This window comes from Kitasatospora sp. NPDC056181, assembly GCF_042266225.1.
GTDB lineage: Bacteria > Actinomycetota > Actinomycetes > Streptomycetales > Streptomycetaceae > Kitasatospora.
The window spans coordinates 1-55,503 of sequence record NZ_JBHJUK010000045.1 but is presented as its reverse complement, the minus strand read 5'-3'; the positions used below and the strand labels follow the sequence as shown (position 1 = coordinate 55,503).

Genomic DNA, 55,503 nt, shown 5'->3' with positions numbered 1-55,503 from the left:
GCAGCTCACCGCGCAGGTGCTCGACAACCCCGCCGCGCCAGGGACGGCGACGGAGTCACTGACCGGGCACACCTTCAGCTCGTGCACCAGCAACGTCACCGGCGTCACCTCGGTGCGGAGCCTCACCGTCGGCAACCTCCCCTACACCGTCTCCGTCGGCGACTCCGCCGGCAACCCGGTCGCCGTCACCTCCGGGACGGCCGGACCGATCCAGGCCACGGCCGTGCTGAACTCGTGGTTCGGCACGCTCACCTGCAGCTACCAGCTCAGCGGCGCCTTCACGGGGAGCGCCGACAACGCCGCCCACAGCCTGGTCTTCCGCAACGAGCACTTCGTCAAGAGCGGCGGATCGGTCCTGTGCCCCGCCGACGGCTACTTCTCGGCCACCTACGGGCCCGTCGCCGACACCAGCCGGGCGGGCAGCCCCGCGGTCGACGTCAACTGACCGACCCGGCAGACCCGGTCGGGTACCGAGCCCGGCAACGAGCCCGGTACCCGGCCCGGTCGGTCGGGCGCGCACACCGGCAGGCGGGACCGCTCCGCGGGGACCGGGCGGGCGGCTCCGTGGCGGTGGGGCCGTGGAGTGGCGGGCGCGGTGCCGGCCCCGGTCTAGCCGGTCCGGGTGACAGTTCGGGCGCGTACGCCTTCGGCCCGCCGGGCAGGGCGGAATGCTGTGCCCGGCCGGGGCTCAGGGTGTGCCGGCGCCTGCCGGTGCGGGGCCGCGGCGTACAGCGAGGAGGCGCGATGTCGAACAACGGGACCACGAGGGGACCGGTGCCGGACCCGTGGCTGACCGGGCGCGAGGTCAACGTCACCGTGCCCGCGTCGGTGGCGGGTGACCTCGACCGGATGAGCGGGGTGCTCAGGAGCGTGCTCACCCAGCTCGGCTGTCCGACCTGTCACTCCGGGTTCGACCTGAGGTTCCGGCAGTCGCTGGACTTCGTGGTCTCGCCCAAGGGCGACGTCGCGCCGGGCATCGCCCAGCCGTTCGTGGGTTAGGCCGACGTGACCGGGCTCGGCGTCGGCCTCACCCACGTCCCCGGCGCCGAGCCGATCCTTGAGGCCTGCGCAGACCTGCTGGAGGTCGTCGAGATCGAACCGCAGGCGCTCTGGCGCGCGCGGCCGGACGGCACGATCGGCTGCGACGAGGAGGCGCTGCGGCGCCTCGCGGACCTCCCCGGCGCCCGGCTGCTGCACGGCGTCGGCAACCCGGTCGGCGGCTGCCGGCCGCCAGACCCCCAGCACACCGCCCTCGTCGGCGAGCTGGCCGGGCGGCTGCGGGCACCCTGGGTCAGCGAACACCTGGCGTTCAACCGCACCGGCCGCGGCGACGAGGGCTTCCGCACCGGCTTCATGCTCCCGCCGCGGCAGACCCCCGAGGGTGTGCGGCGCAGCGTCGCCTCCGTCCGGGCCATGGCCGGAGCCCTGCCGGTACCGCTCGCCGTGGAGATCGGCGCCAACTACCTGCGTCCGCGCGCCGACGAGCTGTCCGACGGCCGGTTCGCTGCGGGCGTGGCCGAGGGCGCGGGCTGCGGGCTGCTGCTCGACCTGCACAACGTCCTCGCGAACGAACGCAACGGCAGGGCACCGGTCGCCCGGCTGATCGACGAACTCCCGCTGGACCGGGTCTGGGAGGTGCACCTGGCCGGGGGCTTCGAGCACCGCGGCTACTGGCTCGACGCGCACAGCGGGCTGCCCGACGAGGAGTTGCTCGCCCTGGCGGAACGGGTGCTGCCACGGCTGCCCGCCCTGCGGGCGGTCCTGTTCGAGGTGACGGGCTCCACCGTGCCGGGTCTCGACCCGCAGGCCGTCCGGGACCTGCTGGTCCGGGTCCGCGAGCAGTGGCGGCCGCAGCCGTCGGTGGCCGGGTGGGCCCTGGAGGCGCTCGTGCCAACGGCGTCGCCCGCGGCAGACCGGGCGGCGGGGGGACCGGACCCCGAGGAGTGGGAGCACGTGCTGGGCGCACTGACCATCGGCCGGGCGGTGGACGGCCCGCTCGCCCGGGAGCTGGCGGCCGACCCGGCGGTCGCGCTGCTGCGGGAGCTGGTCACGGAGTTCCGGGCGAGCGCGCTGGCCGGCACGCTCGTGCACACCGTCCGGCTGCTGCTGCTCACCCTCGGCGAGGCCGGGGTGCGCGACCTGCTGGACGACTACACCCGCTCCCACCCGCCGGAGCTGTTCGCCACGGACGAGGCGGCGGCGTTCGCCGCCCACCTGCGGCGCACCCGTCCGCGCGTCCCCTGGCTGGCCGACGTGCTGGAGCTGGACCTCGGCCTCGTCCGGGTGCGGCTCGACGACACCCCGCGGACGGTCCGTCTCGGCACCGACCCGAACGACCTGCTGGCCGCGCTCGGCGCCGGCCGACTGCCCGTCGACCCCAGCCGGGGCAGCTTCGTGGTCCGGCTCACGGTCTGACGGTTCGCCGGGCTGCCCGGCCCGCGGCCTGACGGTCCGCCTGACGGTCCGCCGGGCGATGTGGATCACCGTGGGGGCCGAAGGCCGCCAGCGGTGGCCGGTGCGCCGCTCCCCGCGGACGGGTGCCGTCCGGGGCTGCGGGAGACTGGGGGCTCCGACGGGGCGGCGGGGCCGGAGCGGGCCCGCCGACCATGAACAGGGGAGACCACCATGGCCACCGAACGGATCGCGCCGCCGCTGACCGGGGGCGAGCGGGAGATGCTGCGCGCCTTCCTGGACTACCACCGGGCGACGCTGGCGATGAAGTGCGACGGGCTGACCGACGACGAGCTGCGGCGGCAGTCGAGCCCGCCGTCCACGCTCTCCCTGCTGGGGCTGGTCCGCCACATGGCCGAGGTCGAGCGGACGTGGTTCCGCCGGGTGATCAACAAGGAGGACATCGCGCTCGTCTGGTCCCCGGAGCGGGACTTCCAGGCGGCCTACGACGCGCGCGACGCCGACCGGGCGGAGGCGTTCGCGGCCTGGGAGGAGGAGGTCGGGCACGCCCGCCGGATCGAGCGGGAGGCGGAGTCGCTGGACGTGACGGGCTACATGCCGAAGTGGGAGGCCGACGTGTCGCTGCGCCTGGTGATGCTGCACCTGATCCACGAGTACGCCCGGCACAACGGGCACGCCGACTTCCTGCGCGAGTCGATCGACGGCGAGGTGGGGGCGTAGGGGCGGGGGAGAGACCGGGCCCCGCCGGTTCACCGCCCGGTGGGCCGCCCCGCCCGCCAGAGGTCGGCGCCGACCAGGGCGGCCAGCTCGCGCACGGCCGCGCGGGTGCGGAGGCCGAGCCGGCCGGGGTCGAACTCGGCGCCCGCAGCCAGGTGCTCGTCGAACGGCAGCTCGACCACGCCCCGGCAGCGGGCGCCGAAGTACGCCCGCAGCTCGGCGGATTCGACCGGCCGGGCCGTCCCGCGGACCGCCGAGATCGCGGTGACCGAACGGGCGGCCAGCTCCCCGTAGCCGTGCGCGTGCAGCCAGTCGAGGGTCGCTGCCGCGCTGCCCGCGCTGTCGACGCCCGGGGTGGTGGCGAGGATCAACTGGTCGGCCAGGCCGAGGACCCCGCGCATCGGGTCGTCCAGCAGGCCGGTGCCGGAGTCGGTGAGGGTGATCGGGAACCGCTGCGCCAGCAGGTCCAGGGCGGAGACGTAGCCGGCGTCGGAGAGCGCCCCCGGTCGGTCGGGTCCGGCGAGCACCGTCAGTCCGCTCGGCGTCGGCGAGACGTACCGGTCGAGGTCGGCGGGGTGCCGGGCAGCTGCCAGGTCGGCGATCCCGGCCTCCGTGCGCCGCCGGATCCGGCGGCCCAGCGAGCCGCTGTGCGACCCCGCGTCGACCGCCGCGACCGGCTCGCCGCGCTCGGCGGCCAGCATCGTGCCCAGGGTGAGCACCAGCGAGGTCTTGCCGGCGCCGCCCTTGGCACCCACCACGGCCACCCGGCAACTCCCCTGCAGTGGGGACCTGATGAGTCGCAGATGCTCGCGGCACCGGCGTTCGCCGGAGCGCAGGCGGTCCAGCGTGCTGCGCCGCCGCCCGGGAGCGGAGGCCGGCATGCGGGCGGCTGCCGGTGCGGGGGCGGGGCTGGCAGTCCTCATGCTCTCTCCTTCGGACGCGGTCTGCGGCGCACTCTCCACCCTGCTCTACGGTGCGTTGGTGCAGGTCAGTTCAGTGCCGGGGCGTTCGGCTGGTGCCCGACCGGGCACGACCGTGCTCTCGGGGCGAGGGCAGGAGGGGGGTGGCAGGCCGTGGTTCGACGGCGCCGGGTCACACCGCCCCGGCGGCGGAGGGGAGTTCGACGCCCGGGGTGAGGTGGAACCGTTCGGGGCGGGTGACCGGGCGTCGTTCGGCCGGCGCCAGCAGGTCGCGCCGCTCCAGCCAACCGTTCAGTCTGGCCAGGGCGTTGTGGTTGCGCTCGGCCGGGTCGGCGCCCGCGAGGCCGACGGACTCGCGCAGCAGGACCCGGGCCGGACGGCCGGACGGGTCGGCCTCCGCCATCCCGATGACGGTGAACGTCGTGCCCGGGGTGAACACCGCCTGCGGCTCGTCGTCGGCGGTGCCGAACGCGGTGGTGCGCCGGCCGGTGGCCGACCAGATGACGAACTCGACGGACACGCCCGGAAGTTCGGCCGCCGGTGCGGTCAGGCCGGCGACCGGGGCGGGTTCCATGAGCTCCCGCCCGACCGGATAGTGGTCCACCACCCCGGCCGGATCGAGTCCGGGATCGGCGGCGAGCAGGACGGCGCCGTGGTGGCTCGGGAGGCGGCGCAGGCCGGAGCCGAGACAGCGGAGGAAGGCGGCGAGCGGTGCGGGCGCTCCGGCCCGGGCCGCCGCGGTCAACTCGGCCCGGCCGAGCGGGACTCCGGTGTCGCCGTGGTACAGCAGGACGGCGGCGAGGTCGGGCCTGGTGTCGTCCTTCGCGGTGGACCGCAGGGCGGGCAGCCGGGTGGCGGCCTGGTCCACCCGGCCGGTGCACCGCTGGTAGTGCTCGCCGAGCAGGGCCCGGACGGTTTCACGGTCGGCGGCGCTGCTGACGGCGACGGGGGCGGCGAACTCCTCCGGGCGGTAGAGGCGGGCCGATGGGGGAGCCGGCTGGGGAGTCGGTGGGGGAGCCGGGCGGGGAGCCGGTTCGGGGCGGGGTGCGGGGGCGTGTTCGCGCGGGGGCTCGGCGGCCGGGTCCGGAGCAGTCGCCGGCGGCGGGGTCGGTTCCGCCGGTTCCTCCGACCCCCCAGGCTCCTCAGGTTCCTCCGACCCCTCAGGCTCCCCAGGTTCCTCCGGTGCGGACGGCTGCGCAGGGCTGCTGCCGGCGGTAACGCTGCTGCTGGTGCTGCTGCTGGTGGCGACGGCGGTCGGGGCGGTCGGGGCCGGCAGGGGAGCCGGCTCGGGAAGCGGTGCGGGATCGGTGGCGGCCGGGGAAGCGGGCAGGGCCAAGCGCCCGGGGCCGGGGTCGACCCCGGGAGCCGGGGCGGGGAGGGCGGCGGGGGCGACAGCGCCGGGAGTGCCGGGAGTGCCGGGGGCGCCGGGAGTGCTCAGGACGGCGTGAGGCGCACCGGTCGGTGCCACTCCGGTCGGCGCCGTACCGGTCGGTGCCGCCCCGGGCAGGGCCCCGTACGAGACCGGCACCACGCCCGGCGGCCCGGCCACGGCCGGGTCGGGCCCGAGCCACTCCAGGCCGTGCATCCGGGCGACGAAACGCCCGACGCGTTCGGCGGACGGCTCCAGCAGTCCGTGGACGAGCAGGCCGAACCCCTCGGCGCCGGCGGTCGGCAGACGGTCGAGCAGCGCGCCGAGCTCCTCGAAGACGTCCGGCTCCACCGGGCGGTCCCGCTCGCCGACGATGAGCAGCGGGCGGGCCGGTTCGGGGCGGCGAAAGCGCGGGGTGAGCACGTGCGGCGGTTCCGGGCGGAGCCAGAGGCCCGCCGGGACGGCCTCCAGCGCCCAGTACGGGAAGGCCGCGAAGACGGCCGGTCCGTCGGTTCGCCAGTCGGCTCCGCCGTTGCGCCAGGCGGCCGGGGTGGTGCCCTGGCCGGGGGCCGTGGCGAGCCGCAGGAGGTACGGCTCCCAGCGGGCCTGCCCCTGCGCGTCCAGGACGCGGGAGGTGGGACCGCCCTCGCCGAGCACCGGGAGGCCGATCGCGGCATGCACCGGCCGGGCCAGCCGGGTGGCCAACGCGCCGGTGAGCGCGGTGAGTTCGTCCGGTGCGGCCCAGGGGGCACTGACCAGCGGCCGGGCGGCGTCGAGGGGCAGGGCGACCGCGGCGTCGGCGAACTCCTCGGGGAGGAGGAGCGGCGCGGCGGGGGTGCCGACCAGCAGGACGACGGTGCCGGGCGGTGCGGCGGCCAGCCCGAGGCCGGGCAACGGGCCGGCGGGCGGGGCCGCCGGGTGGGTGAGCCAGAAACCGGCGGGCAGGCGCAGCACCTGGGCGGCGGGGCTCCCGGACGTTCGGGCGGCCGGGGCAGTTCGGGCGGCCGGAGGTGTGGAGGTTCGGGCGGCCGGAGGCGTCGCGGTTCGGGCGACGGCGTGGGTGGTGGCCCGGGGCTCGGCCGTGGTGGCGCCGGGTGATCCGGCCAGCCGCTGCGGCGCCGCGCCCGGGACGCAGTGCCACCAGGAGGCCGGCTCGGGGGCGCCGTCGGGGGTCGTGAGTGCGAGGCCGCCGTCCGGGGTGATCCTCACCAGCCCGTCGGGGGCGACCACCGGCACGCCCGCCTGCTCGGCGACCAGCTCGGCGGGCCGGCGGCCGTTGGGCGCGAGCGCGGCCAGCCCGGACGCGGCGACGACGAGCGTGCCGGCCCCGCGGGCACGGGCGACCACGCCGAGGTCGGCCATCCGGTCGCGCAGCACGACCGCCGCGTCGGGGGCGGCCGCGACCACGATCAGGCTCCCCGGCAGCGGCGGTAGCGAGCCGACCGCCGCCGACAGTTCCTCGTCGTCGGCCGAGGCCGGGGCGATGACGAAGTGTGCTCCGACGAGCCGGAGTTCGGCGCCACACGGGACGGCGGACGAGTGCGCGGGCGCCGACAGCACCGGCTGGGAGAGTTGCGGATCCCCCGGCCGCCAGCGACGCCCGAGCAGCCGACGCGGCGCCAGGGCGGCGGGGACGGCGGGGCCGGGCGGTCTGGGAGGGACGCTCATCGTCCTGGTAAACGGCCCGGACCCGGTCGGGGGTTCACCTCGTCCGCGTGAGCATGTGAACCGTATGGATCGCGCGGGCGCGCGGGCGCGCGGGCGCGCGGGCGTGCGGGCGTACGCATCGTGCGGGCGTACCGGGAGATGGGCCGTGCGGGCGTGCGGGCGTGCGGGCGTGCGGGCGTGCGGACCGCGTGGGGACGGGGACCGTGCGGGTCCGGCGGCGCTGTCGGTGGCACCTGCGATGATCCGTTTCATGAGCGAACCGAGCCCCTCCTCCGTGACCTGGCGGACCGGCCTGCCTGCCACCGTCGAGCTGGTGCGGACCCTGCACGACCTCGACTGGGGCGCCTGGAGCCGGCCCGACGTCGACCGCATGGTGGCGGAGCGCGCGGACTGGAAGATCCGACGGATCTTCCCGGACGGCGTGGTGCTCGGCATGGAGCCCCGTGAACTCTTCGAGCCCCTCGGCCCCGAGCTGTACTTCCAGACCGTCGTGCCCAAGCAGCCCCGCTACCGGATCGCCCGGCTGTGGCTGCTCGACTTCACGCCCGGGGGCGACGAGGAGGAGCGCCGGGCGGAGCTGAAGCGGCTCTCCGAGGCGCTGGCGGCCGTCGGCAGGCCGACACCGGTGCCCACGGCGGCCGACGGCTTCGGCCTGCGCTGGCAGTCCGCCGACCGCACCCTGCTGCTCCAGAGCAATGACCGCCGTGCCTGGCTGGCCGTCCACCCCGTGACCGTCGCCGCCGAGCACATCAGCCCCGAACTCCCGTCCGTGATAGCCGCGTTCGCCCCACTGCTGCACGATGCGCCGGGCGGCGTCTGCGAGCACGACACGGTGGCCCGCATCGCCGCCGACGTCCCCGGCTGGACGGCCGACGTCACGGAGGCCCGCACGGAGATCCGCACGGCCGACCCCGCCTGCACACCCGTCCTCCTCGGCGCGGGCCAACCGGCCGGCCGCTACAACCGGCTGGTCCTGCACCGCTTCGACGAGGCGCCCACGCTGGAGCACCGGCGGGACGTGTTCGGCGCCGTCTACCGCGCCGTCTGTGGCGTCCTCGGCGAGCCGACCCTCCACGGCGGAGGTCCCGACGGCCCGGACGCGCGCTGGCGCGAGGCCGGCGAGTCCGCCGTGCGGCTGCTGCGCCTGCGTGCCGACCGCCGGAGCGTCTGGTTGGAAACCGCCCCCGCGGAGGAGGTCGAGGAGGAGGAGTACGGCACCTTCGCCTACGGCGGCCCCAGCGGCGGCGCGGACGGCCGGAGCGACTTTCACCTGCTGCCGTACAGCTGGCAGCTGCACGTGAGCGGTCCCGGTGACCTCGCCGACCGTCTCCCCGGCGGCCGCCTCGCCGGTACCCTGCCGCACCTGCGCGAGGGCCTGGAGCTGTTGCTGGCCGCGTGGATCGAGCAGCTTCCCGTCCAGTGCCCGGGGGAGAAGGCCACCTTCTCCCTCGCCGACCGCCGGATCAGCGGTGGGCTCTCCTTCGCCTACGACCAGGACAAGGGTGTCCTGCTCCGCGTCGGCTCGCGCCCCGGCGACCCGGAAGCCGTCGCGCCGGCGATGACGGCGGACGGCTGGCAGCCGTCCGGCAAGCGGTGGAAGGCCGAGTTCAAGACCCCGACGCAGCAGACCGCCGCCGAGGTGGCCGCCCTGATCACCACCGAACTCGCCGCCCGCGGAATCACCGACCCCCAGGACGGCCTGACGGCGCGACGCGTCGTGATCGGCCCCGCCTACGGGTTCCTCCGCGTGACGGGCCTGGGCGTCTAGGCCGTGTGTCGAAAGTAGATCTTGAGCTGTGGATGATCACAGTTCATGGGGCGCGGAGATCTCACAGACGAGCAGTGGGCGGCGCTGGAGCCGTTGTTGCCGAAGGGCGCCAGGGCAGGGCGACCACCGGTCTGGCCTCGGCGGCAGTTGATCGACGGCATACGGTTCCGTGTCCGGACAGGTGTTCCGTGGCGGGACGTCCCCGTCGAGTACGGACCGTGGAGCCGGATCTACGACCTGTTCCGCCGGTGGCAGCGAAACGGCACCTGGCAGCGGATCCTCACCCGGCTCCAGTCCCTGGCCGACGCGAGAGGTGCCATCACATGGGACCTGAGCGTCGACTCCACGGTCTGCCGCGCCCATCAGCATGCGGCCGGAGCCCGCAAGCATGGCGAGCTGCAGAAGGAACCACCAGGCGGCATCTTCACCGAGCCCGGTGACCATGGGCTGGGGAGATCGCGCGGCGGGTTCACCACCAAGCTCCGTCTGGCAGTTGAGCAGGGCCAGAAGCCCATGTCGATCGTGGTGACCGCCGGGCAGCGTGGGGACTCGCCGCAGTTCGAGGCCGTGCTGGAGAGGGTCCGTGTGCCCCGCGTCGGACCGGGGCGGCCGCGCGCCCGTCCTGATCGTGTGCGGGCGGACCGGGCCTACGCCTCCCGCAAGAACCGCGCCTACCTGCGCCGCCGCGGGATCCGCTGCACCATCCCCGACAAGGCCGACCAGGCGCGCAACCGGCGAAAGCTCGGCTCCCGCGGCGGCCGGCCGCCCAAGTTCGACAAGGCTGATTACCGTGAGCGTCATGCGGTCGAATGCGGCATCAACCGCCTCAAGAGGCACCGCGCTGTCGCCACGCGGTACGACAAGCTCGCCGTCCGCTACGAGGCAACCGTGCTGATCGCAGTCCTCAACGAATGGCTCTGATCGGGGTGGCCCTCCCGTCCGGGGTCACCAATCCCGGCCGGCGGTCAGTTTCTCGGCATCCGCGTCCGTGAACCCGTATGCCGAAGCGACGAAGCAGAACTCGTCGCAGATCCACTCGCGCGCGACCGTCTCGATCCCGCTCCCGGCCGTCATGAACTCCCTGTCCAGCAGGTTGAACTCCTCAGTGGCAGCCTGGGTGAGCGCATACAGGGCCTCCAGATCCGACGGCCGCTCGGCCTCGATTCGCTCGCACAGTTGCAGCAGAATCGTCCTGCCCCGGTCGACCACCTGATCAGGGAAGTACGAGTCGTCGAACATCTCCCGCAGGAATCCGTGTCCCAGGAGTAGCTGGTTGGTGATCGGCATGGCACTTCCCTCTCCATGAAGAGCTGACGCGCCGATCATGCACAGCACCGCTGACAACGAGGCCACCCATGCACGCCGGACCCCGCGCGACCAGGACTTCCACAACAGGGCCCCTAGGCGCGCTTGACCGACTCGATGACGACGGACTGCTCAGGAACGTCTCGCATAGGGCCCCGGACCGTGGTGGCCACGGCCTCGATCTTTCTTGACGACGTCCAGGCCGCTGATGACCTTTCCGAAGACCGCGTAGCCGTTGCGCCAGCCGCTCGCGGCCGCGGCGGCCGGCGCCGGGGACGGGCGGACGTGGTGCGAGCAGCAGGCGGAATTGCTGCTCGCCCGCGGTCTCGGCCACCTGCGGCAGGCAGGACCGGTGGAGGCGGACGAGCTGGCCGGGTTCGCCGGGACCGTGACGACCGGCCGGGGCGCTGCCGTCGTGCCTCCCCAGCCGGCCAGGGACTGAGCTACGGCCGCAGGACGAGCTTCCCGGCGGCGTGACCACTCGCGCTCAGCTCCTGCGCCTTCGCGGCGTCCTCCAGCGGAAGGCTCTGCGCGATGCGCACCGTGAGCTTGCCGTCGGCTGCGAGGCGGGCGTACTCGCCGAGGCGGGAACCGAACGGGGCGGGGCCGGAGAAGGTGACGCCCAGCTCGGCGGCCTTCGGATCGGCGATGGTGATGATCCGGTCGGTGCCGCTGAGCAGGTCGATCGACACCTCCAGGTCGCCCGCCCCCGCGGCGTCGTACACGGCGTCGATGCCCTGCGGTGCGGCCTCGCGGACCCGGTCGGCGAGGCCGGTGCCGTAGGCGACCGGGATCGCGCCCAGCGAGCGCAGGTAGTCGTGGTTGCCGGGGGAGGCGGTGCCGATGACCGTGGCGCCGCGGGCGACCGCGAGCTGAACACCGACGGCGCCGGCCACACCCGCAGCTCCGTGCAGCAGAAGCGTGTCGCCTTCCCCGACGCCGAGGGCGTCGAGCACGCGGACCGAGGTCTCGACGGCGACGGGCAGTGCCGCGGCGAGGTCCCAGTCGAGGTCCGCGGGCTTCGGGCCGAAGTCGACGGCCAGCGCGTGCTCGGCGTACGCGCCGGTGACGGTCCAGCCCAGGACCTCGTCACCCACCGCGACGCCGGTCACGCCTTCGCCGACCTCGTCGACGACGCCGGCCGCCTCCACGCCGGAGATCACCGGGAACGGCGGCGCCATCTGCGGCCTCCACCCGTTGCGGATCTTGTAGTCGAGCGGGTTGACCGCTGCCGCCACGACCTTCAGCCGCACCTGTCCGGGTCCGGCGTGCGGCTCGTCGACCTCTGCGAGGCGGAGGACTTCCGGGCCGCCGAACTCGGTGTAGGTGATCGCCTTCATGTCCTGCTCCAGTGCTCGTCGCTCTAGGTGAAAGATCAACGCTCTAGGCGAAAGATCAACCTTGGCCTGGACCGGCGGGCGCGGTCCAGCCGGTGGATCGGATCCACTCGGCCAGGTCCAGGGTGGCCGGCTCGATCGCCCGCACCACCGCAAGATCCGACGGGTGTTCCGCCGCCTTCGCGAACTGGCGGAACATCGCCCTGTCGAGGTCGCTGGGAAGCACGCTCAACGGGAGGGCCTCGTAACGTGCCGGGAGCCCGGCGCGCGCGCCGAACGCCGCCGCGATCTGAGGGCCCGTCAGCTCGTCGCCGACGAGCTCGACGGCTCCGCCGGGCGCCTCCGCGGTGTCGAGCAGGAGCGCGGCGGCGACCCGGCCGACGTCCCTGACCGAGATCATCTTCAGGGCGACGTCCTCCGGCAGCGGCAGCCTCAGCACGACCTCTCCGTGCTCCAGGCTCGGTGCCATCTCCTCCATGAAGGGAGTCGGGCGAACCATCGCGGCCCTGAGGCCGGACTTCCTCAGGTGCTCCTCGATCGAGTGCTTCGAGTCATGGTGCGGCACACCCCGCTCCCGGTCCGCGCCGAAGACCGAGTTGAACACGACGTGCGGGACGCGTGCCGCGACCGCCGCGTCGACGAGCGCGGTGCCGATGCGGATCTCCGTCTCGACCTCTTCGAGGTTGTTCGCCTCCGGGGTCATGAAGTAGAACGCCTCGACCGCCGTCAGCGCGGCGGCCAACGACGCCGGGTCGTCGGTCCGGATGGCCGCCAGCTCGACGCCGCGGGCGGCCAGCGCCTGAGCCCGGTCGGATTGCGGGTTGCGGACCAGGGCCCGCACCGGGGCCTTGTGGTCCAGCAACGCGTCGACCACCGCCCCGCCCTGTTGCCCCGTCGCGCCGAAGACTGCGATCGTTCCGGTCGTCTGTGCGCTCATCGCTGCCACCCTTCACGCAGGGCGTGAGCAAGGTGAGCACGAGTCCGGTGTTGACCTCGGCGGTGGGGGGAGGACGACGCGGGCGCGGCGTCCTCGAGCTTGATCTGTTGTGACATGTCTCCACGATGCGTCTGCGGCGCCAGGCGCACCACCGGTATCCCGCCAGGTTCTCCCGATAACCCGCCAGTGTCGGGTAGCCTCAATCGCGTGTCCGACCCCAGCGGCGAGCCGAGCTTCTGCACCGACGATGGGCCGTTGTCGGCGCCGCTGGCCCATGGCGCCGACGTGGCCGCGCACTTCCACGACTATGGCCAGCTCCGCTACGCCGCGCGTGGGGCCCTGGTCACAGCGACCCAGGTGGGCACCTGGGTGGCGCCGGCCAGTCGGATCATGTGGGTGCCGCCCTTCGCGGTGCACAGCAGCAAGGCATACGGCGAGACGGACATCCGGGTGCTGTCGCTGCCCGTGACGCTGACCGGACAGCTGCCGGCCGAGCCGTCGGTTTTCGTGGCGAGCGCGTTGCTGCGCGAGGCCTATCTGGCGCTGATGAGCGAGGGCGAGCCGCTGGAGAGCCCCCGTGCGCGGCTGCTGATCGACGTCGTACTCGCCGAGCTCGCCCGCGCCGCACAAGAGCCGCTGCGCCTCCCGGAGCCGAGCGACCGGCGTCTCAAGGCGGTCACCGACCTGCTTCACGCGGACCCAGCAAGCCCAGCGACCCTGGCCGAGCTGGGCCACCGCACCGGCGCCAGCGAACGCACCCTGAGCCGACTGTTCGGTAGCGAGCTGTCGATGAGCTTCCACCAGTGGCGTACCCTGCTGCGCATCCAACGGGCGCTGATCGAGCTCAGCGACGGCGCCTCGGTCACCGACACGGCGATCCGGCTGGGCTGGTCGAACCCCAGCAGCTTCATCGACGCCTTCACCGTGCTGGTCGGTCAGACACCCGGAGGCTATCGCTCGTCGGCTCGGTCCTCCCGCAGCACCCATGGGTGAGAGGTTGGCGGGGTAGCCGTAGTTCCTGGCGGAACATCGGTGGCAGCCCAATGTTGCGGGAACCCACGCTGGAAGGGTGACTTCCTCCGCCACCACCCAGAGCTCCTCGCCAGCATCGGCGGCCTCGGCCGGTGCGGCGCTGAGCGACCTCATCGTCCAGTCGCTGACGCGGCACAGCTCGTCGGAGGCGTTCGTCGCGGGCGACCGGCGACTGACCTACGCCCAGGTGAGGTACTTGGTCTCGCAGTACATGGGTGCGCTCAGTTGGCGCGGAGTTGGCCTGGAGGTGGGCGTCACCATGCTCAGCCCGAACACGCCTGAGTCCTGGATCGTGCAGGCTGCGACGTACCTCCTCGGAGGGCGCTTCACGGGACTCCAAGCCGGTGAGCTGCACATCAGCGAGTCCACGGTGAAGTTCCACGTGGCGAAGATAGCTGGACGTCGGGTCGCGTGGCGAGGCCCCTCTGGCGCACGAGTGGGGCGCCACGGCCACGCGTTAGCTTGACTCTGTCGGGGATCTTGGTTGCCTGCGTCAGCTGACGGCTCGCCAGGAACGGAGGCGTGGGGTGCCTTGTCGATCGAGGTAGTTCTGGAAGGCGGTCGGCGGCCGTGGGGGTGCCGGTTCTTCCGGAGGCTGTCGGCTGAGGCGTTCGATGTTGACGGCGATGGCGGTGAGGACGTGTTGTAGATGGGCCTTGGCCTGCCCGCGGTAGCGACAGTGGCGCATACCGTGGCCGTGCGCGAACTCATTGATGGTGCCCTCGATGCCGGAGCGGACTGCGTAGCGCTTGTGCCAGTCCGGGTCTTGTTGCTCGGCGCGGTTGCGTAACTCCAGCAGAAAACCCTTCGAGGCCACCCCTACTGACCTGCCATCCTGGTGAGATGCTGCTCAAGCTGACCGGCTCCAGCTGTTCGGGCAAGACCACCCTCGCCTACTCCGTGGGCGAGCGGCTGGAGCGGGTCGCCGTGCACGACTTCGACGAGCTCGGCGTACCGGAAGGCGCCGATCGCCAGTGGCGCAACCGCACGACCGAGATGTGGGTGCGTCGCGCGCTGGAGTACCAGGACCGCGGCGTCGACCTCCTGCTGACCGGACAGTCTCCCCTGGGAGAAGTCCTGGCCAGCCCCTCCGCCCCGCTGCTGAATGGAATCGCGGTGTGCTTGGTCGACGTGTCCGACGAGGTCCGGCGCGACAGGCTCACCATGCGCGACTCGGGCCGATGGGACGCTCCGGCAGTTGACGCCTTCCTCGGCTGGGCCGCCTGGCACCGTCGGCACGCCGAAGATCCCCGATACCGACCCGACGTCATCATCGACGGCAGCTGGCACCGTATGGCCTGGCACCGCTGGACCGGGTGGACTGCCGACGATCGGCGATGGCGCACCCATCTGCTCGACACCACGAACCAGCCCGTCGCGGAATCCGTAGACCAGGTTGAGCAATGGGTGATCCAACAGCGCGACTCGCTCCGATCCGGCGGTCTCCCCCTGTCGCAGGGCTGGTCAGACCAGACAGCCGCCTGAGCCGACCGCGACTCTTGATCCACTTTCGCAACAGACCCTAGGGCCTGGGCTTTTGGGGCCTGGGTGGCGGAGGCCTGGGTGGTCTGGGGCCCGTCCGGAACGCCGCCTTCCACGCCTTTGCCTGCGACCGCCGCAACGGTGACGCCAGAGCACCGGGCGCGGACCGGGTCCTCGAACCCGCACTGCGGCACCTGGCCTCCGACCCCGACCCGGGGGTCCGGGCGACGGCCGCCGAGCTGGTCGGCAGGTTCTCCCGCACCGACGCCCGGGCCGTCGCAGCCTTGCAGACGTCCCACGCCCAGGACCCGAACCCGGCGCTCCGGAAGAAGGCGGGATGGTTCATCCCTGGAGGACCCTTCCACGAACGAACCGGCCCACGCGCGCTCGGGTGACTCGGGCGACAGCACGGTCCTCGCCCCTGGTTTTCGGGTTGACCCCCCGGGCGGTCGGATGATCGGGTCGGGGCATGGAAACCAGCACGACGGGCGATCCACTCCCGGCAGAAGCCGTTCTCCTCCTTGAGGCTCTCCTCAAGGAGGACCAGCCGGCCAACCGGGCCCTGCTCACGCAGATCCCACACCTGCGCGTCATCGGCCGCTGCCCGTGTTCCTGCGCCAGCATCGACTTCGGCCTGGACAGGGCAGCGGTGCCGGCCGCGCCCGTGACCGGCAATCCCGTTGCCGACGGGACGGTGCTCGACGCCGACGGAGAGCCGGTCGGCGGAGCGCTGGTCTTCGCCTACGACGGCTACCTGTCCAACCTGGAGGTCTACGGCTGGGGCGATGACCAGATCACCCGGCTCCCGTCCCCGGACCGGCTCTGCTGACTCCTCCTCCTCGAAGAGGTGGACCCCGGGCCCACCGGAACCGGGGAGGGCCTCACATGTGATCCGCCGGACAGGGACAGGGACAGGGACAGGGACAGGGTTCGGGCGGGCACCCGGATGCGGTGCCCGGGGCCCCGCGGCCACCGATCGGAAGGCGGACTGCGGAACCGGTGAACCGTGCGGCTGCTCCCGTCCGTAGTACCGGGTGGCGGCAACGCCACCGGCGCCTGACCCCCCGTGCGGGCGCCGGTTCAGCCGTCCGGGAGTACGGTCCGCCCGCCGGGGTGGCCCGCCCGCCGGGTGGTCCGGCTCCCGGTCCCCCCGGCTCCCGCGCCCCGGCGGGAGCCGGGATCGGGTGCTCCGACGGCCGTCCTTGTGGGAGGACGGTCGCCGGAGCGCCCGGCCTCGCGCGGTGCGACGCCCCGGGCGCGCACCTGCCGCCCCGTCTCTCCGGGCGGGAACGCCGTGCAGCCTCCGGCGCGAGGACCCGCCGCCCGGGGTGAGGAGTCCGCCGCCCGGCGCGACGCGTCCGCGGGACGCGACCACCCGTGCGCGAACCGCCGCCGCCGACCGGAAAGCCCCGGAACGGACCGTCACACCCCCGGAGGCACACCGGGACGCCGACGTCGTACGGATAACAAGCAGGTCAAACGGGTTGTGGTGAGTGCCGGCCGATGAGCATTCTTGTGGCCATGACTCCGGCTCCCACACTCCCCGGCCACCAGAGCGACACATCCGGGCCCACGCCCACCGGATACGCCCACGAATGGGCGCTGGTCGACGTCGAGACCTCGGGGCTGAGGCCCGGCCAACACCGGGTGCTCTCCCTCGCGGTGATCACGGTCGACGCCGGGGGCCGGCAGACCGGGGAGTACTCCACCCTGCTGGATCCGGGCGTGGACCCCGGACCGGTGCACGTCCACGGCCTGACCGCCGAGCGGCTGCGGGGGGCGCCGGCCTTCGAGCAGATCGCCGGGCGGGTCGCCGAGCTGCTGGAGGGCAGGGTGATGGTGGCCCACAACGCCCAGTTCGACTACGACTTCCTCAGTCACGAGTTCGCGCTCGCCCGCTCCTGGCTGCCGGTCTCGCGGCGGCTCTGCACGTTGGCGCTGAACCGGCGGATCGACACGTCGACCGTGGACCTGAAGCTCGGCACGCTCGCCGCGCACTACGGCGTCCCGCAACTGCACGCGCACGACGCGCTGGACGACACCAGGGTGCTGGCCGGAGTGCTGCGCGGCTCGCTCACCGAGGCGCAGCGCCTGGGGGTGCCGCTGCCGCTGGTGGACTGCCCGCCCCGGCGCACCTCGGAGTTCCGGCCGCGGATCCCCAAGACGCCGTGCGCGTACCGCAATCCGGGGCGGCTGCCGGCGGGTGGGGTGCTGGTGCAGGGCATGAAGGTCGCCGTGACCGGGGAGACGGGGACGGCCCGGGAGGAACTGGTCGCGAGGGCGGTGGCGGCCGGGCTGAACGTGATGACCTCGGTGAGCCGGCACACCAGTGTGCTGGTGGCCAACGGGGGCGCGGCGTCCTCGGCGAAGGCCCGGCGGGCCGCCGCCGAGGGGGTGCCGGTGCTCGACGAGGGGGCGTTCCTCGCCCTGCTCGCGGAGGTGCGGCCGGGACAGCCGCACGAGGCCGGCGGCGTGGTGACGGGCTCCGAGCAGGCGACGGCCATTGCGGTGGAAGCCGTGGTCGCGGTGGAGGCCGTGGTCGCGGCGGAGTTCGCGGAGGCGGCTCCGGCCACTGCGCCGACCGCGGAGTCGGTCGTTGAGCCGACCGCGGAGCCGGTTGCGGCGGTGGCCGGGCCGGATTCGGCGGTGGCCGGGCCGGTCCCGGTGGCCGTGCGGTCCGCGGTGCGGCGCAGGACCGCCCGGGAGCGGCGGGCGCTCACCGGCCGGCGGGTGCTCGTGCTGGGTGGCCGGCACCCCGAGGCGGTGGCGGCCCGGACGGCGGTGGTCGGCCTCGGCGGTGCCGCCGCGGTGAACCTGTCGGCCAACGTCACCGACGTCCTCGCGCTGACCGGTTCCGCCGCCGACCGGAGGATGAAACGGATCGAGTGGCTCCAGCTCCCGGTGCACGACGACACCTGGCTGCGGACCCTGGGCAGCACGCCCGCCGCGCCGGGCTCCGGGGAGCCGGCCGCAGGGGAGCCGGGTGAAGGGGAGGCGGACGAGGTGGAGGTGGAGGTGCTGCCGCGCGGTGGCGTGATCGACCTGCCCATCGCTACCGACGGTGCCCGCTGGAGCGTCAACGCCTCGTGGACGCAGCAGACCAGCTGCGAGGTCGACGTGGTCGCGTTCAGCCTCGACGAGGACGAACAGGTCTCCTGCGACGAGGACTTCGTCTTCTACGGCGCACCCGAGAGCCCCGACGGCACCGTCCGGCTCGCCTTCGACGGCCCGCAGGAGCAGGCGGTCACCGTCGACCTCGGCCCGCTGGGCGGCTCGGTGCGGAAGGTCGTCATCGCGGCGGCGATCGACGGCTCGGCCACCTTCGGCGACGTCGGCGCGGTGGAGATCGCGCTGGCCGGCGACACCCGGGCCCGCCCGATCGTCCAGGCCACGTTGGACGCCGCCACCACCGAACGGACCCTGCTGCTCGCCGAGATCTACCGCCGCGGCGGCTCCTGGCGGTTCCGTGCGGTCGGGCAGGGCTTCGACCACGGGCTCGACGAGCTGGCCCGCGGCTACGGGGTGGACGTCGAGGGCTGAGCGGCCCGGGGCGGCGGCGGTACCCGCCGGGGTGCCGCCGCTACTCCGCTGCCGCCCCGCCGGGGTGCTGCCGTCCGGCCGGCCGGGTCCGTGGGTCGGCGGTGGACGGCAGCGGACGACGTCACCACCCCAGCAGGAACGCCCTCCGGGACAACCCGGCCAGCACGGCCTCCGCCGCCGCCTCCGGTGCGACGGGTGCGGCGTCCACCGTGTGCCGGTCCGGCACGCCGCCCGGCTCGCCCGGCTCGGCGGAAGCGCCCGCCGGCCGCAGCACCACGTAGTGCAGCGCCGCCCCGGTGGTGCGGCTCTCGCGGCGGAACGCGTCCAGCGCCGTCGGCGCGACCGCCGCCTCCACCACCACCTGGTACCCGCCGGTGGCGAACGCGAAGGCCGCCTGCGCGGTGGCCGCCAGAGCCGTCGTGTTCTGCCGCTGCGCCTCCGGCAGGTGCGCCGGGACGTACCCCTGGCGGACCGCCCGCTGGAAGTCGTCCGCCCGCAGGTGCACGCTCGGGTGGAGGGCGTCCGCCAGCAGGGGCGCGACCGTGCCGCTCCCGGCCCCGGCCGGGTCGGCGAGCACGACCACGCCGCCGGCGCCCCGCCGGCCCCCGATCTCCGGCCCGCCTACGGTCGTTCGGTTCACGGCTGCTGATCCCTTCGCGGGCCGGGGACGGACGGGGTGCCGGAGCGGGTCTGACCCGGGTACGGACAGCCGAGCGCATCGCCCCAACGACTGACTGCTGTCGGAGATCAACCTAGTCCACGGCGGTACCCCGAGTCCTCCCCCCTACCGATCCGTGGACCCCTCCCGCACCGGGGTGTCCGGCCGCAGCACGATCGGGTTGGTCAGCGCCGCCATCGGGCCCCACGGCAGGTCGGGGCCCATGGAGTTGCCCCGGCCGGGGGTGCCGTCGGCCTTCGGGTGGCGGACCTCGGCCCGGACGAACGCGGCGAGCGAGGCCGTCGTCCGCCAGACGACGGTCCCCGCACCGTCGGCGGGCAGCGACTCCTGGTGCAGCTGGCCCTCGTCGGTCAGGAAGCGGACCGTCCCGCCGGGCACGCCGGAGACGGCGAGACGGACGTCCACCGGGGCGTCCGCGGGGACGGTGAGCTGTTCGCCGATGCCCGCCTGCCGGCCGTGCCCGGTGGCGGTGAACTCCAGGTGGACGGCGGCCGATTCGGCGAGCCAGCTGCGTCCGGCCCGGATTCCGTCGAGGACGGCGTCACGGGTGAGGTCCTCGGCCCGGACGACGGTGTGCGGGGAGCCGATGACCTGCGGGGCACTGTGGGCGTCGCTGTTGCCGACGGCCGGCAGCCAGGAGCGTCCTTCCCGCAGGGCGACGGCGAGCCCCGCGTCCCAGGTGTCGACCGCCGACTCGTCGTCGTAGGTCCAGGGCCCGTTCCAGACCTCCACCGCGTCGGCGTCCTGGTAGCCGAACTTCCACTGGCAGGCGACGTACGGGCAGTACGGGTGGGCGGGCACCACCAGGCCGCCCTGGCTGCGGACCTGTCGGGCGAAGCGCGGGAAGGCCTCGTCGCGGGAACGGTAGCGCCAGTCGACGAACCGGCCCGGCCGCAGGCCGAGCGCCAGCCAGTGGCCGTTGCGGGTGGTCACCTCCTCGCCGAGCACGATCAGCAGGTCCGGCCCGGCCAGCGGGCCCCAAACGCCGTGCGAGGAGGTGGTGTTGTGGTCCGTGGAGACGATGAAGTCCAGCCCGGCGTCCCGCGCGCCCGCGGCGACCTCGGCCGGCAGCCGGCGACCGTCGGAGTGCACGGTGTGCAGGTGGCAGTCGCCCCGGTACCAGGAGCGCCCGCGGCCCCGCGCCCGCTCGGGCGGGTAGGACGGGGTGAACTCGGGCCCCTGCGCGCCGAACCGGAGCGTGACGGTGACCCGGTAGTCGAGCCCCTGCGGCGCCACCTGGTACGGGCCGAGGACGACGTGCCACCTCCCCGGGCGGATCGGGCCGGGGAGGTAGCCGGGCGTCGCCCCGTCGCGGGCGACGGTGAACTCGGTGCGGAACCCGCCCGACCAGCCGCGGAATCCGCGCCCGCCGAGGTCGGTGCCACGTTCGTCGAAGAGGCCGATGTCACAGGAGTTGCCGGGTGTGCCGGCGGGGACGGACGGCTTGTCGTAGCCGTACGCGACGGCGATCTCCCGTACGCCGTCCGGCACGTCGAACGGCAGGTACACGAAATCGGGCGCACCGGTGGGGAGATGGCCGGTGAGGGTGACCGTCCGGTCGGGCACGGCGTCCGCCGCCTGCGCCGGTCCGGCGGTGGCCGCGAGGCCGAGTGCGGTGACCGCGCCGGTGGCCAGACCGGTCCGGAGCAGGTCGCGGCGGTCGAGCGCGGGGGCGGGCCGGTCGGACGGGGGGCCCTGGTCGTCGGGCTGTCGGCCGTCCGGCCGCCGGCCGGGCTGCGGGTCGTCACGGTCGGTCATCGGGGCCTCCGGTCTCGGGCAGCGGCGGCGGGCGGACTCCCGGCCGGCTCGCCCGCCTCCCTACCCGCGCCGGTGAACCCCCGGTGAGCCGGGCCCCACCGGCGCACGGCGGGTCAGTGAAGGAGCCCGGGGACACCCGGCACGTCCACCGGCACGGCCAGCACCTGCCCGGTCCGCGCGTCCGCCGGCGGCGGCCACTCGGCGGCGGTCAGGTAGAGCGTGCGGCCGTCCGGACCGCCGAGCGCGCACGAGAAGCACCCGCGGTCCAGCGAGACCCGTTGCACCACCTCCCCGCCCTCGCGCACCCGGACGCAGCAGCGGCCCGGGACGTCCGCGAACCAGAGCGCGCCCTCCGCGTCGAGGCTGATCCCGTCCGGCGCCGAACCCTCCACCGCCGCCCAGACCCGCCGGTCGGTCAGGCCCCCGTCGGCCGCGATGGTGAACGCGGTGAGCCGGCCCGCGTACGACTCGGCGACGATCAGGGTCGAGCCGTCCGGGGTGACCGCCATCCCGTTGGGGAAGGCGAGGTCGCCCGCCACCTGCCGGACGGCCCCGTCCGGGGTGACCACCGCGACCAGTCCGGGCCCCGGGGCCTCGCCGCCCATCAGGTCGAAGCCGATGCAGTTGACGTACGCGTTGCCGCGCCCGTCCACGGCCACCTCGTTCCACGGCCGGTCGCAGACCGCCCGCAGGTCCGCGTACGGGCCGAGCGTGCCGTCGGCCTCGCGGCGCAGCAGCCGCCGGTCGCCGCCGGCCACGACGAGCAGGCGGCCGTCGGGCTCCGGCAGCCAGTCGATGCAGAACGGGAACGACGGGACGCGGGCGGTCACGGTGGCGGTGCCGTCGGGGCCGACGGTGAGGAGCTCCTGGGCGCCCCAGTCGCAGACCCAGAGCCGGCCGTCGTGCCAGCGGGGTGACTCGCCGAGGGCGAGGCCGGTGAGGAGGGGGGAGGGGGTGGTCGGCATCGGGACTCCCTGCGCGGATGGCCGGACGGCTGGGGACGGCGGGGGACGGGGCTGCGGACGGCTGGGGACGGCGGGGGACGGGCCAGCCGGGGTGCGGTTGCGGCCGGTGACGATCGATCGGTTCATAGAAACAGATGATCGGAATGTCGGATGTATGTGGAGGTGGGCATGTCGCTGAGTCGGCGGACACTGCTGATCGCAGCGGCCGGCAGCGCACTGGCGGGGTGTCAGCCGGCCGCCGAGCCCGCCGGACGGGTGACGGCGGCGGCCCCGGCGGCCGGCCCGCTGCCGCCCACCGCTCCTGAACCCGAGCCGTCCACGGACCCGGAGGCCGTCGCTGGTCCCGCCGCTGCTCCCGCCACCGCGTCCGGGGCGCCGGCCACCTCCGCGACGCCGGTCGGCCGGGCCGACGTGACGGCCAGGTACGCGGGCGTCGAGCCCTCGGAATGGGGCCTGGACGTGACCGGGGTGCTCACCTCCCTGCCGGCCGGGGAGCAGGCCACCGCACTCACCTTCGACGCCTGCGGCGGCCCCGGCGGCTCCGGTTACGACGCCGACCTCATCGAGTTCCTGCGTGCCCACGAGGTGCCCGCCACGCTGTTCCTGAACGCGCGCTGGATCGACGCCAACCCGGCGGAGTTCGAGAGCCTCGCGGGCGACCCCCTGTTCGAGATCGCCAACCACGGGACGCTCCACCGCCCGCTCTCCGTCACCGGCCGCTCCGCCTACGGCATCGCGGGCACCGGCGACGCCGGCGAGGCGTACGACGAGGTCGCCGGGAACCTCGCGAAGCTCACCGCCCTGCTCGGCCGGCCGCCGCGCTTCTTCCGTTCCGGCACCGCCCACTACGACGACGTGGCCACCCGGATCGCCGCCGACCTCGGCCAACGCGTCGCCGGGTTCACGGTCAACGCCGACGCCGGCGCCACCTTCAGCTCCGCCCAGGTCCGCGAGGAGGTGGCCGCCACCCCGCCGGGCGCCGTCGTCATCGCCCACCTGAACCACCCGGGCGGCGGCACCGCCCCCGGCTTCGCGGCCGCCCTCCCGCCCCTCCTCGCCGCCGGCCGCCGCTTCACCCGCCTCTCGGACGTGCTGGGCTGAACCGTCGGCCTGCCGTCCGGCCCGGCCGCCGGCGGGGCCGGTCGGGCGTAGGTCGGGGCGCTCCGGGACCGGTCGGGGATGGGCCGGGGCGGTCGGCGCCGGTCCGGGGTGAGCCGGGGTGGGCCGCCCTACGGGTGTACGTCCACGACGAGGGTGCGGTCGGGCCCGCCGGCCGTTTCGGCCACGGCCCCTCGCGAGGCCGCTGCGCAGCACGGTCGCAGCTCGCAGGTGGCGTAGCCGCCCGAACGGCCCCCGGACGGCACCGTCGGGCGGCCCGTGCGCACCGGCCAGTGGCGCGCGGCCGGAGGTCAGCGCAGGCGCAGGCCGCCGGGGAGCTCGTCCTCGACGATGTCGGCCAGCCAGTCGAAGACGGTCGGGCCGCGTCCGGCGCGGGCCTCGGCGAGGCGGGCGGCCACCCGCTCACGGTGGGTGGGGTGGCAGCGGGCGAGCATCAGCTCCAGCTGGCGGGCGGTCTCGGCGTGGCCCAGGTTGCGCCGCGAGGTCTCGTGGTCCTGCCACTCGATGACGTAGTCGCCGTCCTCGGGGGTGCCGAAGCCGCCGCGGAGGCAGTCGGCGAAGGCGTCGAGGTTGCGGCCGAAGTAGCCGCCGCAGCCGATGGAGCGGCCGGCCTCGGCCCAGAAGTCCTCCAGGGTGCCGATCCGGGTGCCGTCGAGGACGTAGGTGACGGTCACGGCAGGACGGTGATGGCCGTGGCGAGGAGGCCGTCGCGCACGGTCCAGCGCCCGTCGAAGGAACCGAGGCGCCGGCCGTCGACGACCGGTCCGGGGACGAGGAGTTCGGCGTGGAAGGTGCCGTCGGGGCGGAAGGTGAGGTCGGCCTCGCTGAATTCGAGGAAGAGCCGGGTGAGGGGGAACCAGGTCTTGTAGACGGATTCCTTGGCGCTGAAGAGGAGGCGGTCCCAGGGGGTGTCGGGGTGCTCGGCGAGCAGTTCGGCGGTGCGCTTCTGCTCGTCGGGGAGGGCGATGGCCTCGAAGACGCCCTCGGGGAGGGGGAGCGCGGGCTCGGCGTCGATGCCCAGGGAGACGACGTCGCCGGCGTGGGCGACGGCGGCGCCGCGGAAGCCGGCGCAGTGCGTGAGGCTGCCGACCACACCGTCGGGCCAGCCGGGCGCGCCGCGCAGGCCGGGGACGAGGGGGACGTACGGGACGCCGAGGCGGCCGAGGGCGAGGCGGGCGCAGTGGCGGACGGTGGTGAACTCGCGGCGGCGGGAGCCGACGGCGCGGGCGATGACGGCCTCCTCGGCCGGTTCGAGCCGGGCCTGCGGCGGGTCGTCGTACGCGACCTCCGCCACGACGGATCCGGGCAGCAGTTCGCCGATCACAGGTCCCCCCTGAGTGTGTGCCGTGCGGACGGGACGAGCCTAACCCGGCCGGCCCCCGCGGTGGGGGCCGACCGGGGGTCCGCTCGGCTACTCGAAGGCGGCCGCCGCCGCGCGCAGGGCCCGGGCGACCGTCTCGGGGTCGTACGGGGCGGGTTCGCCGGGCAGGTAGGTGACGGCGCGCAGGGCCCCGGTGTAGCGGAACGAGCGGTGGCGCTCGTGGACCGGCCAGGAGACCGGGGACTTGCGGTCGATGCCGACGCTGATGCCCTGGAACGGGGCCATGCCGATCAGCTGGTGGACCGGGCCGAGCCGGCCGCCCTCGACGCCGTCGACCAGCAGGCGGAACTTCCACTTGAGGCCGGCCACGGCCTCGGCCTCCAGGGTGATCCGGCGGGCGCCGGGTGCCACCGGGCCGCCGTCGGCCTCGACCAGCTCGCCGTACTGGTTGTAGGCGAGGCGGAGCCGGCCGTCCTCGACGTAGAGGCTGTAGCCACCGCCCTGGTCGCCGTGCGAGACGAGGACGCCCTGGTCGTCCGCTTCGTGGCGGTCCAGCTCGACCTCGACGGCGAAGGAGCGGAAGGAGATCAGGCGGGAGGAGCGGTACCGCTCCAGCTCGGGCGTGCCGGCCAGCAGGGTGACGGGACGGCGCAGCCGTTCGGCCTCCGGGCCGCGCAGGGCGAGGGCGCCGCTGCCGTCGGCCAGCGGGAAGACGCCGTCGCGCCAGGCGGCGGCCTCCCAGGCGGCGGCCAGTTCCTTGACCAGCCCGGGGTGTTCGGCGGCGACGTCGTGGATCTCGGTGGGGTCGGTGCGCAGGTCGTGGAGGGCCCACTCGTCGTCGTCGTAGGGCGCGCCGGGGCGGTGCAGGGTGACGAGCTTCCAGCCGTCCCGGTAGTAGCTGCGGTTGCCGGTCATCTCGCAGTACTGCTCGGGGTGGGTGGAGGGGGCCTGCGGCGCGCGCAGGACGGGGGCGAAGCTGATGCCGTCGAGCGACTGCACGGGCTGCCCGCCGCGCTCCGACGGCCGCTCGACGCCCGCCAGTTCGAGCAGGGTGGGCAGGATGTCGGTGACGTACTGGTACTGCGGGCGGACGCCGTTGTCGTCCTCGGAGCGCGGCAGCCCGGCCGGCCAGGAGAGGACGAAGGGCACCCGGACGCCGCCCGCGTAGGTCTGGCCCTTGTAGAAGCGGAACGGCGTGTTGGAGGCCATGCCCCAGCCGCGCGGGTAGTGGACCAGGCTCTGCGGGCCGCCGATGAGCTCGATCTCCCGCTCGACGTCGGGGTTCCAGTCCTCGGGCAGGCCCGGGTGGTGGACGAAGCGGCTGAAGTAGCTGCGGGTGCCCTCGGCGCCGCCCTCGCCGGTGCCGCCGTTGTCGGAGGTGAACACGATGACGGTGTTGTCGAGTTCGCCGAGGGCGGCGAGGGTGTCGGTGAGCCGGCCGAGGTTCTGGTCGACGTTGTCGACCATCGCTGCGTACACCTCCATGTACCGGGCGTACAACTTCTTCTGGACGGCGCTGAGTTCGTCCCACGGGCCGACGTCGTAGCCGGCCTCGCCGTTGCGCTCGGGCAGCTCGGTTCCGGGCGGGAAGTGGCCGGCGGCGAGCTGGCGGGCGAAGCGGGCCCCGCGCAGCTCGTCCCAGCCCCCGTCGTAGCGGCCCTTGTGCCGGGCCAGGTCGGCCGGCTTGGCCTGGAGCGGGCCGTGCACGGCGTTGTGCGCGAGGTAGAGGAAGAACGGCTTCTCCGCGTCGTGCGCGCGCAGCGACTTGACCATGGCGATGGCCTGGTCGGTGATGTCGTCGGTGTAGTAGTAGCCCTCGGGGAACTCGTCGATGTCCAGGGGGCTGTTGTCGCGCACGAGTTGGTGCGGGTGGAAGAGGCTGGTGAGGCCCTCCAGCACGCCGTAGTACTGGTCGAAGCCCTTCTGGAGCGGCCAGTTGGTGCGGCTGTCGGCGGCGTTGGAGGCGGAGTCGCGGGTGAGGTGCCACTTGCCGACGGCGTAGGTGGCGTAGCCCTGGTGGTGCAGGAGCTCGGCGAGGGTCGGGATGTCGCCGGCCACCTCCATGCCGTAGCCGGGGAAGCCCGGGTCGGCGTTGGCCACGAAGGAGTAGCCGACCCGGTGCGGGTTGAGGCCGGTGAGCAGGGCCGCGCGGGCGGGTGAGCAGAGCGGCATGGTGTGGTAGTTGGCCAGCCGGACCCCGTTCGCGGCGAGCCGGTCGAGGGTGGGTGTGGGGATCTCGGAGCCGAACGGCCCGATGTCGCTGTAGCCCATGTCGTCGATCAGCACGACGACGATGTTGGGCGCCCCCTCGCGCGGGCGGACGCGTTCGGGCCAGGCGGGCGTGGAGGCGCCGAAGGTGCGGCCGACGGTGCCGGTGAAGCCGGCGTACGGGTCGCGCCGGTGCGGGTCGGCCGGCCGGGGGTCGGGGGTGCTGGTCATGCGTGGCTCCGGGTGGTGAGGCGGGTGGCGGACTCCAGGCGCGGTACGGCGGCGAGGAGTTCGGCGGTGTACGGGTCCTCGGGTGCGGTGACGACGCGGTCGGCCGGGCCGGTCTCGACGATCCGGCCGCGGTGCATCACCGCGATGCGGTGGCTGACCTGGCGGACCACCGCGAGGTCGTGGGCGATGAAGAGGACGGCCAGGCCGAGTTCGCGTTGCAGCCGGGCGAGCAGCTCGATCACCTGGGCCTGGACGGAGACGTCCAGTGCGGAGACCGGCTCGTCGCAGATCAGCACGCTCGGCTCGGGGGCCAGGGCCCGTGCGATGCCGATGCGTTGGCGCTGGCCGCCGGAGAAGGAGCGCGGCTGCCGGCCGGCCGCGTCCGGCTCCAGGCCGACCTGCCGGAGGAGTTCGGCGACGCGCCGGTCCCGGGCCGCGCGGTCGCCCAGGCCGTGGGCGATCAGCGGTTCGGCGATGATCTGGCCGGCGGTCATCCGCGGGTTGAGCGAGGCGTACGGGTCCTGGAAGACCATCTGCACCTCGCGGCGGGCCGCGCGCTCCCCGCCGCGCCCGAACTCCCGTCCGCGGAACCGGATCGAGCCCGCCGAGGGGGCATGCACCTGGACCAGGGCGCGTGCCAGGGTGGACTTGCCCGACCCGGACTCGCCGACCAACCCGAGCGTCTCGCCCGGGTGGAGCACCAGGTCGACGCCGTCCAGCGCGGTGACCGCCCGCCGGCGCGGACCGTACGTCTTGCCCAACCCGGTGACGGTGAGCAGCGGTTCGGCCCCGGGGGTGCTGTTGGCGGCCGCCTCGGACGGGGCGTCCAGCCGTGGCACGGCCGCCAGCAGCTGCTGGGTGTAGGGGTGCCGGGGCGCGGCCAGGACGTCGTCGGTCCCGCCGCGCTCGACCACCCGGCCGTCGCGCAGCACCAGGATCCGGCGGCAGGTCTGCGCGATCACGCCGAGGTCGTGGCTGATCACCACCAGCGCGGTGCCGGTCTCCCGGTTGATCCGGGCGAGCAGTCGGAGGATCTGCTGCTGAACGGTCGGGTCGAGGGCGGTGGTGGGTTCGTCGGCGACCAGCACCTCGGCCCGGTTGGCCAGTGCGAGCGCGATCATGATGCGTTGGCGCTGGCCGCCGGAGAACTGGTGCGGGTGGTCGCGCAGCCGGGCGGTGGCGTCGGGGATGCCGACCAGGCCGAGGAGTTCGGCGGACCGGGCGGCCCGTTCGGCCCTGCCCGCGGTGCCGTGTGCGCGCAGTGCCTCGTCGAGCTGTCTGCCGATGGTGAGCACCGGGTTGAGCGAGGACATCGGGTCCTGGAAGATCATGGCGATCCGCCGGCCGCGCAGCGCGCGCAGGCCCGCTTCGGGCAGCGTGGCGAGGTCCTGGCCGTCGAGCTCGACGGTCCCGCCGGTGATCCGCCCGCCGGGCGGCAGCATCCGCAGCAGCGCCAGCGCGGTGGTGGACTTGCCGGAGCCGGACTCGCCGACCAGGCCGAGGGTGTCTCCGGCGGCCAGCTCGAAGCCGACCCCGTCGACGGCCGTGGTGCCGTCGAACTCGACGGTGAGGTCGGTCACGCGCAGGACCGGGCGGCTCATCGGCGGATCCCCTTGTTCAGGGCCTCGGCGATCAGGGTGAAGCCGAGGACGAGGGCGGTGGTGGCGGCCAGCGGGGCCGCCGCGAAGGCCGGGTGGCTGGAGAGGTAGGCGACGGACTGGCTGAGGATGGAGCCGAGGGTGGGCTCGGGCGGGCGGACGCCGAGCCCGAGGAAGCTCATCGCGCCCTCGATGAAGACGCCGATGGAGAGCGCGACGGCGGTCTGCACGATCAGCGGGTCGGCCGCGTTGGGGACGACGTGGCGCAGCAGCACCCGCAGCCGGGAGGCGCCGCCGACCCGGGCGGCGAGTGCGTACTCGCGCTTCTGCTGGACCAGGATGCCGGCCCGCAACTGCCTTCCGAAGCCGGGGATTTCGGCGAGGGCGATGACGATGAGCACCGGCCAGCGGCCCGGGCCGAGGACGGCGGTGACGGCGAGCGCCAGGATGAGACCGGGGAAGGCGAGCAGCAGGTCGAAGAGCCGCTGGACGGTGAGGTCGGCCCAGCGGGAGGAGGCGGCGAGCAGGGCGAAGGAGCAGCCGAGCAGGGCGCCGGCCGGGACGGCGCAGAAGGTGATCGCCAGGTCGGTGCCGATGCCGTGCAGTACCCGGCTGAACAGGTCGCGGCCCATGTCGTCGGTACCGAAGGGGTGTTCGGCGCTGGGGCCGGCCAGGGCGAGGGCGCTCTGGGCGTTCGGGTCGAGGTCGGTGAGCAGCGGCGCGAGCAGTGCGGCGAGCGCGGTCACGCCGACCAGGGTGAGGCCGGTGAGGCCGCGGACGGTGAGCAGGCCGGCCAGGTAGCGGTTGCGGCGCCGGGCGGCGGCCTGCGGCGGGCCGGCGGCCGGGGTGGTCGGGGTGGTCGGGGTGGTCGGGGTGGCCATCGGGTTTACTCCCACCGGATCCGGGGGTCCAGCCACGCGTACACCAGGTCGGTGAACAGCTGGACGGCGACGTAGACGGCGACGATCAGCAGCAGGAGGTCCTGCACGACGGGGTAGTCGCGGCGGATCACGCCCTGTTCGATCAGCTGGCCGAGCCCGGGCCAGGCGAAGATCCGCTCCACCAGGACGGCTCCGGCGATGAGTTGTCCGACCTGGAGGCCGAGCACGGTGATCGCGGGCGGCAGCGCGTTGGGCAGCGCGTGCTGCCAGACGATCCGCCGGCGGGAGACGCCGAGCGCGGTGGCGGTGCGGACGTAGTCCTCCGCGAGGGCGCGTTCCATGCCGTCCTTGAGGTAGCGGGCGAGGACGGCGGCGCTCGGCAGGGCCAGGCAGAGGGCCGGCATCAGGAGGTACTGGACGGCGAGGTCCGGCTGGTCGAGCAGCGATTCGTGGCCGCCGGCCGGCAGCAGGCCGAGGGTGACCGCGAAGAGCAGCACCAGCAGGACGCCGGTGACGAACGGGGGTACGGCCAGGACGGCCGTGGTGAACGTCTGGACGGCGGCGGCGACGGGGCGGCGCCGGGTGGTGGCCCCGAGCACGCCCAGCGGCAGCGCGATCACGATCACCAGGAACAGGGCTCCGAGGGTGAGTTGGACGGTGGCGCCGAGGCCGTTGCCGATCAGGTCGGCGACCTGCCCGCCGATCGCGTAGCTGGGCCCGAGGTCCCCGGTGACGAGGTGGCCGAGCCAGGCGGCGTACTGGGAGAGCAGCGGCTGGTCGAGGCCGAGCCGGGAGCGGATGGCGGCGACGGCCTCCGGACCGGCGTCGGGGCCGGCCAGCGAGGTGGCCGGGTCGCCGGGGATCAGCCGGAGGACGAGGAAGACGAGGAAGGAGGCGAGGGCGAGGACGAGCAGTCCGGAGGGCAGCCGCTTGAGGAGGAAGGTGCGCATCGGTCAGGCCGTCAGGTAGGAGTCGTCGAGGTTGAGGTAGCCGAACTTGTTGAGGTCGACGCCGCGGACCTTGCTGCCGGCGACCTCGACCAGGCCGGCGATGGCGAGGTCGATCACGAACTCCTCGTCCAGCAGCACGTCGGTGATCTGCTGGTAGAGCGCCTTGGCCTCGGGACTGTCGCTGTCCGGCCGGTTCCAGGCCTTCTGGACGACGTCGGTGTAGGCGGGGGAGCTGAAGTGCGAGCTGTTCCTGGCCTCGTTGAACGGGTAGGCGCTCACCGCGAGGGTGGCGGGGTGGAGTTGGGCGAAGCCGTGGCTCAGCGTCCAGAGGGCGGGCATGGTCTGGGAGATGAGCTGCTTCTGCATGGTGGGCGAGTCGGTCGGCTGGAGCACCGTCTCGATGCCGACCTGCTTGAGGTCGTACTGGAGGATCTGCGCGATCGCGGTGGCGCCGGGCTCGTTGGAGTGCGCGAACGGCAGGGTGAGCGTGGTGAGGCCGGCGTCCTTGAGCAGGGCCCGGGCCTTGTCCGGATCGTGGCTGTAGCGGCCGGCGCCGGCCTCGCTGTAAGCGGGCGAGGACTTGGGCCAGGGGACGGAGGAGACGGTGCCGTAGCCGCCGAGCGCCTGCTGCACCAGCCGGTCGCGGTCCACGGCCCAGGCGATGGCCTGCCGGACGCGCTTGTCGCTCACGTGCTCGGCGGTGAGGTCGGCACCGATGTAGTAGGCGCCGGAGCCGGTGTCGTACTGCTTGATCCGGAACTGCGGGTCGCTCCTGAGGGTGGCCACGTCCTTGCCGCGGACGCTGTAGGAGAGGTGGGTCTGGCCGGTCCTGAGGGAGGAGAGCAGCGACTCGGCCTGCGGGACGATCCGGATCTCCACCCCGTCCAGGTAGGGGCGGCCGGCGTTCCAGTACTTCTCGTTGCGGGCGAAGGTGATCGAGCTGCCGGGCTTGCGCTCGGTGAGGGTGAACGGCCCGGTGCCGACCAGCCTGGTGCCGGCGACGGCGTCCTCGACGGTGGCCGAGTCCGGGATGATCATGAACTCGAAGAGGTCGAAGAGGTTGCTGACCGGATGGGCGAGGACGAGGGTCAGCTCGAAGTCGCCGTTCTTGCGGAAGTCGGTGACGGTGGCGGCCGTCGAACGGAGCTGGGCCGAACGGGCCGGGTTCTGCAGGTTCTTGACCGCGAACACCACGTCGTCGGCGGTGAACCTGCGGCCGCTGTGGAAGAGCACGTCCTCACGCAGCTTGAGGGTGATGCTGGTGCCGTCGGCGGCGAGCTGCCAGGAGGTGGCGAGCTCGGGCTGGGGCTGGAGCCTGTCGTCGTACCTGGTCAGGGTGTTGAAGACCAGACGCTGGACGAGGGTGTTGGCGCTCTGGGCGAAGAGCAGGCTCGGCGTGAAGTCGACGCCGGTGCCCACCGTGAGGACGCCGCCCCGGCGCGGGCCCGCCGATCCGCTCGCGGCGGAGGAGGCGGTGTCCGCGGCCGAGCGGCAGGCCGCCAGCGTCAGCAGGCCGGCTCCGGCGAGGCCCCCGCGCAGCAGGGCGCGGCGGGAGAGGCCGGGGGCGGAGGGTGTGGTGAACGCGGTCATGGCGGGTCCTTCGGAGGGGTGGCGGGTGCGGTCGGGCGGTTGTCGGGGCGCGGTGGTTGTCGGGGGCGCGGTGGTTGTCGGGGCGGACGAGTGTCGGGGCGGGCTGGTGTTTTGGCGGGCGGGTGTTCTCGGGGTGCGCCCGGGAGGTCAGAGCGGCTGCCCCGGGCCCAGCGGGGAGGCCTGTGCGGCGACGGTCGTCGCGTGCAGCGGCCGGGCGTACAGCACGCCCAGGACGGCCGCGCCGGCCGCCACCGCGAGCGCGTCGGCGCCGCGGCTCTGGGCGATCAGCAGGTCGGCGTCCCGTCGCAGGTGGGAGCGGCGGGCGAACTCGGTGCGGACCACGTCCAGATAGGCCGGGTCGAGCACCGCGAAGGTCTCGGTGAGCACCAGCAGGTCGGGGTTGACGACGTCCGCCAGTAGTGCGAGGGCGCGGCCGACGACCTCGGCCCGGCGGCGGACGAGGCGGTCGGCCCGCGGGTCGCCGGCCCGGACGGCGGCGATCAGCTCCGCGCGGTCGGGCCGGGCGGTGATCCCGTCGGCGGCCGCCGCCTCGAACAGGGTGGTGTCCGAGGCGGCGACCGCGAGACAGCCGAGCCGGCCGCAGTGGCAGAGCGCGTCGCTGTCGGGCACCGGCAGATGGGCGACGTCGCCGGTGGCCGAGGCCGGTCCGAGGTGGACCGTGCCGGCCACCGCCAGCGCCGCGTCCACCACGTGGCCGACGAAGAGCTGCACCATCGAGCGGCGTGCGGCCGGGTGTCCGAAGAGGATCTCCGCCTGGGTGAGCGCCCTGGCGTGGTTGTCCACCTGGACCGGCAGTCCGGAGGCCCGGGACAACAGGTCGCCCAGCGGCATGTTCCTCCACTGCAAGGGGTCGTGACGGACCGTCATACCGCGCTCCGGGTCCACCGTGCCACCGGTGACCGCGCCGAGTGCGACCACCCGCCGGCCGCCCGGCACGGTGGCGAGCAGCCGGGGCAGGCGCTCCAGCAGCGGCCGGAGCACGGCGTGCCCGGTGCGTCCCCGGTTGCTCAACTCCTTGCGGTAGAGCACGTTTCCCCGCAGGTCGAGCAGCGAGAAGGTGGTGTACGGCACCCCGATGTGCAGGCCGGCCACCGCGAGCCGCCCGGTGTCGACGTCGACCGGCACCTGCGGCCGGCCCACCGTGCCCGCCCCGCCGCCCGTCAACTCGGGCCGCTCGCGCAGCAGCCCGAGCTGTACGAGATCCACCACCTGCCGGGACACCGCGGAGGCGCTGAGCCCGGTGAGCGCGGCGACCCGGCTGCGGGCGATCGGGCCGTGGTCGAGCACGGCCCGCAGGACGGCGGCGGCGTTGACGTCCCGGCGGTCGTCCCCGATCCTGCGGTCGTCACCGATCCGACGGTCGTCACCGAGGCGCCGGTCGTCACCGAAACGCCGTTCGTCCCCCAGGGGCAGGGCAGGGTGGGCGAGCGTGTCGGGCATCGGAGGCCTTTCGGGGTGGCCAGGGGCGATCGGCGGGAGTTCGGCGGGAGTTCGGTGGGGCCTTGGCGGGCTTCGGTGAGGCTCGGCGGGGGCGGCCGGCCGGCGCTCAGGCCTGGAGGGCGGCCTCCAGTTCCTCGGCCGGGACGAGCCCGGCCACCTTCGGCGGCTCGGCCGGCTCCAGCAGGCGGCTCGGGGTGCCGTCCACGCCCACCGGCAGGTCGCCGTCCAGGGTGATCCGGCGGACCAGGCGCGGCTCGTCGCCGTAGTCGTTGACGGCGTAGTGCTGGGTGGCGCGGTTGTCCCAGACCGCCACGTCGCCGACCTGCCACTCCCAGCGGACGGTGTTCTCCAGACGCTCGATGTACCGCTGGAACAGCGCGATCAGGGCCCGGCTGTCGGCTCCCGACACGCCCTGGATCCGCTGCGCGAAGGCGCCGAGCAGCAGCGTCTTCTCGCCGGTCACCGGGTGGACGCGGACCAGCGGGTGCTCGGTCTTGAACGCGGTGGAGACGAACACCTGGCGGAACAGCCTGGCGACCTCGGCGTTTTCGGCCAGTTCGGGCTTCAGGGCCAGGCTCGCGGCGTAGTCGTAGTCGTTGGTGTGAACGGCCCGCAGGCTCTCGGCCAGCACCTTCAGCGGCTCGGGGAGGTCCTGGTAGGCGGTGACGGTGTTGGCCCAGACCGTGGAGCCGCCGGCCGACGGGAGCTCCAGCGAACGGAGGATGGACGCCTTCGGGTAGGACGGGACGAAGGTGACATCGGTGTGCCAGTTGTTGGCGCGCACGCCCTTGGTGGCGTCCAGCTCGAAGATGTAGCGGCCGTCGGCGCTGGGGACGGTCGGGTGACCGGCCGGCTGGCCCAACAGGCGTGCGAACGCCTCGTGTTCGGCATCGTCCAGGTGATCCTGGCCGCGGAAGAAGAGCACCTTGTGCGCGTGGAGGGCGGCCTCCAGGGCGGCGACGGTCTCGGCGGGCAGGTCGCCGCCGAGGCGGACGTCGTGCACGATCGCGCCGATCCGGCCGGCGGCGGGGGTGAGGCGCAGTTCGGTGAGGGCGGTGGTCATGGTTGGTACCTCGGCTTTCGCGTGGTTGTCCGGCGTGACCGGCCGGGAGCAGGCGGGTGTTCGGGCAGGGCAGGGTGCGCGCCGGCCGTGCGGGTGTGCGGCAGGGCGGCGGCGCTGCGCGGAGTGCGCGACTGACGGGAGGAGCGGGGCGACGATGAAGGTCGGAGCGCGGCGGGTCACCGTGCGGCGGTCCGTCCGGTCCGTCCGGTCCGGTCCGATCCGGTCGGGTCGGGTCGTCAGGGACTCAGGGGCTCAGAGGGGCAGACGTGCGCCAGAGGCGTGTTGAGCACCTGGACGTTGAGCAGGTGGGCGTTCAGCGACAACAGCGGCTGCGGCAACGGCCGCAGCAGGGGCGGAGACAGGCAGGGCACTGGACACGGCGAACGGTGGTCATCGGCCCTCCTTCCGGCGTGCTGCGAGTGGGCTCGGCGCTCATCGTGCTGAACGTCGAGGCCCGCTGTCAATCGCCGTTTTGCCTGCTGGGCAGGGGTGTTGCTGTCGTGTGACGCCCCGTTGCGGGCGATGGCCGGACGATGGCGGGCAGGCTTCACGACGGCATTCGACCTTGTTGCGGCCCTGTCGGAGTTATTAACTCTCGGAGCGGAAGAAACTCCGGCGCGGCTCCGCGGGCACCTCGCCTCTCCGCACGCGTTCGGCGCCGTGCCCGGTTTCGCCGCGTACGCCGCCGCCAAGGCCGCGCTGGCGGCGCTCACCCGGGCCGCCGCCGTCGAGTGGGGGCCGCGCGGGGTGCGGTGCAACGCCGTCGCGCCGGGTTCGTCCCGGTCGAGCGCAGCCGGCACGTCTGGAACCGACCCGCAGACGAGCGCGGCCCTGCTGCGCGCGGCGCCGCGCGGTGCCGCTCGGCCGGCTCGGCCGGTTCGGCAGCGCGGCCGAAGTGGCGCGCGTGGTGGCCTTCCTGGCCGTTGACGATGCATCCTTCGTCAACAGTGCCTGCCTTGCGGTGGACGCTGGGATGCCTGCCATGCTGCCCGAGGCCCTGTTGCGTTGAGACCCCCGAGGAGAAGCCCCATGCGTGCCGAACCCGTAGCCGACACCCCGCACCTCGCCCTGGGCGAGGGCCCGCGCTGGGACGCGACCACCCGGCGCCTGTACTGGATCGGCATCAAGGACCGGCGCCTGCTGACCCTGGACCCGTCGAACGGCCGCGTCACCGGGACCGGACTCGACGTGACCCCGGGGGCGTTGATGTTCCGACCGGACGGCCGGCCGGTGCTCGCCACCGAACGCGGCTTCGAGCTGCTCGACCCCGCCGACGGCCGGACCACGCTGCTCGCCCCGGTCGAGGCCGACCAGCCGGAGCGCCGGATGAACGACGGCGCCTGCGACCCGTACGGCCGCCCGGTCGCCGGCACCATGCAGCGGTCGGAGCCGTGGCGGCCCGGCCCGCTCTACCGGCTGGAGGCCGACGGGACGGCGCGGCCCGTCCTGGACGGGCTGTCCGTCCCCAACGGCCTCGCCTGGCCGGAGCCGGACCGGCTCTGGCACATCGACACCCCGACGCGGCGGATCGACCTCTACGAGTACCCCGAGCACGGCCCGGTCGGCCCGCGCATCCGCTCGCTGGACGTCTCCCACCTGCCGGGCCTCCCCGACGGCATGACGCTCGACGCGGCCGGGAACCTCTGGGTGGCGTTCTGGGGCGGCGCCGCCGTCCACTGCCTCTCGCCGGCCGGGCACGTGCTCGCCAGCGTCGGGCTCCCGGCGCCGCGAGCGACCAGCTGCACGTTCGGCGGCCCGGACCTTCGCACGCTCTACATCACCACCGCCAGGACGGACGAACACCCGCTCTCCGGGGCCCTGTTCGCGCTCGACGGGGTCGGGGTCGGGGTCGGGGCAAGGACGTGACCGGAGCCGGGCCGCCGGGGGTGACCGCTGCCCGGTGACCGCCGTTCTCACTGCCCCAGCAGGCGGGCGAAGTCGAGCCCGAGGCCGCCGAGGACGGGCAGTGCGCCGAGGTCGGTGACGGCGCCGACCGGGATGCTGTAGCCCTGCTCGGCCTCCCGGTGCGCCGCGGCGGGCACGGCGACGGCCGCGACCGCCGGGGCCGGGCCGGCCGTCACGGCGGAGCCGAGGAGTGCGGTGGTCACGGCGGCGGTCGCGGCGGCGGTGAGGGCGGGGCGGAGCGCGGGCTGCACGGGGCCTCCTGGGGGTGCGGAACGTGCCCTGAGAACGCGCGACCGGCCCTGCGGTCACGTATCGTCCCGCCTTCGGCCGCTTTCGTAAAGCATCCTGATTTGTGTTCATGACAACACTTCAAAGGTCTGGACCGCTTTGGCCGGATCGGCATAGCGTCCTCCCGTGGGCGGGCCGGACGTACTCGAACTCCGCCGCACCGCCGGTGAATTGACCTGCTCAGAGAACCTCGCAGGCCCCCCGGTGCTGGTCCCCGGCCCCGCCCGTGCTCGGTATGCCGTCCGCACCAAGAACCGGAGGGAACCATGCGAGTCGTCAAGAGCATCAGGAGTGCCCGCATCCTGGCCGGCGCGCCGCTCGCCGCCGCCGCGCTGATCGCCCTGACCGCAGGCTCGGCCAGCGCCGCGATCCCGATCAACAAGCCGATGACCGGCAAGGCCACCTACTACAACGACGCAGGCTTCGGCGCCTGCGGCACCCAGATCAACGCCGGCAACCAGATGCTGGTCGCCGTCTCGCACACCTGGTGGACCACCGCCAACCCGAACAACGACCCGTTGTGCAAGGGGATTTCGGTCAAGGTGACCTACCAGGGCAAGACCGTCACCGTGCCGGTCAGGGACAAGTGTCCGTCCTGCGACTCCACCCACATCGACCTGAGCCAGCCCGCCTTCGCCCGCCTCGCGCCGCTGGACAAGGGCGTGCTCACCGGTCTCACGTGGCAGTTCGTCAAGACCGGGTTCGCGGGCGAGACCGTCCCGCTGTCCGCACCCGTCGAGGGCTCGACGATCGGCTAGCACCGGGGGCAGGGCGCACAAACAGCAAGACGCCACAACAGCAAGGCGCCACAACAGCAAGGCGCTCGACAGCAGAGCACACGACAACCGGACTCACGACAACCGGGTGCACGAACACCGGGCGCACAACAGCAACACGCCAGAGCAGAGCACACGACGACCGGGCGCACAACGGCCCGGGGCGTGGCGGCGGGCGGGGGCGGGGCACCCGGCCCGTCCGCCGCCACTCGGCCTGACAGGTTGCAGGGCCCGGCAGCCGGATACTGGCAGCGTGGTGGTGGTCCGTGCGGGAGGGCGCGGCGTAGCGTCCCCGGAGATCACCGAGCGAAAGCAGGTTCCCGTGGCCCGCAACGGCGAAGACACCCCGGCCGTCAACGGCGGCGTCTCCTTCTGGTTCGCACCGGGCGGCCTGCCCGTGCCCAGGCCCGCACTGCCCGGCGACGCGGACGCCGACGTGTGCATCGTCGGCGGCGGCTACACCGGGCTCTGGACGGCGTACTACCTGAAGAAGGCCGAGCCCGGGCTGCGGATCACCCTGCTCGAACAGCGCTTCTGCGGGTACGGGGCCTCCGGGCGCAACGGCGGCTGGCTCTACAACGGCTTCGCGGGACGGTCCGCCTTCGCCCGCCGGTACGGGCCCGGCCCGGCCGCCGCCATGCAGCGGGCGATGGACGAGGCGGTCGGCGAGGTGGCCGACACCGCCGAGGCCGAGGGCATCGAGGCGGACATCGTCCGCGGTGGCGTCCTGGAGGTGGCCCGCACCCCGGCCCAGCTTGCCCGGCTCCAGTCCTTCGCCGCCGCGGAGGCCGCCTACGGCCCCGACCGCATCCACCTGCTGACCGCCCGCGAGACTGCCGAGCGGCTCCGTGTGGCGGGCGGCCTCGGCGGTACCTGGACGCCGTACGGCGCGCGCATCCAGCCGGCCAAGCTGGCCCGCGGACTCGCCCGGGTGGTCGAGGCGCTCGGCGTCCGCATCCACGAGGAGACCCGGGTCACGGCCATCCACCCCGCCGGGCCGGGCCGTCGCGCCCGCGCCGTCACCCCGCACGGCACCGTCACCGCGGACCACGTGCTGCGCGCCACCGAGGGCTTCACCGCCGGTCTCAGCGGCGAACGGCGCACCTGGCTGCCGATGAACTCCGCGATGATCGCCACCGAACCGCTGCCGCCCTCCTTCTGGGCGGCCGCGGGGTGGGAGGGCCGCGAAGTCCTCGGCGACTTCGCCCATGCCTACATGTACGCGCAGCGCACCGCCGACGACCGGATCGCCCTCGGTGGCCGGGGCGTCCCCTACCGCTACGGCTCGCGCACCGACTCCGACGGCACCACCCAGCCGGCCACCGTCCGCCAGCTGCGCGCCATCCTCGACAGCTTCTTCCCCGCCGCGGCCGGCGCCCGGATCGACCACGCCTGGGCCGGCGTCCTCGGTGTCCCCCGGGACTGGTGCGCCACCGTCGAACTCGACCGCACCACCGGCCTCGGCTGGGCCGGCGGCTACGTCGGCAGCGGCGTCACCACGACCAACCTGGCCGGCCGCACCCTGCGCGACCTCGTTCTCGGCCGTGACACCGGACTCACCCGGCTGCCCTGGGTCGGCCACACCGTCCGCCGCTGGGAGCCCGAACCGCTGCGGTGGATCGGCGTGCACGCCCTGTACGCCGCCTACCACGCCGCCGACCACCAGGAGTCGGCCGGCCGCCCCACCACCTCACCCATCGCCCGCCTGGCGGACGTGGTGTCGGGGCGGGGATAGGGGGCGCGGCGGGAGCTGCGGGCCGGGCTGGTGCGGGCCGGAGCGGGCGCGGGCTGCGCCACCGGCCGGTCAGGCGCCGTTCATCCCGAACGAGTCGTGGACCGGCCGGACCTCGACCGCGACGACGTGGAAGTCGAGGACCCGTTCGGCGATCGCGCGCGCCCGTTCCGGGGTCGCGCAGTCGAGGACGTAGTAGGCCGTCAGCTGTTCGGCCGTCCCGGTGAGCGGCCCGTTCGCCGCCTCGGCCTGCCCAGCCGCCCCGGGCCCGTTCGCCGCCCCGGGCCCGTCGGCCCGCCACCGGATGGTCGTCGTGTCCCGGGGGTAGGCCAGCCCGGCACCGTTCAGCATCTCGCCCGTGCCCGCCAGGTCCTGGTGGAGGGCCTCGTGCCGGCGGAACACCTCGGCCCGCTGCGCCTCGGACATCGCCTCGGTCGCAGCCGGGTCGGCGTACATCAGCACCATGTACTTCATGCGGCGATCCTCGCACCGGCCCGCCGCACGCGGACGGACGTGCACGGCACGCCGCCCGGCGGACGGACGAGCGGACCGACGGACGACGGACAGGCGGACGACGGACAGGCGGGCGTCGTGTGGTGGGCGGGCGGTCAGGGCGTGTCGGTGCCCACGTCGCGGACCCAGACGGGGAAGGGCGGGAGCTCGGGTTCCGGGGCGTCGGGGTCGCAGGGCTCCAGGTCGTCCATGAGGACGATCCCCGGCAGGTCGTCGGCCAGGAAGGCGGCGACGACCGGCCCCAGGTCGTCGGTCGGCACGTGCGCGCCGCCGAACGGCAGTCGGGTGCGCGGCACCGAGCCGGTGGAGAGGCGCAGTTGGCCGGCCTGCTCGTCGTGCCAAACGTAGAACGTGGCCGGCCCGGCGTAGCCCGAGGCATGGATCCGGGCGCGCAGGGCGTCGGCGGTCCGCTCGAAGGCGGCCACCACCTCGGGCACCGACAGCGACCGCCGGTCCTCGTCCCCGGTGCTCAGCCACCAGGTGTTGGTCTCGGTCTCCTGGTGGCGGTCGTCGGGCTCCAGGAGCAGGGGTTCGTCCGCGATCTCCGCGATGTAGGTCAGCAGCACCGTGGCAGTCTCCCGGCCGGGGCGGCGCGGTGTCGAACCGGTTCCTCCGGCCGCCCCGTGGCTGTCGATCAACTCCCGACGCGCACCACGTACTTGCCGGTGGCGCGGCCGGCGGCCATGGCGTCGTGGGCGGCGGGGACGTCGGCGAGGCCGGGTAGCTCGGTGACGGGCAGGGTGAGCCGGCCGTCGGCGAGCAGGTCGACGACCCGCGAGACGGCCCGGCCCAGCCGGGCGGGGGCGGTGGCGGCCAGACCGCGGTGGCTGAAGCCGGTGACGGTGAGGTTGCCGGCGAGCAGCCGGGAGACCGGGGGCAGGGCGCCGACGGCGCCGCCGCCCGCGTTGCCGAACAGGACGATGCGGCCGCCCACGGCGGCGAGGTCGAGGTCGAGCTCCAGGGCCTCGGTGCCCAGCGGGTCGAGGACGAGGTCGACGCCGCGCCCGTCGGTGGCGGCCCGGACGGCCTCGCGGAGCCGCTCGTCGCGGGCGTACGCGTGGTGGTAACCGGACGCCTCGGCGGCGGCGGCCTTCTCGGGGCGGCCCACCGTCCCGATCAGCCGGCCGCCGCCGAGCAGCGGCACCAGTTGGGCGATCGCGCTGCCGATGCCGCCGCCGGCCGAGTGCACGAGGACGGTGTCCCCGGCGGTGAAGCGGCCGGCGTCGGTCAGCAGCAGCATGGCGGTGGCCAGGCCGAGCGGGGCGGCCGCGGCCTCGCGCAGTGAGAGCCCGGGCGGGACCGGGACGGTGAGGGCGGCGTCGGCGACGACGACCTCGGCCAGGCCGCCGCCGGGCGGGGCGGCGACCACGCGGTCGCCCACGGCCAGGCCGGTGACCCCTTCGCCCACCGCCCGGACGGTCCCGGCGATCTCCTTGCCGGGCAGGTGGGGCCAGCCGGAGTCGTACGCGGCGTCGCCCCGGCGGGTCATCACGTCGACGAAGTTCAGGCCGGCGTAGGCGACGTCGACCGCCACCTGGCCGGGGCCGGGTTGCGGTGCGGCGATCTCCTGGATCTCCGAGTTCTCGGCTCCACCGGGTGCGGTCATCACCAGTGCGCGCATGTCGGGCCCCCTCAGCTACGATGTTCGACGAACTACGAAATTGCTGCGGCACATTGGTACCACGCAGTTTCGATGATTGTCGAACATGAGCGACCGGGAGGTCCGTCCGTGCCCCGTAGCACCCGCCGCAAGGCGCCGCTCGCGCACCCCGCGACCGGGGAGATCGACCTGTTCGACGTGCTGCACGCGCTGTCCGACGCCACCCGGATGACCATCGTGAGCATCCTGCGCGCCGAACCCGAACGGGCCTGCGGCACCTTCCCGGTGGACGTCGCGCCCTCCACCCTCAGCCACCACTTCAAGGTGCTGCGCGAGGCGGGCGTGGTCCGGCAGCGCGAGGAGGCCAACCGCCGCCTCACCGCCCTGCGTGCCGCCGACCTGGAGGAGCGTTTCCCCGGTCTCCTCGACGCCGTCCTCGCCGCGTACGCCCGCACCGAGGACGCCGCAGCCTAGAACGGTCCGACTCCGCCCGCCGGGCGCCTGCGGGAGCGGACGTGGCCGGGCCGCCCGGGTGGGCCGCGACGTCCGGCGGTCCGGCGGCGTCCCGGCGGGCGGGGCGCTTCGCCCGGGTCCCCCTCGGCAGCGAGGGGGACGGACGGGACGTGAAGAGCGTCGGCGGCGAGCCGGGTGCCGGGTGGCTGCTCACCGTGGCCCCCGGCCGCGTCGGGCCGTGCTCCCGGTGCACTTCGGTGCTCGCCTTCCATCGCCCGGACGGCGTCCGCGTGTTGCGCGGCACGCGCCTGAACAGGGCTCGCCGGTGGACCGGTTGGGACGGCCGAGCCGTGATCACTCAGGGTGACCGCCGGGAGAGGCATTCGGCTGATGCGGCAGATTTTATGCCCCGGCAAACTACTCCAATGGTGGGCAGTTTCCCGTTGGCCTCCGTAAACCTGCGATGACATGGCCGGGCTGGGATAGCGTCCGTTGCACCGGGGGGTGCGCGATCCGCGCTCAACCACTCCGGCGTACTCGAACGAATTCGATCATGCCGTAAATCTTTCGGGAGAAAACCGTGCGTAATTGCCTTTCGGAAATCCGGCCGGGCGCCGTCGACGAGCTGCGGCTCGCCGTGGACTCGCTCGCGGCGTTCCCGGCCCGGGGTGGCGTCGACGGTGCCGAGGTCGCCGTGCCCGAGCGCCTGGCGGCGGTGGCCGAGCTCTGCCGGGCCGTCGACGGGATGCTCGACAGCCTGGTCGTCCAGGCCGCCGCCGAGGCCGCCGAGGAAGGGTGGACCGCCGCCCGGATGGCCTCCGAACACGCCGTCTACTACGCCAGGTTGCAGCGGGCGCTGCTGCCCGCCGCGGCCTGCGGCCAGGGCGACGCCGGGCTGAAGAAGCAGTGAGCGCGTCGCACTCCAACGCGCATGTCCTGACCTGCCCCACCCGGTGGAGCGACGTCGACGAGAACGGGCACATCAACAACGCCCGGCTGGTCTCCTACGTCCAGGAGGGGATCTACGACCTCTTCCGCCACCACGCGGTCGCCGTCCGGGAATCCCTTTTCCCGTCCGGATTCCTGATCGCACGGCACGAGATCGATTACCTGGAGCAGCTCCACCACGCATCGGAGCCATTGCTGGTGCGGCTGACCGTGGAACGGCTCGGCCGTAGTTCCGCGCATGTCGAGGTGAATGTCTGCCGCGATCCGCTGACGTATATGCGGGCACGCACCGTGGTGGTCGCGCGAGATCGGGAGTCCGGTCGCTCCCGTACGCTCAGCGACTCCGAGCGGCGGTTCCTCGAAGCGTTCGCGCCGGGTGGGACCGCGGCCGACCCGCTGCCCCCGTCGCCGGCCCACCGGGTGGCGGTGAACATCCCGCGCGGCGCGGGCCAGGCCGCCCCGGCGCAGCGCACGCGCAGACGCTGCCGCGCCTCGGCGCGCTGACGGCGGCGCGTTCACCGACGGCGACGCCTTCGCCGACGGGACCGCCTCTCCCGACAGGACCGCCTCCGCGGACAGCGCCGTCCTCACCGACGGGGCCGCCCGGACCGACGGAGCCTCCTCCGTCGACGAGGCCTCCGGCACCGACGACGCTGCCGGCATCGACGAGGCCGCCGGGAACGGGACGGCAACAGCAGTACCCATGACAGCAGTGACGCCGACGGCGGCAACGGAGCCGCCGTCCGTGGCGCGCTGGGACCGGGGCTCCGCCCGGGACGCACCGCAGGGGTGGCGCCGCTCGATCGAGCGGGCGCCTCCCGTGGTCGCCGGCCCGGCGGAGCCGTTCTGCTGCCAGGCCGGTGGCCCGTGAACGCCGGTGAACGCCGGTGGCCCGCCGGTGAAGGCCGGGCGACTCCACGCAGGAGGAGTTGAGTACCAGTACTCAGGCGCCGTCCGGTTGCGGCGGAGCATGCTGTGGATCATGACGAGCAGTTCTCAGCAGACCGGACGGGGTCGGAAGGCCGCCCTCTTTGTGACCGTCGGCGTGATCGCGGTCGGTGCGGTGTTCCTCGCCGGGGTCAAGGTGATCGGCGTCTGGACGGGTACCCCGTTCCCGTCGGCCGACCCGGCGGCCACCGCCCGACGCCTGGACGCGCAGACGCAGGAGGTGTACGACGCCCTCGCCCTTCCGGGGGCCGGGCTGGAGCGGAATCTGGGCCGGGGGATCCATGCCGATGTCTACGACTGCCACCCGCGGGGGCTCGCCGGCTTCACCGACAGTCCGTCCCCCGAACCCGGGACGGCCCTCATCCGCGCGGAGTGGGCGCTGACCGGGGTCGCCCGCCCGCAGGCGCTGGACGCGTTGCAGCGTGCGAAGCAGAGCCTCGTCGGGAAGGGCTGGACCGTGACCAGCCACGACGAGGGGGTCAAGGACGCCACCCTGCGGCTGGAACCTCCGCGCGGTGCGGATGGTGTCGGCCACCGGGTCGTGGTCGGCCTCCACCCGGACGGCAGCCTGTCCGTCGCTGCGGCCTCGGAGTGCTTCCGCTACCCCGCGGGCACGCGCGTGAACCAGGAGGGAGCGCCGTACGACCTGCCCGACCCGGTGGCGCCCGCCCAGCTCCGCGGTCGGTGACCCCGGACGAAGAGCGCGGCCCGTGGGTCCTGCCGGTGAACGCGGCCGTCCTGGTCAGCCGCCCGTGGTGGCGCGGAACAGCTGCGCGCCGGTGCCCGTGAGGTGGACGGGCCCGCCGTCGGGGCGCAGGTAGGCCGACGCGCCTGCGTTCAGGGTCAGTCGGCGGCCGTCGGGGGCGCCCAGGACGGCTCGGCCCGCCGTGCAGAGCAGGATCTGCGGGGCGTCGGGCAGGTCGATCCGCATCGGGGTGCCGGTGGGGCGCAGCCGGGAGAGGCGGAACTCCGCGGCGGGGGACGGGAACACCTCCTCGACGCCCCCGGCGACCGGTTCGGCGGTGAGGACGCCGGGCTCCCCGGTGCGGAACGACGTCACCGCCAGCAGGCCGTCCACGTCGAGGTGCTTGGCGGTCAGGCCGCAGCGCAGGACGTTGTCCGAGTTCGCCATCAACTCGACGCCCAGGCCGTGCAGATAGGCGTGGGGCACCCCGGCGTCCAGGAACAGGGCCTGCCCGGCCCGGAGCCGGACGTGGTTGAGCAGCAGTGCCGCCACCAGGCCGGGATCGCCGGGGTAGTCCCTGGCCGCCCGCGTGTAGGCGGCGCAGGCCGCCGCGAACGGCCCGTCGCCGTCCGCCACCCGGGCGAGCGCCCCGGCGAGGGAGGCCAGCTCGGCCGGGCCGGGGCGGACGTCGGCCAGGACGTGCCGTAGCAGCGCGGGCAGCACCTCCCCGGCGGGGCGGCGGCGCAGGGCGGCGGCCCAGGGGGCGAGCAGCGGGACGGCCAGTTCGTCCAGCAGACGGGCGGTGGCGGCGGCCGGGCGGAACCCACAGAGGGCTTCGAAGTCGCCCAGGGCACAGATCAGTTCGGGTTTGTGACCCCGGTCGCGGAAGGTGCGGTGCGGGGCGTCGGGCCGGACGCCGCGGGCCTCCTCGGCGGCGTGGCCGGCCTCGGCCTGCGCGCGGGTGGGGTGGACCTGGATCGAGAGGGCGCGCTCGGCCGCCAGCACCTTGAGGAGGAAGGGGAGTTCCGGTCCGAAGCGCTTCACCGTGTCGGCTCCGAGGTGGCCCTCCGGGTCCGCGGAGACCAGCGCGTCCAGCGGGCGCGGCGGCCCGTCGCCGTCGTCGAGCAGGGACGGCGCCGACGGGTGGGCGCCCAGCCAGAGTTCGGCCTGCGGACCGCCGGTGGGCGCGGTGCCGGTGAGTGCGGGGATGGCGGTCGTGGATCCCCAGGCGTAGTCGCGGACCGGGTTGGCGAGCGGCGCGAACGGGGGGCGGGTGGTTGCGGGCATGCGCGTTCCCTCCGGGGCGGCTGATAGCAGGCGGGGGTGTGGCCGACGGCAGACGGGAGTCGTCAATGGCAGGCGGGGGTGTGGCCGACGGCAGACGGGAGAGACCGACGGCCGACGGCGGCCGACGGCGGTCAACGGCAGAGGGCCGCCGCGCCGATCAGGCCCGCGTCGGTGCCGAGTTCGGCCGGGCGGACGTCCAGCCCGCGGACGTAGGGCAGTGCGGCGTACCGGTCGAGGTGGCGGGCGAGCGGGTCGAACAGGACGGCGCCGGACTCGGCGACCCCGCCGCCGATCACCACCCGGTCGAGGTCGACCAGGGCGGCGGTGGCGGCGATCCCGGCGGCCAGCGCCTGGGCGGCCCGGTCGAAGGAGGCCAGCGCGACCGGGTCGCCGGCCAGCGCGTCGGCGGCGACGGCGCGGGCCGAGCGGTCCCCGCCGGACGGCCGCCAGCCGTGGGCGAGGGCGCGCCGGGCGATCGCCGTGCCGCTGGCCAGGCCCTCCAGGCAGCCACGGGAGCCGCACGGGCAGGGGTCGCCGTCGAGGTCGACGGTGATGTGGCCGAGGTGCCCGGCGTTGCCGCTGGGGCCGGGGCGGACGGCGCCGTCGAGGATCAGCCCGGCGCCGACGCCGGTGGAGACGACCAGGCAGAGTGCGTTGTCGGCGTCGCGGGCCGCGCCGCGCCAGTGCTCGGCGGCGGCCATGGCGACGCCGTCGCCGGCCAGTGCCACGGGCAGCCCCGCCCCGGCCACGGCGGGGTGGGCGGCGGCCTCGGCGACCAGCGGGAACTCCCGCCAGCCGGGGATGTTGACCGGGCTGACCGTGCCGTGTCCGAGGTCCACCGGTCCGGCGCTGCCGATGCCGACGGCGGTCACGGCGGCCCACTGCGGGGCCGCGGCGAGGTGGTCCAGCACCCGGTGCACGACGGCCAGCACGGCCGCACCGGACTCCCCGGCCGGAGTGGGGAGTTGGACCCGGCGGGAGAGCCCCCCGCGCTGGTCGACGAGTGCCCCGGCGATCTTCGTCCCGCCGATGTCGACGGCGGCGAACAGCGGGGGAGCGGACGGCGGGACGGTCATCGCGGGTGGCTCCGGGGCGGCAGGGCCCCCGCCCTGGGCGGGCGGGGGCGTCGGGCTGGGCAACGGACAGCGTAGGAGGCTAGGCGGAGGCGGAGGCGGAGGCGGAAGCGGACGCGGACGCGGAGGCGGGCGTCAGCCGGAGCGTGACCAGCTCGAACGGCCGCAACGAAAGGCAGACGCCGCCGCCGTCCACCGTGACCTCGCCACGGGTGCCGTCCCACGGCCGCTCCAGCAGGTCGCAGGGCACCGCCCCGGCCAGCGGGAACGAGGTGGTGAGCCGGCCCCGCGCGCGGCCGCCGTCGGCCTCGTAGACACGGACGACCACGTCGCCGCTGCCGTCGTCGGCCAGCTTCACCGCGCTCACCACGAGCGCGTCCTCGTCCAGCTCCACCAGCGGCCGGACGGCGTCCACGGAGCCGGTCACCCGCCGCTCGGGCAGGCTGATCAGGTAGCCCTCGCGGACGGCGTCGGAGATCCCGGCGCCCGGCACCAGCGCGTGCCGGAACCTGTGCAGGCCCTGGTCGGTGCGCGGGTCGGGGAAGCGCGGCGCGCGCAGCAGCGAGAACCGGACCGTCGTGGTGGTGCCGCCGTCGGCGTCGCGCACCGTGCGGGTGACGTCGTGGCCGTAGGTGGAGGCGGTGACCAGCGCGACGCCCCAGCCGGGCTCCTCCAGGTGGACGAAGCGGTGGTTGCAGGCCTCGAACTTGGCCGCCTCCCAACTGGTGTTGGTGTGGGTGGGCCGGTACAGGTGGCCGAACTGGGTCTCGGCGGCGTACCGCTCGGTGTGCACGTCCAGCGGGAAGGCCGCCTTGAGGAACTTCTCGGTCTCGTGCCAGTCCACCTCGGTGTCGATGTCCAGGCGCCCGACGCCGGCGAGCAGGGTCAGCGTCTGGACGACCGTGGACGAGCCGAAGGAGCGGGCCACCCGGACGGCGACGGCGTCCGGGGCGTCCGCGACCACCGTCAGCGAGTCCGCCGCCGTCAGGTCGGTGACGGTGTTGCGGTAGAACTGGTCCACGTCCCAGGCGTCCCACATGTTCGGGAAGTCCGGGTGCAGCTGGAGCAGGTTGGCACGGGCACCGGGGGCCACCGTCTCCCGGCCGGTGGCGAGGTCGACCGCCGAGACGACCAGGCCGTCACCGTCCACCGTCACCGAGAGCAGCCCGTTGGCCAGCACGAACCCGCCCCCGTCGCGCGCGGCCACCGAGCAGCCGGCCGGCGCGTCCGGGACCGCGGCGCCGCCCGCGGGCACCGCCGAGCGGCGGTGCGGGGCCGCGTTGAAGACCAGCTCGCGCCCGCCCGCGGCGTCACCGGCCAGCGCCTGCTGCGCCCGGCCGATCAGCGCCTCCAGCTCCGCGGCCAGCCCCGCGTAGGTGGCCTCCGCCTCGCGGTGCACCCAGGCGATCGACGAGCCGGGCAGGATGTCGTGGAACTGGTGCAGCAGCACCGTCTTCCAGATCCGGTCCAGCTCCTCGTACGGGTAGGGCAGGCCGGTGCGCGACGCCGCGGTGGCGCACCAGAGTTCGGCCTCGCGCAGCAGGTTCTCGCTGCGCCGGTTGCCCCGCTTGGTCTTCGCCTGGCTGGTCAGCGTGGCGCGGTGCAGCTCCAGGTAGAGCTCGCCCACCCAGACCGGCGGCTTCGGGTACTCGGCCTGCGCCTTCTCGAAGAACTCGGCGGGCCGCTCCCAGCGCACCGTCGCCGAGCCCTCCAAGTTCCGCAGGCGGGCCGCCTTGGCGACCATCTCGCGGGTCGTGCCGCCGCCGCCGTCGCCCCAGCCGGTCGGGGCGATCGAGTGCCGGGCGACGCCCTTGTCCTTGAAGTTCCGCGCGGCGTGCGCGATCTCCTTGCCCTTCATGGAGCAGTTGTAGGTGTCCACGGGCGGGAAGTGCGTGAAGATCCGCGTCCCGTCGATGCCCTCCCAGAGGAAGGTGTGGTGCGGGAACTTGTTGACCTGGCTCCACGAGATCTTCTGCGTCAGCAGCCACTTGGAGCCCGCGTTGCGGATGATCTGCGGCAGGCCGCCGGTGAAGCCGAAGGTGTCCGGCAGCCACGCCTCCTGGTTCTCGACCCCGAACTCCTCCAGGAAGAACCGCTTCCCGTGGACGAACTGACGGGCCATCGCCTCCGAGGAGGGCATGTTGGTGTCGGACTCCACCCACATGCCGCCGGCCGGCACGAACCGGCCCTCGGCCACCGCCTTCTTGACGCGTGCGTACACCTCGGGCCGGTGCTCCTTGATCCAGGCGTACTGCTGCGCCTGGGACATGGTGTAGACGAAGTCCGGCTCGTCCTCCAGCAGCGCCGTCATGTTGGCGGTGGTCCGGGCGACCTTGCGGACGGTCTCGCGCAGCGGCCAGAGCCACGCCGAGTCGATGTGCGCGTGGCCGACCGCGCTGATCCGGTGCGCGGACGGCGCGGCGGGCGCGGCGAGCACCTCGGCGAGCTGCGAACGGGCCGCCGCGGCGGTGCCGTTGACGTCCTGGAGGTCGATGGCGTCGAGCGCCCGCTCGACGGCGCGCAGCACGTCCCACCGGCGGGCGCCCTCGACCGGCAGCTCCTCCATCAGCTCGCCGAGCACTTCGAGGTCGATGACGAGCTGCCACACCGTCTCGTCGAAGACCGCGAGGTCCATCCGGGCCAGCCGGTACTGCGGCTGCTCCCCGGCGGTCTCGCGGTCGCCCAACTCGGTGGGCAGGAAGGGGTGGTAGTCGAGGATGACGGGGTTGGACGCGGCCTCGACGTGCAGCTCGACCTGCTCGCCGCCGGCCGCCGGTGCGGCGATCCGCACCCACTGGTTCTGCGGGTTGAGGCCCTTCACCGGGGAGCCGTCCGGGCGGTAGACCAGGCCCTCGCACTGGAAGCCCGGCATGTTGGCGTCGAAGCCGAGGTCGATCAGCGCCTCCACCGTCCGCCCGGCCCACGCCTCGGGCACCGTGCCGGTGACGGTGATCCAGCTGGTGCCCCACGGCGCGCCCCACGCGTCGCCGACGGCGATCGGGGTGCGCGGCGCGGCCAGGCCCTCGGCGACCGGCACGGGCTCGCCGGGCGCCGTCCAGACCGACACCTCCAGCGGAACGGAGGCGGGGTACACCGCGGGGCGGATGCGCTCGTCCAGGACGCGCTTGAGGCGGGACTCGACCAGGGTGCGGTCATCGTGCATGGCGGCAGGCTCCGTTGCGTGACTGGGGGTCGGGTGGGCGGTGATCGTCAGCGTACGTCGTCGGGGTGGAGCACCTCGGTGATCCCGCGGGCGGCCAGGTGGGCGGTGTCCCCGGCGCGCTCGGCGAGCACCGTGGTCGGCCGGGCGCCGTCCTCGGCGAGGCGCATGAAGGCCTCGAAGACGGGGCCGCCGGGGGCGCAGACCGAGCGCTTGGGCGAGGTGACCTCGTCGCCGGTCGCGACCACCACCGCGGTGGTGCGCGGCAGGGGCGGCCGCCAGCCGGCCCGCACCCGCGCGACGACCTCGGCGATCCGGGCGCCGGCGGGCTTGACCCGCCGGTCGGTGGTGAGCAGGCCGAGGCCGTACTCCAGCTCGGGGAAGTCGGCCAGCGAGCGGTCCACGTCGTGCGAGCACCACCACGTGACGCCCCAGACGTCCGGGCAGTCCAGCACGGCCGCGACGGTGTCACCGGTGAAGCGCGCGGCGTCCCCGGCGGTGATGTGCGGGGCCGGCGCACCGACCTCCTGGAGCCAGACCGGGCGGTGCGGGTCCTGTGCCCAGGCCTTGGCCAGCTCGACCAGGTACGCGGCGTGCTGCGCGGTGGCGGTGGAGTGCGCGCCGTAGCGCTGCGCGGTGCCGTTGAACACCCAGGAGTGGACGGCGGTGGCCGCGCCGATCCGGGCCGAGTGCCAGGGCGTGAACGGGTGCTCGTCCAGGTACCAGGCGGCGTCGTAGGAGGCGTGCAGGTTGAGGCGGCCGGGCGCGCCCTGCTCGCAGGCGTCGAGCATCCGGCGCAGCCAGGCGTCGACCTGCTCGGGGGTGGCCCGGTCGGGGTCGGGGTGCGGCTCACCGGAGAACTGGTTGACCTCGTTGCCGACCGTCATGCCCAGGAAGTTGGCCCGGCCGTGCAGTGCCCCGGCCAGGGTGCGCAGGTAGGCGGCCTGGCCGTCCACCACGTCCGGGTCGGTGAACATGTTGCGGCGGTGCCAGCTCTGGATCCACGACGGCTGGAAGTCGAAGCTCGACAGGTGGCCCTGGAGCCCGTCGACGGCGACGTCCAGCCCGCGCTCGCCGGCGGCGTCCACCAGTGCGGCGAGCTGCTCGACGGCGCGCGGGCGGATCAGGGTGCGGTTCGGCTGGAAGACGGGCCAGAGCGGGAAGACCCGGACGTGGTCCAGGCCGAGCGCGGCGACCGAGTCGAGGTCGGCGCGGACGGCGTCGAGGTCGAAGTCGAGCCAGTGGTGGAACCAGCCCGCGGTCGGCGTGTAGTTGACGCCGAAGCGCGGCGGACGGGGAGCGGGGTGCTGGGCGGCGGTCATCCTCGGTCGGCTTCCTCGGTGGGTTCGGCGGGACGGGTGGGGTCGGAGCTCAGCCCTTGACGGCTCCCTCCTCGACGCCCTTGAAGAAGAAGCGCTGGCAGACGCCGAACACCACGACGATCGGCAGGAAGGCGATCATGGTGCCGGCCGCGATCAGCCGCGGGTTGGAGCTGAACGTGCCGTTGAGGTACTGGAGTCCGACGGTGAGGGTGTACTTCTGGGGGTCGGTGAGGACGATCAGCGGCCAGAGGAAGTCGTCCCAGGCGCCGATGAAGGTGAAGATGACGATCACGCTGAGCATGCCCCGCACGTTCGGCAGGCCGATGTGCCACAGGCGCTGCCAGACGGTGGCGCCGTCGACCAGCGCGGCCTGGTCCAGCTCCGGCGGCACCGCCGCGAACGCGGTGCGCATCAGCAGCACGTTCAGCATCGCGAGCGCGCCGGGCAGGGCGACCCCGACCAGGGAGTCGGCCAGGCCGAGGCTGCGCACCGTCACGTACTGGGAGACGATGGTGACCTCGCCGGGCAGGACGAGGGTGGCCAGGAAGAGCCCGAGGACCAGCCGGGAGCCGCGGAAGCGCAGTTTGGCCAGGGCGTAGCCGGCCAGGGTGCAGCCGACCACGTTGCCGAAGATCGCGATGGCGGCGACGACCAGCGAGTTGGCGGCGTAGGTCCAGACCGGGATGGTGTCGGCGACCTTGGCGTAGTTGGCGAAGGTCGGGTGCTCGGGGATGAAGGACGGGCTCCGGGTGTAGACGTCCTCGTCGGGGCCCTTGAGCGAGGTGGAGAGCTGCCAGAGGAAAGGGCCGATCACCAGCAGCAGTACGACGGCCAGGAGCAGGTAGCGCAGCGCGGTCCGGCCGGTCGACGGGGTGTTGAAGCTCCGGGGGCGCCGGGCGGGTGGGGTGCGGCGGGCCGGGGGACCGGGCTGGGCCGGTACGGCGGGCCGGGCCGGGGCGGCGGGTCGGGTCACGGGTCAGTCCGCCTTCCGGTTCAGGCGCGTCAGGAGCAGCATCGGGCCGAGGGTGACGAGGAACAGCAGCAGGCTGAGCGCGGAGGCGTAGCCCAGGTGCCCGGTGAAGCCGCGGCTGTACATCTGGATCAGCATCACCACCGACATGTCCCGGCCGCCGGGCCCGCCGGTGCCGTGGGAGAGCACGTACAGCTCGGAGAAGACGCGCAGTGCGGAGACCGAGATCAGCACCGAGACCAGCATCATGGTGGGCCGCACCCCGGGCAGGGTGACGTGCCAGAACCGGCGGACGGCGCTCGCACCGTCGACGGCGGCGGCCTCGTGCAGCTCCCGGCCGACGTTGGCGAGGGCCGAGAGGTAGATCACCATGTAGTAGCCGAGCCCCTTCCAGGCGGTCAGGGCGATCGAGCTGAACAGCAGCAGCCAGCGGTCGGTGAGGAAGGCGACCGGGGAGTCGGCGAGCCCGGTCTGCTGGAGCACGCCGTTGACCAGCCCGCGGTCGTCGAGTACCCAGCCCCAGATCAGGGCCACCACGACGGCCGAGGCGATCACCGGGGTGTAGAAGGCGGTGCGGAAGAAGGTGATGCCGGGGATCTTGCGCTGGACCAGCAGGGCGAGCAGCAGCGGCAGGACGGTCAGGACCGGAAGGCAGACCAGCAGGTAGACGATGCTGTTGAGCAGGGCGTCGGCGAGCTGGTCGTCGTCGAGGATGCGTTCGTAGTTGGCCAGGCCGGTGAACCGGCCGCCGCCCAGGGGCTTGGCGTCGGTGAACGACAGGATCACCGTGTTGAGCGTCGGCCAGAGGTTGAAGACGGCCAGCCAGACGATCGCTGGCCCGGCGAGCAGCCAGGGGGTGAACCAACGCCGGTGGGTCATCGGGTGCCTTGCCTTCCTGGGGGCGGTGCGGGTCGGGCCCGGCGGGCGGCGGCCGGGGAGGGCCGCCGCGCCGCCGGTGCCGGTCCGGCGGAGCGGGGTGGCGTCAGCCCTTGAGCAGCTGGTTGCAGCGCTCGACGGCGGTGTCCAGTGCCTGCTTGGAGGTGGCGTCGCCGCTGATCGCCAGGGCGATCTGCTGCTTGATGACGGTGCCCATCGCGTCGTCGACCTGGACGGGCTGGAGGATCTTCGCCTTGGCCAGCGAGTTGAACGCGACGACCTTGGCGTCACCGCCGTTGGTGCCGTCGCCCTTGCTGAAGAAGGCGTCGCCGGCGGACGCCTTGGTGGAGGGGAAGATGCTGGTCAGGTGGGCGAACCCGGCCTGGTTCTCCGGGCTGGTGACCCAGCGGGCCAGGGCCACCGCGGCGGCCGGGTTCTTGGTGCTCTTCGGGATGGACAGGCCCTGCACGTACAGCGGCGGGGTGCCCATCGCGGGGGAGGAGACCATCTTGGGGGCGAGGGTGGGGTTGTCGGTGGCGACACTGGCGATGAGGTTGGCGCCGCCGGTGGTCCAGGCCGCCGAACCGGCGGTGAACAGCTTGGAGTTGCCGGCGTAGGTGTCGGTCAGGACGTCCTTCGGCAGCAGTCCCTCCTTGAACGCGGCGCGGTACTTGTCGAGCAGCGCGGCCGCCTCGGGGGTGTTGAAGGTGAAGGACCTGCCGTCGTCGGCCATCACCTTGACGCCGGCGTTGACCAGGTCCCCGAGACCGGGCTTGCGGCTCATCAGGTAGGTCGAGCCGCCGGACTTCTCCTTCATCACCCGGGCCTGGGCGATCAGTTCGTCCAGGGTGGTGGGAAGGTACTTCGGGTCCAGGCCGTACTTGGCCATCAGCTCCGAATTCCAGTAGTTCACATCGGTGTTGAGGTACCACGGGTAGCCGTAGGTGCCGTCCTGGCCGGTGAAGCGGTAGGCGTCGACGCCGCCGGCGACGTACTCGTCCGAGAGCTTCGGGTCGGCCTTGGCGACGTCGAGCAGCAGGCTCTTCGAGGCCAGCGGGAGGGCAAAGTCCGGCGGGAGGTTGACCACGTCGGGGAGGGTGCCGGCCGCGGCCTGGCTGAGCACCTTGTCCGAGTAGCCCTCGCCGGGCTGGTCGAGCCACTCGACCTCGACGCCGGGGTACTTCTTCTTGAAGCCGTCGATCACGCCCTGGACGTAGTCGGTGAACTTCGGCTTGAGCGCCCAGGTCTGGAGGGAGACCTTGCCCTTGACCTCGCCGGTGGCGGCCGCACTCGCCACGGTGTCGTCGCTCTTGGTGTCGGAGCCGAGTCCGCAGCCGGTGAGCAGGGTGGCGGTGACCGCCGCCGTCGTCAGTGCCGCCCAGATTCTTCGCATGAGGGTCTCCCGGTCCAGGGGGGTGGGTGGGGGATCGTGCCGAGTTCTCGAACCTGCTGGGTTTGCGCAACCTGATGTACTAAACCGGTCTAGCTGTTGCAGGGACTATGCTCCCGCCTAAACTTGGATGTCAAGAGAGGAGTCGGATCCCTGTGGGCAGACCGACCATCGCCGACATCGCCCGCCAGGCCGGCGTCTCCAAGGGCGCGGTGTCCTTCGCGCTCAACGGGCGCCCCGGGGTGAGCGAGGCGACGAGGGCCCGGATCCTCCGGGTCGCCGAGGAGATGAACTGGCGGCCGCACAGCGCCGCCCGCGCCCTGGGCGGGGCCCGGGCCGACGCGGTCGGCCTGGTGATCGCGCGCCCGGCCCGCACCATCGGTGTCGAGCCGTTCTTCAGCCAACTGCTCTCCGGCCTCCAGGCCGTCCTCTCCGCCCACTCGGTCGCACTGCACCTGATGGTCGTCGAGGACACCGCCGCCGAGATCGAGGTCTACCGGCGCTGGGCCTCCGAGCACCGGGTCGACGGCTTCATCGTGGTCGACCTCCAGGTCCGCGACCCGCGGCTGGAGGTGCTGGAGGAACTGGCGCTGCCCGCCGTCGTGCTGGGTGGCCCCGGCAAGGGCGGCGGTCCGGTGCGGATCTGGGCCGACGACCGGGAGGCGATGCTCTCGATCGTCGACTACCTGGCCGCCATCGGCCACCGCCGAATCGCGCACCTGGCCGGGCTGCCGCACTTCCAGCACACCCAGCGCCGGATCAGGGCGCTGCGCGACGCCTCCCGGCGGCTCGGCCTGGAGGAGGCGGTCTCGGTGCCGACCGACTTCAGCGACGCCGAGGGCGCCGCCGCCACCCGCACCCTGCTCTCCCGCCCCCGGCGACCCACCGCGATCGTCTACGACAGCGACGTGATGGCGGTGGCCGGGCTCGGGGTGGCCGGCGAGATGGGGGTCCCGGTGCCCGGCGAGCTGTCGATCGTCTCCTTCGACGACTCGGTGCTCGCCCGGATCGTGCACCCGCCGCTGACGGCGCTCAGCCGGGACACCTTCGCACTCGGCGAGCAGGTCGCCCGGAGCCTGCTCGCGGTGGTCGACGAGACCGGCCCCGGACGCGACCTGCAGATGCCCACCCCACGGCTGACCGTCCGGGAGTCGACCTCGCCACCGGGCCCCGGCCGGCCCGCCGACTCACCCGCCGGAGTGGCCGTTGCGCGGACCGTTGACACGGGATCTGAACCGGTTTAGCCTCGCAGCGCCGAGCGGGCCC

General features: G+C 74.0%; 54 protein-coding genes (1 of these 54 only partly in view). 25 read left to right on the top strand and 29 right to left on the bottom strand.

All coding sequences use genetic code 11. The features are described 5' to 3' along the window. The 4 genes from ACFC1F_RS18985 to ACFC1F_RS18970 form a co-directional block, all read left to right on the top strand. A protein-coding gene (locus tag ACFC1F_RS18985) for a Tat pathway signal sequence domain protein (RefSeq protein ID WP_376159665.1) crosses the window boundary here: on the top strand, positions 1-445 show its 3' portion. The gene continues 239 nt to the left of window position 1, outside the view; only the last 445 of its 684 coding nucleotides appear in the window; the start codon falls outside the window, past its left edge; the stop codon is at positions 443-445. A gap of 299 nt (positions 446-744) precedes the next feature. Next, a complete protein-coding gene (locus ACFC1F_RS18980; protein ID WP_376159663.1) occupies positions 745-999 on the top strand; it encodes a hypothetical protein in 255 nt (84 codons plus the stop codon). A 6-nt stretch (positions 1,000-1,005) separates the two neighbouring features. Further along, positions 1,006-2,415 (top strand): DUF692 family multinuclear iron-containing protein, encoded by a 1,410-nt coding sequence (locus ACFC1F_RS18975; RefSeq protein WP_376159661.1) that lies wholly within the window; start codon positions 1,006-1,008, stop codon positions 2,413-2,415. A 210-nt stretch (positions 2,416-2,625) separates the two neighbouring features. Continuing rightward, positions 2,626-3,132 (top strand): DinB family protein, encoded by a 507-nt coding sequence (locus tag ACFC1F_RS18970; protein WP_376159659.1) that lies wholly within the window; start codon positions 2,626-2,628, stop codon positions 3,130-3,132. Between the two features lie 29 nt (positions 3,133-3,161). On the opposite strand, the gene ACFC1F_RS18965 is transcribed toward ACFC1F_RS18970, so the two are convergent. After that, complete coding sequence (locus ACFC1F_RS18965) at positions 3,162-4,052, bottom strand: MinD/ParA family protein (RefSeq protein WP_376159657.1); 891 nt, start codon at positions 4,050-4,052, stop codon at positions 3,162-3,164. A 169-nt stretch (positions 4,053-4,221) separates the two neighbouring features. Continuing rightward, positions 4,222-7,086, bottom strand: a complete 2,865-nt coding sequence (locus ACFC1F_RS18960) for a hypothetical protein (protein ID WP_376159655.1) — start codon at positions 7,084-7,086, stop codon at positions 4,222-4,224. A gap of 250 nt (positions 7,087-7,336) precedes the next feature. Between ACFC1F_RS18960 and ACFC1F_RS18955 the strand changes: the two genes are divergently transcribed. Continuing rightward, positions 7,337-8,854 (top strand): hypothetical protein, encoded by a 1,518-nt coding sequence (locus ACFC1F_RS18955; protein WP_376159654.1) that lies wholly within the window; start codon positions 7,337-7,339, stop codon positions 8,852-8,854. Positions 8,855-8,899: 45 nt separating this feature from the next. Further along, the gene (locus tag ACFC1F_RS18950) at positions 8,900-9,775 is read left to right on the top strand and encodes an IS5 family transposase (protein ID WP_376159652.1); all 876 of its coding nucleotides are present in this window, start codon (positions 8,900-8,902) and stop codon (positions 9,773-9,775) included. A 24-nt stretch (positions 9,776-9,799) separates the two neighbouring features. Here ACFC1F_RS18950 and ACFC1F_RS18945 read toward each other — a convergent pair whose 3' ends face one another. Then, on the bottom strand, positions 9,800-10,141 hold the full coding sequence (locus ACFC1F_RS18945) for a DUF5713 family protein (RefSeq protein ID WP_376159650.1): 342 nt from the start codon (positions 10,139-10,141) through the stop codon (positions 9,800-9,802). Positions 10,142-10,394: 253 nt separating this feature from the next. On the opposite strand from ACFC1F_RS18945, the gene ACFC1F_RS18940 reads away from it, so the two are divergent. Next, a complete protein-coding gene (locus ACFC1F_RS18940) occupies positions 10,395-10,601 on the top strand; it encodes a hypothetical protein (RefSeq protein WP_376159648.1) in 207 nt (68 codons plus the stop codon). Position 10,602: 1 nt separating this feature from the next. On the opposite strand, the gene ACFC1F_RS18935 is transcribed toward ACFC1F_RS18940, so the two are convergent. Together ACFC1F_RS18935 and ACFC1F_RS18930 are read right to left on the bottom strand one after the other, a co-directional pair. Next, positions 10,603-11,499, bottom strand: coding sequence for an NADP-dependent oxidoreductase (locus ACFC1F_RS18935; protein WP_376159646.1), 897 nt, complete (start codon positions 11,497-11,499; stop codon positions 10,603-10,605). 55 nt (positions 11,500-11,554) lie between these two features. Then, on the bottom strand, positions 11,555-12,433 hold the full coding sequence (locus tag ACFC1F_RS18930; RefSeq protein WP_376159644.1) for an NmrA/HSCARG family protein: 879 nt from the start codon (positions 12,431-12,433) through the stop codon (positions 11,555-11,557). A gap of 207 nt (positions 12,434-12,640) precedes the next feature. On the opposite strand from ACFC1F_RS18930, the gene ACFC1F_RS18925 reads away from it, so the two are divergent. Together ACFC1F_RS18925 and ACFC1F_RS18920 are read left to right on the top strand one after the other, a co-directional pair. Beyond that, on the top strand, positions 12,641-13,426 hold the full coding sequence (locus tag ACFC1F_RS18925; protein WP_376159642.1) for an AraC family transcriptional regulator: 786 nt from the start codon (positions 12,641-12,643) through the stop codon (positions 13,424-13,426). 76 nt (positions 13,427-13,502) lie between these two features. Next, positions 13,503-13,931 (top strand): hypothetical protein, encoded by a 429-nt coding sequence (locus ACFC1F_RS18920; protein ID WP_376159640.1) that lies wholly within the window; start codon positions 13,503-13,505, stop codon positions 13,929-13,931. Between the two features lie 27 nt (positions 13,932-13,958). On the opposite strand, the gene ACFC1F_RS18915 is transcribed toward ACFC1F_RS18920, so the two are convergent. After that, positions 13,959-14,282, bottom strand: a complete 324-nt coding sequence (locus ACFC1F_RS18915; protein WP_376159638.1) for a transposase — start codon at positions 14,280-14,282, stop codon at positions 13,959-13,961. A gap of 26 nt (positions 14,283-14,308) precedes the next feature. Between ACFC1F_RS18915 and ACFC1F_RS18910 the strand changes: the two genes are divergently transcribed. From ACFC1F_RS18910 to ACFC1F_RS18895, 4 genes are all read left to right on the top strand, one after another. Further along, positions 14,309-14,950, top strand: coding sequence for a hypothetical protein (locus tag ACFC1F_RS18910; RefSeq protein ID WP_376159636.1), 642 nt, complete (start codon positions 14,309-14,311; stop codon positions 14,948-14,950). 44 nt (positions 14,951-14,994) lie between these two features. Then, the gene (locus ACFC1F_RS18905; protein WP_376159673.1) at positions 14,995-15,342 is read left to right on the top strand and encodes a HEAT repeat domain-containing protein; all 348 of its coding nucleotides are present in this window, start codon (positions 14,995-14,997) and stop codon (positions 15,340-15,342) included. A gap of 74 nt (positions 15,343-15,416) precedes the next feature. After that, entirely contained in the window at positions 15,417-15,776 is a 360-nt protein-coding gene (locus ACFC1F_RS18900) for a hypothetical protein (protein ID WP_376159634.1), read from the top strand. 674 nt (positions 15,777-16,450) lie between these two features. Continuing rightward, a complete protein-coding gene (locus tag ACFC1F_RS18895; RefSeq protein ID WP_376159632.1) occupies positions 16,451-18,487 on the top strand; it encodes a DEDDh family exonuclease in 2,037 nt (678 codons plus the stop codon). Between the two features lie 121 nt (positions 18,488-18,608). Here ACFC1F_RS18895 and ACFC1F_RS18890 read toward each other — a convergent pair whose 3' ends face one another. From ACFC1F_RS18890 to ACFC1F_RS18880, 3 genes are all read right to left on the bottom strand, one after another. Next, on the bottom strand, positions 18,609-19,127 hold the full coding sequence (locus tag ACFC1F_RS18890) for an ATP-binding protein (RefSeq protein ID WP_376159630.1): 519 nt from the start codon (positions 19,125-19,127) through the stop codon (positions 18,609-18,611). A 144-nt stretch (positions 19,128-19,271) separates the two neighbouring features. Beyond that, complete coding sequence (locus ACFC1F_RS18885; RefSeq protein WP_376159628.1) at positions 19,272-20,924, bottom strand: CehA/McbA family metallohydrolase; 1,653 nt, start codon at positions 20,922-20,924, stop codon at positions 19,272-19,274. A 113-nt stretch (positions 20,925-21,037) separates the two neighbouring features. Continuing rightward, positions 21,038-21,889 carry an SMP-30/gluconolactonase/LRE family protein gene (locus tag ACFC1F_RS18880; RefSeq protein ID WP_376159626.1) on the bottom strand — a complete coding sequence of 284 codons (852 nt, stop codon included), beginning with the start codon at positions 21,887-21,889 and terminating at the stop codon, positions 21,038-21,040. Positions 21,890-22,057: 168 nt separating this feature from the next. Between ACFC1F_RS18880 and ACFC1F_RS18875 the strand changes: the two genes are divergently transcribed. Further along, complete coding sequence (locus tag ACFC1F_RS18875) at positions 22,058-22,990, top strand: polysaccharide deacetylase family protein (protein WP_376159624.1); 933 nt, start codon at positions 22,058-22,060, stop codon at positions 22,988-22,990. 308 nt (positions 22,991-23,298) lie between these two features. Here ACFC1F_RS18875 and ACFC1F_RS18870 read toward each other — a convergent pair whose 3' ends face one another. From ACFC1F_RS18870 to ACFC1F_RS18830, 9 genes are all read right to left on the bottom strand, one after another. Beyond that, entirely contained in the window at positions 23,299-23,682 is a 384-nt protein-coding gene (locus ACFC1F_RS18870; protein ID WP_376159622.1) for a barstar family protein, read from the bottom strand. Continuing rightward, entirely contained in the window at positions 23,679-24,332 is a 654-nt protein-coding gene (locus ACFC1F_RS18865) for a 4'-phosphopantetheinyl transferase superfamily protein (protein ID WP_209410565.1), read from the bottom strand. Before ACFC1F_RS18865 ends, ACFC1F_RS18870 begins: the two co-directional genes overlap by 4 nt. 87 nt (positions 24,333-24,419) lie before the next feature. Next, positions 24,420-26,768: an arylsulfatase gene (locus tag ACFC1F_RS18860; protein ID WP_376159620.1), complete on the bottom strand. Its 2,349-nt coding sequence runs from the start codon at positions 26,766-26,768 to the stop codon at positions 24,420-24,422. After that, positions 26,765-28,369, bottom strand: a complete 1,605-nt coding sequence (locus tag ACFC1F_RS18855) for an ABC transporter ATP-binding protein (protein ID WP_376159618.1) — start codon at positions 28,367-28,369, stop codon at positions 26,765-26,767. Before ACFC1F_RS18855 ends, ACFC1F_RS18860 begins: the two co-directional genes overlap by 4 nt. Next, positions 28,366-29,247, bottom strand: coding sequence for an ABC transporter permease (locus tag ACFC1F_RS18850; protein WP_376159616.1), 882 nt, complete (start codon positions 29,245-29,247; stop codon positions 28,366-28,368). The genes ACFC1F_RS18855 and ACFC1F_RS18850 overlap by 4 nt, the downstream gene beginning before the upstream one ends. Positions 29,248-29,252: 5 nt before the next feature. Beyond that, complete coding sequence (locus ACFC1F_RS18845; protein WP_376159614.1) at positions 29,253-30,197, bottom strand: ABC transporter permease; 945 nt, start codon at positions 30,195-30,197, stop codon at positions 29,253-29,255. Positions 30,198-30,200: 3 nt separating this feature from the next. Next, positions 30,201-31,787: an ABC transporter substrate-binding protein gene (locus ACFC1F_RS18840; protein WP_376159612.1), complete on the bottom strand. Its 1,587-nt coding sequence runs from the start codon at positions 31,785-31,787 to the stop codon at positions 30,201-30,203. A 147-nt stretch (positions 31,788-31,934) separates the two neighbouring features. Continuing rightward, positions 31,935-33,248, bottom strand: a complete 1,314-nt coding sequence (locus tag ACFC1F_RS18835; RefSeq protein ID WP_376159610.1) for an ROK family transcriptional regulator — start codon at positions 33,246-33,248, stop codon at positions 31,935-31,937. A 106-nt stretch (positions 33,249-33,354) separates the two neighbouring features. Next, entirely contained in the window at positions 33,355-34,311 is a 957-nt protein-coding gene (locus ACFC1F_RS18830) for a TauD/TfdA dioxygenase family protein (RefSeq protein WP_376159608.1), read from the bottom strand. Positions 34,312-34,833: 522 nt separating this feature from the next. Between ACFC1F_RS18830 and ACFC1F_RS18825 the strand changes: the two genes are divergently transcribed. From ACFC1F_RS18825 to ACFC1F_RS18815, 3 genes are read left to right on the top strand one after another with little or no spacing between them, the layout of a single operon-like run. Then, positions 34,834-35,238, top strand: coding sequence for an SDR family oxidoreductase (locus ACFC1F_RS18825; protein ID WP_376159606.1), 405 nt, complete (start codon positions 34,834-34,836; stop codon positions 35,236-35,238). After that, a complete protein-coding gene (locus ACFC1F_RS18820) occupies positions 35,165-35,320 on the top strand; it encodes an SDR family oxidoreductase (RefSeq protein ID WP_376159604.1) in 156 nt (51 codons plus the stop codon). Before ACFC1F_RS18825 ends, ACFC1F_RS18820 begins: the two co-directional genes overlap by 74 nt. Before the next feature lie 20 nt (positions 35,321-35,340). Continuing rightward, positions 35,341-36,177, top strand: coding sequence for an SMP-30/gluconolactonase/LRE family protein (locus tag ACFC1F_RS18815; protein WP_376159603.1), 837 nt, complete (start codon positions 35,341-35,343; stop codon positions 36,175-36,177). Positions 36,178-36,224: 47 nt separating this feature from the next. On the opposite strand, the gene ACFC1F_RS18810 is transcribed toward ACFC1F_RS18815, so the two are convergent. Beyond that, positions 36,225-36,467: a hypothetical protein gene (locus ACFC1F_RS18810; RefSeq protein WP_376159601.1), complete on the bottom strand. Its 243-nt coding sequence runs from the start codon at positions 36,465-36,467 to the stop codon at positions 36,225-36,227. A gap of 303 nt (positions 36,468-36,770) precedes the next feature. On the opposite strand from ACFC1F_RS18810, the gene ACFC1F_RS18805 reads away from it, so the two are divergent. After that, on the top strand, positions 36,771-37,262 hold the full coding sequence (locus ACFC1F_RS18805) for a cysteine/serine endopeptidase inhibitor (protein ID WP_376159599.1): 492 nt from the start codon (positions 36,771-36,773) through the stop codon (positions 37,260-37,262). 340 nt (positions 37,263-37,602) lie between these two features. After that, entirely contained in the window at positions 37,603-39,015 is a 1,413-nt protein-coding gene (locus tag ACFC1F_RS18800; protein WP_376159597.1) for an NAD(P)/FAD-dependent oxidoreductase, read from the top strand. Positions 39,016-39,084: 69 nt separating this feature from the next. Here the strand turns inward: ACFC1F_RS18800 and ACFC1F_RS18795 are convergent, their stop codons facing one another. From ACFC1F_RS18795 to ACFC1F_RS18785, 3 genes are all read right to left on the bottom strand, one after another. Further along, positions 39,085-39,486, bottom strand: coding sequence for a YciI family protein (locus ACFC1F_RS18795; protein WP_376159595.1), 402 nt, complete (start codon positions 39,484-39,486; stop codon positions 39,085-39,087). A gap of 134 nt (positions 39,487-39,620) precedes the next feature. Beyond that, positions 39,621-40,091 carry a hypothetical protein gene (locus ACFC1F_RS18790; protein WP_376159593.1) on the bottom strand — a complete coding sequence of 157 codons (471 nt, stop codon included), beginning with the start codon at positions 40,089-40,091 and terminating at the stop codon, positions 39,621-39,623. Between the two features lie 68 nt (positions 40,092-40,159). Continuing rightward, positions 40,160-41,146 carry a zinc-binding alcohol dehydrogenase family protein gene (locus ACFC1F_RS18785; RefSeq protein ID WP_376159591.1) on the bottom strand — a complete coding sequence of 329 codons (987 nt, stop codon included), beginning with the start codon at positions 41,144-41,146 and terminating at the stop codon, positions 40,160-40,162. A gap of 108 nt (positions 41,147-41,254) precedes the next feature. Here ACFC1F_RS18785 and ACFC1F_RS18780 point away from each other — a divergent pair, with 108 nt between their 5' ends. From ACFC1F_RS18780 to ACFC1F_RS18760, 5 genes are all read left to right on the top strand, one after another. Further along, entirely contained in the window at positions 41,255-41,599 is a 345-nt protein-coding gene (locus tag ACFC1F_RS18780; RefSeq protein WP_376159590.1) for an ArsR/SmtB family transcription factor, read from the top strand. A gap of 559 nt (positions 41,600-42,158) precedes the next feature. Then, a complete protein-coding gene (locus ACFC1F_RS18775) occupies positions 42,159-42,488 on the top strand; it encodes a hypothetical protein (RefSeq protein ID WP_376159588.1) in 330 nt (109 codons plus the stop codon). Then, a complete protein-coding gene (locus tag ACFC1F_RS18770; RefSeq protein ID WP_209410583.1) occupies positions 42,485-43,030 on the top strand; it encodes a thioesterase family protein in 546 nt (181 codons plus the stop codon). The genes ACFC1F_RS18775 and ACFC1F_RS18770 overlap by 4 nt, the downstream gene beginning before the upstream one ends. A gap of 199 nt (positions 43,031-43,229) precedes the next feature. Beyond that, positions 43,230-43,397: a hypothetical protein gene (locus tag ACFC1F_RS18765; protein ID WP_376159586.1), complete on the top strand. Its 168-nt coding sequence runs from the start codon at positions 43,230-43,232 to the stop codon at positions 43,395-43,397. Between the two features lie 111 nt (positions 43,398-43,508). Then, positions 43,509-44,162, top strand: coding sequence for a hypothetical protein (locus tag ACFC1F_RS18760; RefSeq protein ID WP_376159584.1), 654 nt, complete (start codon positions 43,509-43,511; stop codon positions 44,160-44,162). A gap of 54 nt (positions 44,163-44,216) precedes the next feature. On the opposite strand, the gene manA is transcribed toward ACFC1F_RS18760, so the two are convergent. The 7 genes from manA to ACFC1F_RS18725 form a co-directional block, all read right to left on the bottom strand. Then, positions 44,217-45,446, bottom strand: a complete 1,230-nt coding sequence (gene manA, locus ACFC1F_RS18755; protein WP_376159582.1) for a mannose-6-phosphate isomerase, class I — start codon at positions 45,444-45,446, stop codon at positions 44,217-44,219. A gap of 131 nt (positions 45,447-45,577) precedes the next feature. Next, the gene (locus ACFC1F_RS18750; RefSeq protein ID WP_376159580.1) at positions 45,578-46,522 is read right to left on the bottom strand and encodes an ROK family protein; all 945 of its coding nucleotides are present in this window, start codon (positions 46,520-46,522) and stop codon (positions 45,578-45,580) included. A 79-nt stretch (positions 46,523-46,601) separates the two neighbouring features. Next, positions 46,602-49,682, bottom strand: a complete 3,081-nt coding sequence (locus ACFC1F_RS18745) for an alpha-mannosidase (protein ID WP_376159578.1) — start codon at positions 49,680-49,682, stop codon at positions 46,602-46,604. Between the two features lie 47 nt (positions 49,683-49,729). After that, positions 49,730-51,001, bottom strand: coding sequence for a glycosyl hydrolase (locus ACFC1F_RS18740; protein WP_376159576.1), 1,272 nt, complete (start codon positions 50,999-51,001; stop codon positions 49,730-49,732). A 49-nt stretch (positions 51,002-51,050) separates the two neighbouring features. Beyond that, on the bottom strand, positions 51,051-51,974 hold the full coding sequence (locus ACFC1F_RS18735; RefSeq protein ID WP_376159574.1) for a carbohydrate ABC transporter permease: 924 nt from the start codon (positions 51,972-51,974) through the stop codon (positions 51,051-51,053). A gap of 3 nt (positions 51,975-51,977) precedes the next feature. Beyond that, a complete protein-coding gene (locus ACFC1F_RS18730) occupies positions 51,978-52,850 on the bottom strand; it encodes a carbohydrate ABC transporter permease (RefSeq protein WP_376159572.1) in 873 nt (290 codons plus the stop codon). Positions 52,851-52,953: 103 nt separating this feature from the next. After that, entirely contained in the window at positions 52,954-54,240 is a 1,287-nt protein-coding gene (locus ACFC1F_RS18725) for an ABC transporter substrate-binding protein (RefSeq protein WP_376159570.1), read from the bottom strand. 152 nt (positions 54,241-54,392) lie between these two features. Between ACFC1F_RS18725 and ACFC1F_RS18720 the strand changes: the two genes are divergently transcribed. Continuing rightward, positions 54,393-55,481: a LacI family DNA-binding transcriptional regulator gene (locus tag ACFC1F_RS18720; RefSeq protein ID WP_307852938.1), complete on the top strand. Its 1,089-nt coding sequence runs from the start codon at positions 54,393-54,395 to the stop codon at positions 55,479-55,481. The last annotated feature ends 22 nt before the right edge of the window (positions 55,482-55,503 follow it).

Excerpts from the sequence above, each read along its gene's own strand:
- ACFC1F_RS18980 (WP_376159663.1), top strand. The coding sequence starts at position 745 with ATGTCGAACAACGGGACCACGAGGGGACCGGTGCCGGACCCGTGGCTG.
- ACFC1F_RS18970 (WP_376159659.1), top strand. The coding sequence starts at position 2,626 with ATGGCCACCGAACGGATCGCGCCGCCGCTGACCGGGGGCGAGCGGGAG.
- ACFC1F_RS18965 (WP_376159657.1), bottom strand. The coding sequence starts at position 4,052 with ATGAGGACTGCCAGCCCCGCCCCCGCACCGGCAGCCGCCCGCATGCCG.
- ACFC1F_RS18960 (WP_376159655.1), bottom strand. The coding sequence starts at position 7,086 with ATGAGCGTCCCTCCCAGACCGCCCGGCCCCGCCGTCCCCGCCGCCCTG.
- ACFC1F_RS18955 (WP_376159654.1), top strand. The coding sequence starts at position 7,337 with ATGAGCGAACCGAGCCCCTCCTCCGTGACCTGGCGGACCGGCCTGCCT.
- ACFC1F_RS18950 (WP_376159652.1), top strand. The coding sequence starts at position 8,900 with ATGGGGCGCGGAGATCTCACAGACGAGCAGTGGGCGGCGCTGGAGCCG.
- ACFC1F_RS18945 (WP_376159650.1), bottom strand. The coding sequence starts at position 10,141 with ATGCCGATCACCAACCAGCTACTCCTGGGACACGGATTCCTGCGGGAG.
- ACFC1F_RS18935 (WP_376159646.1), bottom strand. The coding sequence starts at position 11,499 with ATGAAGGCGATCACCTACACCGAGTTCGGCGGCCCGGAAGTCCTCCGC.
- ACFC1F_RS18930 (WP_376159644.1), bottom strand. The coding sequence starts at position 12,433 with ATGAGCGCACAGACGACCGGAACGATCGCAGTCTTCGGCGCGACGGGG.
- ACFC1F_RS18910 (WP_376159636.1), top strand. The coding sequence starts at position 14,309 with ATGCTGCTCAAGCTGACCGGCTCCAGCTGTTCGGGCAAGACCACCCTC.
- ACFC1F_RS18900 (WP_376159634.1), top strand. The coding sequence starts at position 15,417 with ATGGAAACCAGCACGACGGGCGATCCACTCCCGGCAGAAGCCGTTCTC.
- ACFC1F_RS18895 (WP_376159632.1), top strand. The coding sequence starts at position 16,451 with ATGAGCATTCTTGTGGCCATGACTCCGGCTCCCACACTCCCCGGCCAC.
- ACFC1F_RS18885 (WP_376159628.1), bottom strand. The coding sequence starts at position 20,924 with ATGACCGACCGTGACGACCCGCAGCCCGGCCGGCGGCCGGACGGCCGA.
- ACFC1F_RS18880 (WP_376159626.1), bottom strand. The coding sequence starts at position 21,889 with ATGCCGACCACCCCCTCCCCCCTCCTCACCGGCCTCGCCCTCGGCGAG.
- ACFC1F_RS18875 (WP_376159624.1), top strand. The coding sequence starts at position 22,058 with ATGTCGCTGAGTCGGCGGACACTGCTGATCGCAGCGGCCGGCAGCGCA.
- ACFC1F_RS18860 (WP_376159620.1), bottom strand. The coding sequence starts at position 26,768 with ATGACCAGCACCCCCGACCCCCGGCCGGCCGACCCGCACCGGCGCGAC.
- ACFC1F_RS18855 (WP_376159618.1), bottom strand. The coding sequence starts at position 28,369 with ATGAGCCGCCCGGTCCTGCGCGTGACCGACCTCACCGTCGAGTTCGAC.
- ACFC1F_RS18850 (WP_376159616.1), bottom strand. The coding sequence starts at position 29,247 with ATGGCCACCCCGACCACCCCGACCACCCCGACCACCCCGGCCGCCGGC.
- ACFC1F_RS18845 (WP_376159614.1), bottom strand. The coding sequence starts at position 30,197 with ATGCGCACCTTCCTCCTCAAGCGGCTGCCCTCCGGACTGCTCGTCCTC.
- ACFC1F_RS18840 (WP_376159612.1), bottom strand. The coding sequence starts at position 31,787 with ATGACCGCGTTCACCACACCCTCCGCCCCCGGCCTCTCCCGCCGCGCC.
- ACFC1F_RS18835 (WP_376159610.1), bottom strand. The coding sequence starts at position 33,248 with ATGCCCGACACGCTCGCCCACCCTGCCCTGCCCCTGGGGGACGAACGG.
- ACFC1F_RS18830 (WP_376159608.1), bottom strand. The coding sequence starts at position 34,311 with ATGACCACCGCCCTCACCGAACTGCGCCTCACCCCCGCCGCCGGCCGG.
- ACFC1F_RS18825 (WP_376159606.1), top strand. The coding sequence starts at position 34,834 with ATGGCCGGACGATGGCGGGCAGGCTTCACGACGGCATTCGACCTTGTT.
- ACFC1F_RS18815 (WP_376159603.1), top strand. The coding sequence starts at position 35,341 with ATGCGTGCCGAACCCGTAGCCGACACCCCGCACCTCGCCCTGGGCGAG.
- ACFC1F_RS18805 (WP_376159599.1), top strand. The coding sequence starts at position 36,771 with ATGCGAGTCGTCAAGAGCATCAGGAGTGCCCGCATCCTGGCCGGCGCG.
- ACFC1F_RS18795 (WP_376159595.1), bottom strand. The coding sequence starts at position 39,486 with ATGAAGTACATGGTGCTGATGTACGCCGACCCGGCTGCGACCGAGGCG.
- ACFC1F_RS18785 (WP_376159591.1), bottom strand. The coding sequence starts at position 41,146 with ATGCGCGCACTGGTGATGACCGCACCCGGTGGAGCCGAGAACTCGGAG.
- ACFC1F_RS18765 (WP_376159586.1), top strand. The coding sequence starts at position 43,230 with ATGACAGCAGTGACGCCGACGGCGGCAACGGAGCCGCCGTCCGTGGCG.
- ACFC1F_RS18760 (WP_376159584.1), top strand. The coding sequence starts at position 43,509 with ATGACGAGCAGTTCTCAGCAGACCGGACGGGGTCGGAAGGCCGCCCTC.
- manA (WP_376159582.1), bottom strand. The coding sequence starts at position 45,446 with ATGCCCGCAACCACCCGCCCCCCGTTCGCGCCGCTCGCCAACCCGGTC.
- ACFC1F_RS18750 (WP_376159580.1), bottom strand. The coding sequence starts at position 46,522 with ATGACCGTCCCGCCGTCCGCTCCCCCGCTGTTCGCCGCCGTCGACATC.
- ACFC1F_RS18745 (WP_376159578.1), bottom strand. The coding sequence starts at position 49,682 with ATGCACGATGACCGCACCCTGGTCGAGTCCCGCCTCAAGCGCGTCCTG.
- ACFC1F_RS18740 (WP_376159576.1), bottom strand. The coding sequence starts at position 51,001 with ATGACCGCCGCCCAGCACCCCGCTCCCCGTCCGCCGCGCTTCGGCGTC.
- ACFC1F_RS18730 (WP_376159572.1), bottom strand. The coding sequence starts at position 52,850 with ATGACCCACCGGCGTTGGTTCACCCCCTGGCTGCTCGCCGGGCCAGCG.
- ACFC1F_RS18725 (WP_376159570.1), bottom strand. The coding sequence starts at position 54,240 with ATGCGAAGAATCTGGGCGGCACTGACGACGGCGGCGGTCACCGCCACC.